Below are 57,671 nucleotides of genomic sequence, written 5' to 3' on the forward strand. Positions count from 1 at the left end.
GCTGTAAATGTTGATGAACGGTTTTCCAATCGATATCCGCCCCCCAAACCCATAATTGAGCCAGCTTTTCCGCTTCACCGTTCTCAATAATGGTCTTTACAAACAATTCACCTGCTCTGCCTTCCGTTAACGCCTTCATTTTTTCAGCAAATGCATCTGCTGATTGCTGATTAACATATACGCCTGGAACTTGCTTGTCACCGCGGCAAAACTCAAATAATTTATCCTTAATTTCTTTAAGAGAGGTACCGGTGATCGCCGCTCTGGCCTCCATCGCTTCTCTGCCCGATTGTGTAGTGTATGCCAGATCCCGTAAAACGACGCTTTCCGATTGGCCGGCTTCCATCACTTCATTCGGGAACATGTTTCTTATCGCTCCGGCATATTCCTTCAATAAGTATTCAGTAACCGCTTGAATGGAGGGGCAATCAGTTAATTCATACATCGTGAGTTCAATATGAAACATTTCGTTAATAAAATCCGCCATCCGGCTTAATTCCAAAGGACCTACGCCAAATTCACTCAGGTGATCAGCAATATTAATTTCTTCCGGATGGATATGAAGCAATTCCGAAACAAACGGTTTGAGTACTTCATTCACCTTTTCTTCCATATCAGGCTGTTTATCCTTTACTTCAGGACTTAGTGAACGTTGGATAAAATCTCTCATGTTTTCGGCATACTCAAGAAGACGTTCATTGTCTTTGGCAGATAACAGGACAATATGCGGTTCGTTCTCAACATGTTCTGTTGAGGCGTTTGTTTCTTCATATTCTTCTATAATGATATGAACATTCGTTCCTCCCGCTCCGAATGAGCTGATCCCCGCTCTTCTCGGAACAGTTACTGTTTTTCCGTTTTCCTGCAGTTTCGGTTTCTTCCAGTCTTGCAATGACCGCTGTACATAAAAAGGAGATGCTTTAAAATCAATATTTGGATTCAGCGTCTCCGCATGTATGGAAGGAAACAGTTTTTTCAGTTTCATTTGCAAAAGAACCTTTGTCAAACCGGCAATTCCCGCTGCGGCCTCAAGATGGCCGATATTTGATTTGACAGAACCGATGGAACAATATTGAGTGTGCTCCGTAAATTCCCGAAACGCTTTTGTTAACCCGGTGATCTCAATCGGGTCTCCCAGAGCAGTTCCCGTTCCGTGAGCTTCAATATAACTAATTGTACGAGGGTCAATACAAGCTTTCTGAAGCGCGTCCTGTATCAGTTCAGACTGACCATTTGGATTAGGAACCGTAAAACCGTTTGTTCTCCCTCCGTGATTAACCGCTGTCGCTTTAATCAGCGCATAAATATGATCTCCGTCCCTTACCGCTTCCGCCGCCGGCTTTAAAAGTACGGATCCCACTCCTTCTCCCGGTACATAACCGTCACCGCCCTCGCCGAATGTACGGCATCGGCCATCACTTGCAAAGAAGCGGCTTTGATTTAATAATGTATATTTATTCGGATGAAGCGTAAGATTGACCCCGCCCGCAACAGCAAGTGTGCTTTCTCCTCTTCGTATACTTTCACAGGCTAAGTGAATGGCGTTAAGAGAGGATGAACACATTGTATCAACCGCCATACTCGGCCCCTTAAAGTTAAAGAAATACGATATTCTGTTTGCTATTGCAGAAAATGGAGACCCGACGGCCAGTTCATTTCCTTTAAGTGATTCTTCAACGCCGAAAAATTGATAGCTTCCATATGTGACGCCTGCAAAAACTCCGACCTTTTTGCGGGTCAGATCTGAAGGTTTATAACCCGCATCCTCTATGGTATTGTACACTGTCTCTAAAAAGAGACGTTCCTGAGGATCAAGAAAAGCCGCTTCTTTCGGTGATATCCGGAAAAATAATGGATCAAACCGGTCTGGATTTTTCAGAAAACCTCCCCACTTATAACAGCTTCCCTCCAGCATTTCCTTCCGGTCATCAGGAATTTCGCTTACGCAATCCCGTCCATTCATCAGCACATTTTGGAACTCCCTGATGTTTTCCGCATCCGGGTATCTGCCGCTGACACCGATAATGGCTATATCAGCAGAAAGGGGATCGGCCGCAATGTGCTCTTTTGAATCTTCTTCAGAGCGTACCGGCGCTTTTGTTTCCACTGGTTTTCTTTTTTGCTTTTTTTGATATGAAACAAGTTCAGATGTGCCGGCCGGGTTCAGCAGTTTCATCATTCGTTCGCTGTGATGACTCAGGAAATATTCGGCTAACTGCGATATTGAATGATATTCAAAAAACAATGTTTTCGACAATCTGCCGATACTTTGCTCCAGCTTTTTGGTCAGACGCATGATCATCACTGAATCAATGCCGTATTTCTCCAGGTATTGTTTTTCATCTATGAGTGAGGCAGGTAATTTCAATTCTTCGGACATTATATTTTTCAGATAACTGATTATATTTTGTCTTAATTCATCGTTTTTCAAATCGGCATCTTCCTGCTGGTCTGAATGTAAGCTGATTGTACCGGCACGCTTCAGCACATCCTCAATCTTTTCTTTTCGGCCTTTCAGGGCAATCAGCTGTTCAGATGGTTGACACAAGCTGTTCTCCAGAGCCTGTATTCCGTCACTGTCATCTAACGGGTCAAGACCGAGTTCCTGTTTCATGTAGGATATTCCTTCATCGTCAATATTCATCCCGCCGGAAGCCCATAGCGGCCAATTGACTGACACTACCCTTCCGGCAGACTCTTTTGCGGTCATAACTGCTGCATACTGATCCAAACAGGCATTGGCGAAAGCATAGTCACATTGGCCGGCTGAGCCGAAGACTGCCGATGTGGATGAAAACAAGACAAGTAATTCAACTTTCATTTTTTTGATTTCTTCCGCCAGCCACAACGTGCCATAAACTTTCGAACCTGTGACTTGATCAATTTCTTCTTTTGTCTTTCTTAAGATAAAAGAGTCACGGAGTACGCCGGCACTGTGAAATACTCCATGTAAGGTGCCGAACTGCTCTTTTGCAAAAGCAAACATCCGTTCAGCATCACTTTGTTTTGAAACATCAGATCGGATATATTCAACTGTTGAACCTGAACTTCTTAAATATTCGATCTTTTTCTCCTGCTCTTCAGTTAAATCAGAGCGCCCCGTCAATATGAGATTCGCTTTCCATTTTTCCGACAGATGTTTTGCCAATATATAACCGAGACCGCCCAGGCCTCCTGTAATCAGATAATTCCCATGATGTTTCAGCGGCTGGGTTAAATCGAATGAGCCGGCTTTATTATAGCCTTTTGTAAAACGTCTGCCGTTTTCATAGCGCACTTCAAAATGGATATCCCGTTTTTCGTCACACTCTCTCTGATATATATCCGCTATTGCTGGAAGAGCGGCTCCCGTACCCTCTGATTGCGTGATATTGATAATCTGATAGTGAAAATTGGGGTGTTCCTGGTGAACGGTTTTCACCAATCCGCCGAGAGCATGATGCAGCGGCAGTTGTTCTTTATTCTCAGTTTGAAAAATATGCGTCAGCTTTATTATCTTTTTCCATTTTAGTTCAATCAGCGCCTGTGTAATATACAGAAGAGAAAACAATCCGTTTTCCAATTGTTTCTGTATACCTCCCTTACTCATGTCAGCCTGAGAATCAGACCACAAGTGAAGAATCTTTTCGGGCAGCTGATAATGATCATGAATGTACCGGAACAGCTTTAGATAATCGTCTTTTTTCACGTGGTTCATACAAATCGTATCATCATGTAAAACAGCAAATTCTTTTCCGCGGATAACAAACAAGAGAGTACAGTCCTTAAACAAACCGCTCAATTCTTGTATTTGCCGTTCATTTTCTGCAAAAATCAGGAGCAATCCCGTCAAGGGTGCGCTCTTCTTATTCGGAATGAACGATTCTGTCCATTCCGGCTTGTAATAAAAAAGCGGATGGTTCGATGCCCGTGATTTTTGATTCTGAATGGATGTCACACGGGCATAGCCTTCGTCAGCCGATATCTGTCCTGATTGAATCAGATCAAGAATATCGCTGATTTGTTCACGTTTTCCGTTCATCATTCTTCCCCCATTAATTGTTTCAATACAGCCTTCTGATCAATATCATTGGTTTCTAATTGACGCAGGAGACGAATGAGTTCGTCGTCCGTCTGAACAGTGCCTTTTTTATGACCATATCTGAATCTCACATCTCTGCACTCTGCCAGAATGCTTCCGTTTTCATCTGTAAATGTCATATGACACGTTACATCACGGCTGTTCTGCCGGTTCTCTTTTTGAGTATAGACATAAAAATTTTGAGCGAGAGGCTGATAGACATCCGCCGCTCCCATTCCGATCAATTCCGGGAAGGTTTCTCCGCTGACAAAAAACGCACTGGCTTGAATTGCGGACTCAAGCGCTTCGGGAGAGATCGTAAAATTCTCTCTTTTTGCATAAAGCTCATCCGGCAATGAATGAAACGACAGCATTCCGTCACTGTTTTTCGCTGATTCAATGACAAAAGGCGATTCAGCAGGATGTTCAGTCATTTCTGATTTGACTTCAGCAATATCAAGCGCTTCAGGAAGCATACCGCTTTCAGGCTTAACAATATGCGCATTTCCCCTGGCAAGACGTACTTTATTCTCATTTTTTGTGTTTGCATATATGTCAAACCGCGCAAAGCCGCGCTCAGGCGTCAGCGTAATCATCAGTTCCCGTATATCAGTCATTCCGTTCATGCTTTCGGTCCACAATAAATCAGTTAATGTATGAACTGGTTGTCCAAATGCCGCCGCTGCATTGACGATAGCCATTTCAGCCAAAGATGCATAAGGGAAAAAGGACACGTTTCCTTCAGACAGACTTAGTGCGAACGGATGATTACGGCTGATTTTTTTCGTGAAACTGAACTGATTAAAATCGGACGTGTTACTCCCCAAGAAAGGGTGACCCGGCTTACTCACATCCGCTGAAACAAGCGTTTCCCCTTTTTCCGCTATCCAATACCGCTGTTTGATCAGCGGTTGTCCCGGAATAGAAATCCTGCGGGCATTCCGATTCACCTCAAAAGTCTCCCAATCTATCTTTCTTCCATTTACCCATTTGGATGCTGCTTCGGCGTAATCTGAACAAGCGTGAGGCATTTCATTGTGAACTTCTGATTCGAATGTATTACCGGTATAGCTCAAGCTGCTTTTTTCACCCCTGATATAAGCTGAGAGCTCTTCAGCAATGACCTGCCCGGAATCTGCCACTATCGCCAGCCGTTCTTCCATATGATCGCGTCCCGTCTGAAGTGTATAGGCAATATCCTGAAGACGCAGTTTATGATTGTTATCCTTCGATTCATTTTCTGATAGAAAATCAGCCATAACCTTCGCATACTTTATCAGCCGTTGTTTGTCTTGAGCCGATAAAACAAAGATCACTCGGCCGCTTTGATGATCAAAAGCTTTTGGCGGCTCATACGCTTCCAATATAAGATGCGCGTTTGTCCCTCCTGCCCCAAAAGCGCTTACCCCGGCTCTCAAAGGATGAACAGCATTGCTGTTTTGCGGAATATTCCATTCAGCCGCTTTCCGCTGCACTTGAAAAGGAACCTGCTCAAAATCTATAAACGGATTAACAATATCGGAATGCAGAGAAGGAACAAGCTGCTTATTCTTCATTTGGAGAAGCACTTTCGTTACCGCGACGATTCCTGCCGCAGATTCTAAATGTCCGATATTTGATTTCACCGAACCGATGGCGCAAGGATGATTCAGTTGATAGGAATCTTTCAGTCCTTGAATTTCAATCGGATCGCCTAATGACGTACCCGTTCCATGCGCTTCAATATAATTGACGGTATTCGGATCAATGTCAGCTTTACGAAGCGCTTCTGAAATGACCTCCGCCTGCGCATCCGGATTCGGTATGGAATATCCGCTCGTCTTTCCTCCGTGATTAACGGCGCTTCCCTTAATCACACCGTATATTTGATCTTGATCTTCTATTGCTTTTTTCAATGGTTTTAACAATACGGCTCCGACTCCCTCACCGGGAACATAACCGCTTCCGTCTTTTCCAAAACTCCGGCATCTGCCGTCACTTGATAGAAACTGTCCCATGCTGAGGAACTTATATTTATTCGGATGTATTGACAAATTCACTCCGCCGGCTAATGCCATATCGCTCTCTCCGCAATGTATGCTTTGGCATGCGTAATGAATAGAGGTCAGTGATGAAGAGCACATTGTATCCAGAGCCAAACTCGGACCTTTTAAATGAAAATAATAAGACACCCGATTGGCAATTGAAGAATAGACGGAAGCCGGCGAGAAAGCCACTCCATTTTCTTCTCCTTCAAATAGTTGATATTGGCCCCACATTGCACCGACAAATACACCGACTTTCATCTTTTCCAGCATGTTTCTCGGGTATCCTGAGTCTTCAAAACAATTTTTGGCCGTTTCTAAAAAGAGCCTTTCCTGGGGATCCATAAGTTCTGCTTCCCTTGGGGAAATATGAAAGAAAAGCGGATCAAATTGATCGGCTCCGCTGATAAAACCTCCCCACTTGCTGTAAGACTTCCCTTTCATATCTCTGTCTTCGCTGAAGAAATCATCCATATTCCAGCGGTCAGGCGGGATTTCTGTAATACAATCTTTTCCGCTCTTTAAATTCTCCCAAAATTCAGGTAAGTCTTCAGCCATCGGATACTTCCCGCTTAATCCGATAATGGCAATGTCTTGATGCCTTGTATCAGCTGTTTCTTTTATTTGGATCTCACGGCTTTCATCCTCCATGAAGGTATCTTGAAGTGCAGATTTCAATTTTTCTTTGTCACCTTCAAACACGATCAGCTGTGATGCGTTCAGAGAGAGTGAATCTTGAAAAGCTTTGATCCCATTGGTTTTACTAAGAGGAACCATACCGATTTTTTGTTTCATCCATTTTTCAGTTTGTTTATCCACTTTCATGCCGCCGTCTTCCCATAGCGGCCAGCCGATGGCTACTGAGACGCCGGAGCGTTCTTTTTTCCGCCTCATTCCTTCACGCCACTCAGCGAAAAGATCGATGAACCGGTTGGCCAATGCGTAGTCCGTCTGACCGATATTCCCGTACATCGAGCTGCTTGATGAAAACATCACAAAGAAGTCCAAAGGTTCGGTTTGCAGCAAGCTGTCCAATAAGACCGTCCCATTTATTTTCGGAGCGATCACTTCCTGGATTTCATCTTTTGATTTTTGAATCAATAAAGCGTCGTGCGTCACACCGGCACTGTGTATCACACCGTTGATTTCTCCGAATTGCCTTTTAATGGTTTTTATGATTCGCTCTGCATCGCGGCTATCTGAAAAATCACCTCTTATATATTGAACCGAAGAACCGCCTGCTTTCATTCGGCTGATTTTGTTCTTTTTGTCTTCCGTAAGTTCAGAACGGCCCGCTAAAATAATATTGGCTTTCGTTTGGGCTGCGATATGTTCTGCAAATATAAGGCCTAAGCCGCCGGCCCCTCCTGTAATCATGTATACTCCGTTTTCTTTAAAGGAGAAACCTGAGTTTTGAGCCGGTTCCGCTTCCCGTAAGGCACGGACCCAGCGCACATTTCCTTCATAATAAAGATCGGTTTCTCCCGGATGCGCTTCAGTTGATTCGCATCTGATGATTTCAGCTGTGAGATCCGGCAACGATGACTTGTCTGAAACTGATATCCCGATTGTCTTAAGGGCCAGTTTCGGGTTCTCAAGCAAAATAGACTGCCCTGCGCCATGGACTGAAGCGTAAAGCGGCTGATCATTTTTATGGTCCGCCGGATAAAGGAAAAGCGATACAACCTTTTTTTCCGCCTTGCTGCGCATCAATGCCCGGCTGAAAAAGAATAGCGGGTAAGCCCCTTTAGAAAGCTGTTCATTTATTTTTTCCGGGCCGGCAAATGACCCTTCCGGCCACCCGTAAACCACGGTGTCGGGCATTTGCCCCCTTTTTTTCAGATCAGCTGCAAGCCTGTCAAAGTGAGCTTCCTCCCTGTGATCTATCTCATAAACACCGTCTCCCTGATAGGAGAAACGATTCCCTGATAAAACGAGAATGATCTGTGTATTTCCGAATCCATTTTCAGCATTTTCCCGCATAAAATGAAAAAGCTCTCTGTCATATTGAAACAGCAGGTATGTTGTTTTCTTTTTATTTCCGCAATTCGGGTCCCAAGAAGCAGCCTTTTGTCTCCAATGCGGTGTTAAATAGGTCAGAGCCGTATGATTCTCTCCATGATGAAGAGGGAGGTCTTTTTCAACGGACGTCTTTTCGCCGCTCTCTGCAAAATAGTTTGCAAGTTTTTGAATTGTCGGATACTCAAACAATAAAGTAGGGTACAGTTCCCTGCCTGTTTTCTCTTCCAATGCCTTTACGGCTTGCATAAGTGTTACGGAATCGAGGCCTTGTTCATAAAAACCTTTTACCACAGAGAGTGTTTCAGGGGCAGTTCCTTTGATATCTGCGATCAGCTGCTGAATGTCTCCTTCTGTTATAAGAGCGGAAAGATTTTCGTTCTTACTTTCTTTCATGTCAGGCTTTTCAGCCGGTTGATTTTGCGTTAAGAAATAACTGGACATTTTTTGATTTTCTTTAATATACGCGGCGAGTTCCCGGATCGTTTTCTGCTCAAACAGGAGTGTAGGATACAGCTGTTCCCCTGTTTTGTTTTCAAGTTCTTTGACAATGGCAAGCAAAGAAGCTGAATCCAGGCCCTGTTCATAAAAACCAATGTCTGTCCTTATGTCACGCAGATCTATATTTGAAACCCCGGATATTAATTCTTTAAGGTGTGTCTCGATGCTTTCGCTTCGATTTATGATTGAATCTTTTCTGATCAGGCTGTCTTTTGGCTGAGAAGCCGCTTCAGTTTCCAAACGAGTCTGCTTCAGGTTTTCAATTAAATCTTTTGAGCGAATATGTTTCACAGACAGCCGCGTAAAATAAGCGATCATCTCCCCGTGTGCATCGTACAAACCGTAACTTACTTGGATGACATCCCCTGAATCATGATTTTGGTCTTGCTTCTTTATGTACACATAACACCTGTCTTCCAGGCGCTTCGTCATACGGAAAGATTCAATATGAATGGGAATATACGTTTTCATCCGGCTTGCCGGAGATCCTTGTGTAAAATATTCGGGACATGCCTGATAAAGGATCGATATGATGGTAGACGCATCAAGAAAAGTGGGATGCAATTGAAAATAGCCGTTATATTGATTGGCAATTTGGCTGAGCGTCAACTCTGCAAGTACAGAATGGTCAGACGCATAAACCTTCCCCAGACTCTTCATAAATTCAAAATGCTCTATATCAACCTTTTTTAAATAGTCATAACATATCTCCATATCAGCTTCACGGGCGGAGGCATGTTTAATTTCATCAATATTGATTGAACTCATGCTTTCCGGGATTTTCGGCATGAGCCTGCAGTTCATATTCTCATCCCAGCTTTCATCCAGAATGCGGTCATCTTTTACCTTTCTGCTCTTCGCCTGAATTTCCCATCCCTGTTCCAATCCCTGAAAACGGATGCGGATTTCTCTGTCAAAGGTATCCGATGTTGCTACAGGTTCCAAATACAAAATATTCTGACACTCGAGTTCTTCAATAGGCAAACCTTTGCTCAGCGCCATACGGTATATCATATCTAAAAATGTGACACCGGGTATAATCCGGGTGCCATGCACCCGGTGATCCCTGACAATATAGTCCGTATGTTTAATTGTTAATGTGAACTGATAGTTTTGATTACTGGCCACCTGTCTCATTCCTTTTCTTTTCTTTATAATTCTTTGAAATCAAGTAAAGGAATCAGCAATTCTGACTCTTCCTTTTCTGGAGTTTCTCCATTGTCGATCCAGCATTGTTCCTTATTGAATATAATCGGAGAAAGCGGGTGTCTTTTTGTCTCTCCATATCCTAATGTGAGATGGCTGTCGCTCAATATCATATGTGCGTTCGTGCCCCCGAATCCAAAAGAACTGATTCCGGCTCTCAAAACCCCTTTTCTGGGACGCCATTCTTTTAAAGACGTGTTCGGAAAGAATGGCGACTGATCAAATTTAAAACGCGGATTTGGCGTTTTACAATGTAATGTCGGCGGGAGCATCTGATTTTTTATGGATAAGGCAACCTTTATAATACTCGCTATCCCCGCTGCGCTCATTAAATGTCCGAAATTCGTTTTTACGCTGCCCACTCCGCAAAATTGCGTTTCTTCCGTAACCTCCCGGAACACTTCTGTCAGCGCTTTTAATTCAATCGGATCTCCTATCATCGTACCGGTGCCATGCGTCTCGACATAACTGAGAGTATCTGCATCAATTCCGCCTTTTTTCAGAGCTTTTTTTATCACTGCGCTTTGCGCTTTCGGATTAGGTGTTGTCATTCCCATTGTCTGTCCGTCATTATTAACCGCGGATGAGTCAATTACCGCGTAAATTCTGTCACCTTCGGCAAGGGCGTCATCAAGTCTTTTCAAAAGGACTGCGCCGCATCCCTCTCCCGGTACAAATCCATCTGCCTTCTCATCAAATGTATGACACTTTCCTTCAGGTGAAAGCGCCCGAGCCTCACTCAGCATGACGTAAGGTTTTTGATCCAGCAAAATGTCAACTCCGCCCGCAATCGCCATATCTGACTCTTTTGACATCAGGCTCTGACAAGCGAGATGGACGCTGACCAATGAGGAAGAACATGCCGTGTCTACAACCAGATTCGGTCCTTTCAGATTAAAAAAGTGTGAGATATGCGCGCCTATGAAATTTTGTCCTATACCCACGATCGTATTTTTTGAAGGGGAACCTATTTTGGACATAAACGTCCCGGTCCGCGAACCGATGAAGACGCCGACTTCTTTGTTTGATACTTCTTCTTTTGTATAGCCGCCGTCTCTCAATGTCTGGACGCTGACCTCAAGGCATTTTTTGATTAACGGATCAAGCTCTGATGCCTCACTTTTGTTCATATTAAAAAACGCGGGATCGAAAGACTCAATATCTTGAAGAAATCCGCCCCACTTACTGATACTTTTTCCCTTTTCATAGGTGTCAGAGTAGTATGAAGAAATATCCCATCGCGACGCCGGGACTTCGCGGACACTATTTTGTCCTTTCTTCAAATTTCTCCAGAACGTTTCTGTGTCCGGAGCATCCGGAAACTCACAGCCCATTCCGATAATAGCGATTTGGTTCAGACTGGTTTGTTGTATTTGAGATCCGCTGTCCCGTACTTCGGAAGCATTTTGATTTATATGTTGCTCTTTTTTCCGAATCTCAATGTTTTCTGAATCAATTTGAGGACTGATCCCCTCACTTGCAAATAATTCGTTTAAATAGACGCCCAGTTGTGAAAAACTCGGATACTCCAGAAAAGCTGATGGTTCAATTTTTATTTGAAATGCATCTTCCGCTTTTTTGACAAGCTGAACCAGTAAGATTGAATCAACTCCGTAATCCGCAAAAGACGTTTCCTGATCTAAATTCTCGTAAGGTATTTTCAGCTCCGCGGAAAAAATCTCCATTAACTTCCTGATCATAGCTTCATTGTCTCCCTGACCAGAGATCTCTTTTTCTTCAGCATCCGGCTTATTTATAGCAGCTTGAATTCTTGTCTGAAGCAGCTGCTCCAGCTTGAATTTCTCCGGATGTGTCTTTGCCGGTATAAGGCAGGGGTATCCGTTTATCGTCATCATTTCATCCAGCATGGCAATACCTGTTTCTGTTGAGTGTGAAAGTAAACCAAGCGCCTGATATGATGGACTTGTCACCTCGCCCATCCCAATGTCCTTCCAGCTCGGCCAGTTAATTGATTGATAATACGTTCTGCCGGCTGCATGCTGATACGCCGCAAAGTAATCCATAAAAGCGTTCGCTGCGGCATAGTCACTTGTTCCGGCGCCTAATAAAGGAAAGGCGCTCGCAACAGATGAAAACAAAATGAAGAAATCAAGTTTGTCATCAATAAAAATGTCATGGAGTACCTGCATCCCCTGCACCTTTGGCTCAAATACTTCTCTTATTTCTTGATCAGATTTATGAATAAAAGCCGGATTCGAATGATTGGCTGCACCAGCGCAATGAATCACCCCGCCGATTTTGCCGAACTTCATTCTCACCTTTGAAAAGAAGCGTTGTAATTTTTCTTTTTCCGTGAGCGGCCCGGAATACACTTCCACCTGAACTCCCTTTTGATCCAACTCATGCAGCAGTTGTAATTTCGAATAAAGAGGTGACTTTTCATCGGTGTCTTTTAACATGCCGGCTATTTTATCAGATTCCGGAAGGTCGGTTACTCCCATCAACACAAGTTTTTTGACTCCCTTGCCGGCATAATGTCTGGCAAGTTCTGCTCCGATCCCTCTTGTTCCCCCTGTAATAACCAGGGTTTGATCCGTACGGCATACCGGCAGGCCGGATAGTTTCCGGTTTATTTCCGCTGCATGTAATTTCTCGACGTATGGAATATAACGTTCACCGTTCCGGTAGCAGATTTCACTATACAGCCCGTCAGCGCAAGCTTCATCTGTGATTACCTGTCTCAATTCCGCCGCAGTCCCGACATGCCCGTCTACATCTATTGTTTTTGATTTTATCTTTTGATACTCCGCACTCAGTATTTTATATAGTCCGGCTGTTTCGGCTCCGGCTAACGACGGCTTGTCATTCAGAAATGTCTGCAGCCCTCTGGTCACATGTAAAACGAAAAGCTGTTTACGTGTGTTTATGATTTCCTGCAGCAGTGTCAGCTTCCCGATTGTGCCGGTGTGTGCCCCGTTTTGATCACTCCGCAAATCTGACAGGTCAATCATGCCGATGATTTCCGGATTTTCTTCTATGACTGCTAGAGCCGTTTTTTTGGCTTCCCCATTTGAATGATCCCAGTTATCTGCGCAAATGACAGCGGGTTCAATCAGAGGATCTGAATCAAACAATTCGAATGCAAGCCGCTCACTTTCACTATTAGCCAGGATCATCACCTGTCCTTTCGTAAAAGCGGAAGGCGCAGCCTTTTGTTTTTTCCACGATTTTTTTAATACATCAAATGATAAGTCAATCGGTGTATGGGGCAGACTTTGCGGTACACCTGTTTTTTTCTGTTTCTGTGCTGTTTTTGCGGCAGGCACCCAATATCTGTTCCGTTCAAAAGGATATACAGGAAGAGAGATAAGCTTCGGTAATTCCGAAGTGTACATCTCTTCCCATTCAACGTCTCCTCCGTTCACCCAGTGAATGGCCATATCTCTTGCATTTTCAAAGTGAGCGGCTGACAGGGCACCCTTTTGACCAGCGCCTCGGCGGGCCTTTCCCCTATATAAACCGTTTACCTTCTGATCTGACCGCAAATACATCGTCAGCTTATTACGAAGATCGTCAATGCTGCTAACCTCAACAGCGAGCCGCTCTTCCATAGCGTTTCTCCCCGTCTGCGAAGTGTACGCAGCATCGGCTAGTGACGTGTTTGGCTCCAGTTCTTTTATATATGCATCAATCAAGAGTCTGAGCCGTTCTTCATTTTTGGCAGAAAGCAGAATAATTTGCGTCTTGTTGCTCTGTACCGTTTCCATCTTTTCTTCATTCTTATACTCTTCGATGATAATGTGAGCATTAGATCCTCCAGCGCCGAAAGAACTGATGCCTGACCTTCTGGCTTGATTTTGCGGCGTCTCCCAATCGGTCAGTTCAGACTGCACGTAAAACGGTGTTTCCCCAAAATCAATATTAGGATTTAAGTTATCGGAATGAAGGGAAGGAGCAAGCTGTTTATATTTCATTTGCATCAGCACTTTTGTGATAGAAGCAATTCCCGCCGCAGCCTCTAGGTGTCCGATATTTGACTTAACCGAACCAATTGCACAACGATAATCGCTTTTCGAGCTGTGCAAAGCTTTGGTTAAACCTGAAATTTCAATCGGGTCTCCCAAAGATGTTCCGGTGCCATGCGCTTCAATATAACTTATGCTGTCTGCATCAATCCCCGCCTTATCAAGAGTTTCACTGATGACGTTTGCCTGCTCGCCCGGATTTGGCACAGTGTATCCGTTTGTTTTTCCGCCGTGATTTACAGATGTTCCCTTAATCACACCGTAAATCCTGTCCCCGTCAGCCTTTGCGGCAGAAAGCGATTTCAAAAGAACGGCCCCGACTCCTTCTCCCGGCACATATCCGTCTCCTCCCGCTCCAAAGCTTCTGCAGCGGCCATCGCTTGAAACAAAATGGTTTTGTGAAAGTAAAGTATATTTATCCGGGTGTAAGGATAAATTCACTCCTCCGGCTATAGCGAGGGTGGATTCTCCCCTTTTTATACTTTCACATGCAAAATGAACAGCAGAAAGTGAAGAAGAACACATTGTATCAATTGCAAGGCTGGGTCCGTGCAGGTCAAAGAAATATGACACCCGGTTTGCGATAGACGAATATGAAGACAGGAGCGCCTGACGTTCCTCATCATCTGAAGCACCGGCTGCAAATAACTGATAGTGGCTGTAGGTGACACCGACAAATACACCTGTCTTATGCCGTTTCAACTTTTTCTTTGTGTAACCCGCATCTTCAAACGTGTGCCACGCTGTCTCTAAAAATAACCGTTCCTGAGGATCAATTAACTCGGCATCACGGGGCGAAATTGAGAAGAACAGCGGATCGAATTTATCAGCGTCTTTTATAAAACCTCCCCATTTGCTGTCATGACGGGCATTGTCACCTGTGTGATAATATTTCCGAAAATCCCAGCGCTCTTTCGGTATTTCCGTTATACAATCTTTTCCGGAAGAAATATTTTCCCAAAACTGTTCCACATCCTTCGCCATCGGGTAGCGGCCGGCTATACCGATAATTGCAATATCTTCCTCGGAAGGTGCGGATGGTATGCGGGAAACGGAAAGCTTCTCTCGTTTCGCCGGCGCCGAATGATCAATTCGCTGTTCGGCTGCCGGTAAAAACGCCTTCTTCAACTCATGATGATAGTGTTCAAGAAAATACTCTGACAGCTCTTCAACACTGCTGTATTCAAAGAAAAGAGTCTTAGACACTCTTCCAAAATATTTTTCCAGACGGGAGTTAAGACCTAAAATCGTTAGAGAATCAATTCCATAACGGTCAAACGTATCCTCGGGTAAAATACTGTCCGCCTGTCTTCCCGTTTCCGCACCGACGATCTCTGTCAAAAGACGAACCGTTTGCTTTTTCAGATCTTTTTCATTTAATTGCGGCAGATTACTGTTGTTTTCAGGCACAGTCTCTATTTCTTTATGATCCGTTGAGAGTAATTCACTTATTCTATCTTTGTCTCCGCTGATAACAGCCAGCTGAGAAGCAGAGCGGCTCATACTGTCCTGAAAAGCGGCAAGTCCTGCTTGGGCGGATAAAAGTTCCAGCCCTGCATGTCTTAAAGCTTGCAGCTCTCCCGGCCCGACTGTCATATTCCCCGCATCCCATAACGGCCAATTAATAGAAAGTGTTTTCCCGGGACGTCCTTTAATGCTTCGATACTGGGTGAATCCGTCCATACATCCGTTAGCGAAGGCGTAGTCGCTTTGACCCGCATTAGGCAGAACGGCCGAAAGGGACGAAAACATAACGAAGAAATCAAGAGGCTCTTCTTCAGCTGCTTTATCCAGCCAAACGGTTCCGAATACTTTAGGCGCTATAACTTCTTCTATGCTTTCTTTCGTTTTTTTTATGATAAATGCATCTTTAACAAGTCCGGCGCTGTGCAAAATTCCGTTTAATTCTCCGAATGTCTGCTTAATGTGCTTAATTAACGCGTCCGCCTCTTTTTCCTTTGAAATATCTGCCGGGACATATAAGGCTTCAGCGCCGAGATTTTCAAGAGCGCTCAATTTTTGCGCCGTTTCACGGGATGCCGGAGAACGCCCGGTTAATACCAGCTTGACTTCTGCCTGTTTCGCCAGATATTCCGCAAACAGATACCCGAGACCGCCGGCTCCTCCCGTAATTAAATACACACCGTTCTTTTTTACTCTGAAACTATGTTTCTCCCCATCTTCTTTTTTTACTCTTTTAAGCTGCCTTTTATAATAATGCCTCGGCTCATAGCAGGTAAAGTGGTCCTTCTTACAATGATTGTTCCATTCAAAAGAGATGACATCTGCAACATGCTGCTTTGTAAACGGCTCGTCAAACATTGATTTCAGCTCTGCAGCCTTACATGTGAAATTCGGATTTTCGGCCTGTACGGTCTTAAGAAAACTTTCAACCGCGTTATAAATCGGCTGAACCTCGCCCTCGGTATTTTCATACAGGTACAAAATTTCTGCTTTCGGACAAAGTTTGTTCGCCATGAAGGCCTGAAACATGTGAAACAAGGAAAAAAGACTTTTATTGAGCTGCTTTCTCATTGCATCTTCTGTATTTTTGAAGAGCCCGGCAGCCAAAAAATGAATAATATGACGGGGTCTTATATTTTGAGAACGCAGAACCCCGCATAACGCATCATAATCCTCATCTTTTGCAAAGTTCATTCTAAAACGACCGTTCCGGCAATCTTCGAAACGCTCGCCGGAAGTCACGTAAATGAAAGGTGCCTCATAGCCTTCAAGCTGCCTCTTCATTACGGTATACATGCTGTCGTCTTCGCAAAAAAATAAAATTGGCTCTTTCGTATGCGGGAATTTTCCACTGCCTTTAAATTCATGTCTATCCCATACCATTTCATATAGATGGGTTTTCCCCAAGCTCTTAATTAATTCCAGCCCTTCTTCAGGCGTCAGGCTGCATTCTTTCACCTTTTTCACGATTTGCTCAATTTGCATCGTTTTTTCATTCATGGAAAAGCAACTCCTCTATCAGCTCTGACGTCTCTTTCGTATTCATCTCACCTGTTTGTGCTTTTTCAAGAAGCGACATGATTGTTCCATCTGCTGTATCTTTATTTGAGTTGTGAAGCTCAGTACCCGAGAAAGCCTCAGCCTTCTGCGCTTCATCTTTATTTAAATGAATCCAATGTCTGTTCTTGCTGAAAGGATAGAGAGGAAGAGACAGTTTAACCGGTTTGAGTTCCTCCTCATACAAGTCTTCCCAGCTGATTTCACAACCGATCGTCCACAACTGAGCCAGTTTGGCCGGCTTGTTTTGCTGAATCAGTGATTGAACATATGCATGACCTTCGGGGCCGCCGAATATAGGAGCGTACAGACTATCAAAATCCGTTACATTTCCTTCATAAACACCTTGCAGCCTGCTCCCCTGGATGTAACCGTTTAATTTTTCAAGAAGATCTCCGGTATTCGAGCAAGTGATCGCAAGGCGGCATTCAAATGGTTCCCTTCCGGTTTGCAGCGTATATGCTATTTCTTCAAGACTGATTCCGGACTTTTCTCTAAAATTGCCGTTATGCGGTTTATCAGCTGATCGATTCCGGACGCTGCTGATATAGCGGCACAGCTCGCTCAGGGTCATTAATTCCTGAAATATATCTAGTGATATTTCTGTGCCGTACATTTGGTTTATATAAGAGATTAATTCGGAATAAGCCAACGGATCAAATCCGAATTCAGAAAGAGGTGTCTTTGCATCTATATCTGCGGTATCTAAACGCAGGATACCCGCTGCCGCTTCCCGAACCGCCTCTTGCAAATCACGTTCCTGCACCTCTTGCTGACTGAATTGAACTGATAGTTCTTCATGTAAAAACGTTGTTAACTCTTTGGCTTTAACCATCAGCCTTTCCTTTGTTTTGGCCGATAGAACAATGATTTGATCCCGCTCGGCAGTTACTGCTTTATCTTGTCCATATTCAAATTCTTCCACGATGACATGAGCATTTGCCCCGCCGAATCCAAAGGAACTGACTCCGGCACGGCGCGGAACTTCATTTCCTTGTCCATCTTTTAATCTGGCCCACTTCATTGTTTTATTGACAATATGAAACGGTGTTCCGCTTAATTGAATGTAAGGGTTCAGCTCCTTGACATGAAGTGTGGCAGGCAGTGTTTTATACTTCATGGATAGTAATACTTTAATCAGCCCCGGCATTCCAGATGCGGGCTCTAAATGACCGATATTCGTTTTTACTGAACCGATGCCGCAAAATTGATCATGATTCTTTCCTGAATGCGGTTCAAAAGATCCAAACGCTTTTTTCAAGCCTTCAATCTCAATCGGATCTCCCAGTTCTGTCCCGGTTCCGTGTGCTTCAATATAAGATATCGTATCAACAGGAATATCGGCATTTTTGTAAACAGACGTTAACAGTTCTGCCTGAGCTTCCGGGTTCGGCGCGGTCAATGAAGCAGATCTTCCTCCGTGATTTTCTCCGGTTCCTCTCAGAACTCCGTAAATATTGTCTCTGTCATTCATTGCCGCTTGCAATGGTTTCAATAACAGAACAGCTGCACCTTCACCGCGGACATAACCGTCAGCAAGTTTATCAAACGTCTTACACCGGCCGTCCCTAGACAAAATACCGAGTTTATCAGTATACATATGCGTGACTGGATCTAAGAGCAGCGAAACCCCGCCTGCTACCGCCAGCTCACTTTCGCCATTTTGAATCGAGCGCACAGCTCTGTGGATTGCTACAAGACTGCTTGAGCAGGCTGTATCAATGGACTCACTCGGACCTCTGAAATTAAAATAGTGGGATACACGATTGCTGATGAGCGCCTGGCTGTTTCCGGTTCCCGCAAACGCATGCGCCCCGTCCGAATGCCTCATCAGCAGCTGGCGGTAATCATTAAATTGAATGCCCGTAAACACCCCGATATTTTTGCCAGACAGCTTTGAAGCTTTGTAACCCGCATCTTCTATCGCTTTCCAGGTTTCCTGCAAATAAATTCTGTGCTGAGGATCCATGAGTTCTGCTTCCCGCGGATTAATATTGAAAAACGCCTCATCGAATTTATCGGCATCTGTGATAAAGCCGCCCCATTTCGAATGTACTTCGCTGCTTCCTTTGCCTTCGGCGTATTTTTTCCAATCCCAGCGATCCGGGGGAATTTCCTGAATCAAATCTTTTTCATTGATTAAATTGATCCAAAACTCATCTGCATTTTTTGCTCCCGGAAAAACACAACTCATCCCGATAATGGCAACTGGCTGCTTCTCTGGATGATGGTCAGCCTGTCTTGTTGTCTTTTTTTCAAACGGAAAACTTCGCGGCGGCTTCACGTTTTTCCCGGTGGTTTTCCCAGCGTGCACTACTTTCCTTTTTTCAGAAATGTTTTTTTCTGCATCTGTATTCCCTTTTGCAACAGTACGCAGTTCACTGTTTAGAAATTCTGAAAGAGACTTAATATGGCTGTAAGTAAAGAAAACGGCAGGTGTCAGCTTAAGCTTGTATTTTTTATTCAGTCGGACAGCTAATGTTTTCAAACTGATAGAATCAAAGCCGAGATTGCCGAAATTCTCTGCCGTATCCAGCTGTTCAATGTTAATTTTCAATAATTCCGATACCATTTGCTTCAGTTCTTCCAGGACATTGTCTGTATAAGCCGGTGCTGTATAAGAAATTTCCTCTTGACGAACCGGAAGCGTATTTACTTTTTGATGCGGCAGATCTTTTTTTGCTGGTGTTGTTCCGGCATCCCCGGTAACAACCGAAATTTGCGGACAGTCACTTGCCAAAATCGTCTCAAAAGCCGCTATCCCTTCTTCCGTTTCCAAATAATCAAACCCGGATGCAGAAAGATATGCTTCTTCAGCTTCTTTGTTTAAATGCATTCCGCCTTTACGCCACAACGGCCAGTTAATCGAAATGCTCTTGCCTTGTCTCTCTTGCCGGCGGCTCTGTTCGGATCTCCAATTTATATATTGATCTTGAAAATAATTGCCCAACGCATAATTAACCTGTCCAAAATCTCCGAAGATCGAAGAAATAGAAGAAAATACGATAAAGAAATCAAGCGGCTCATCTTTCGTTAATTCATCTAAGCATACCGTTCCTTCAATTTTAGCAGTCATGCCCTCTGAAAAATCAGTCAGATTCATCTCTGTAAATAACCGATCATCGGCATGACCAGCTGAATGAATAACACCTTGAATGGAGCCCCAAGTCCGTTTCGTTTCTTCTATGACCCGTCCCATCGTCTTTTGATCTGCGGCATCAGCTTGATAATATACAGCATCTCCTCCAAGCGCCTGCAGCCGGTCAATGTTATGGCGTTTATCAGCTGTTAACGGTGACCTTCCCGTCAATACTAATTTTGCTTGATACTGAGAGGCTAAATATTTTGCGAAAATCAGGCCCAGACCGCCCAAACCTCCCGTTATGAGGTAAACCCCTTTCTGTTTCAGCTGATGAGAGTGCTCTGTATGATTGAACACATACTCCTTTAATGTCTTAATATACCTCTTGTTCTTTATATATTTAACTTCTTCCGCCTGCCGTTCCATGCCTGAAACCATTTCGTTAAGACAAAATTCAGCCATTTTTTCAATTGATATACGTTCTGAAAAACCGATTGACTTCACATTCTCTGCGGATGGCACCAACATATTTGCCGTTTTTAAACAGCCTGCAAGAGCGTACGGATCATTCACGCCTTCTTTAAAAGAGTGAACAAGAAGCAAAGAATGAAGATAAAGAAAGGAGTCACTGCGGGCGCTCAGGGCTTTTAATAAATAAAAAATTGATTCCAGGCCGCTGAGAAGGTGGTCACCCGCGTAAAATGTTTCTCCCGTGTGCAAGATGACATCAGGAGAACATCCCTTTTTCTCTAATTCTTCGAATAAACGAATGTAATCTGACGTCACTTCCGGGTTTACACAGAATGTCAGCAGATTTTGATCGGTCTGCCGCTGATCCGGCGTGACGAGAATGACACGGCTGTCTGATTGAATTTTCAGAGCTCCAGCCAGTGCTTCATCTTTTGCAAAGACCAGAATTGTTTTTGGCTCCCTATCTTTGATTTCAATCAGAGGGTTTTTTTGATCCCACTTATGCTCATAAAAACGCACATTTTTATTAGGCTTTTCGCCCAAAACCAGCCCGCTCAGTTCCATCAAAATCCCGCCGGCATTGTCTAATACATACACATCATAAGCCGAATCGCTTTCTTCAGTTTGTTCTGCATATACATAAACGGGTTCAGTCTCATGATCAAAAATCGTACATTCTTTAATGTTTTCCGGGAGCTCTCCGGCATTTTCCCCCGCAAGGTATATGACGGCTTGATATACGCTCTCAATAACTTCCGGTTTGATTATGCACCCTTTCGGCCCGGCCTTTGCTTTTATCTTTAAAAGCATCTGTCCGTTCCTGCCGACGCAGTGCTCTGCCGCTTTCAGACTGTCACTGCAGCTGTATCCGAATTCGGCAAGCCGCTGATAAAACGCTTCGTACGGTATGCGGTCTGCATGCTGAGACAGGAACGGCTCAAGATGAATATTTCCGTTCTCGTACGCTCCGCCTTCTAATTCGAGCCGCCCTGAGGAATAAATGGATGAGTCGCTCTGTTTTTCTATAGAATACGATGCACCCTGATTATCCGGGGTTAATACAATCCGGATCTGCTCATTGCTTCCGCTTTGTAACATCGGTTCTCTAAAGGAGAGCTCTGTTAATTTAATAATCGGATTCCCTGAAGCCATCGCTCCGGCAGCTCTCGCCATTTCAATCTGGCTGAGAAACGGAAACATTTCCTTGTCTTGATACTTTGTTTTTATATACAAATCGGTATCGCTTACATTGATAAGAAACTTCTGTGCTTTAAAATCAGATATATTGCATGAAATGTAAGGATGCAGATCGTTATTTACGTTCATCCGGCGGCTTCCCGTATTTTGCACATCTATTCTGCATAGCTCTTTGGCAAATGGATATCCGGGTGCTGAAATCCGTCTCAAAGTGACATCTTTATAAAGTGACGGCCAATCTACTCCGTTACCGCCAACCCAGTATTCAGCAATCTTCACAAGATCCCTGTTTGCGGCTGCTTCTTCAATCTCAGCTTTGTTCATCTTTTGAGCTTCTGTTGTGTCTTTGCCGCTTGTAAAAATATGATCCATCGCATTTCCGAGAATGTAGTCTTTCAGTCCTTTAAGCAATTCATCTCTTGTGGAGGCGATAACAGCCAATCTGTGCGGCATTTCTTCTCTGCCGGTTTGTAAAGTAAATGCTGTATTTCTAAGTGTTTCTAATGGATAATCTCTGGCTGCTATATGTTCTTTTGCGCGTTTTGCGTATTCTGCCAGCCTGTCGGCATTTTTTGCAGAAAAAACAAATAAAAGCTGTTCAGGTTCTTCAGCCGCGAGAGGAGAGATAGCTTCATCCGCAAATTCTTCTAAAATAACATGGGCATTAGCTCCTCCTGCCCCGAAAGAACTGATTCCGGCACGCCTGGGAACGGATGACTCCCATTTTTCGGCACTGTCCGGTACATAAAAAGGTGTTTTTTGAAACGGTATATTTTCATTCAATTCAGCAGAATGAGTCAGTGACGGAACAATCGTTTTATGTTTCATTTGAAGAATAACTTTCGTAATGCCCGCTATGCCTGCAGCAGCCTCAAGATGTCCGATATTTGATTTAATCGACCCGATCGCGCATGTTTTCTTATCGCGTTCGGCATCTGAAAATGCTCTGGTCAGACCGGTGATTTCAATCGGATCTCCTAACGCGGTGCCTGTTCCGTGAGCTTCTATATAGCTGATGCTTTTTGGATCAATAAACCCTTTTTTTAAGGCTCTCGTAATGACCTCACTTTGAGCTTTGGGATTCGGCACGGTATATCCATTCGTCTTAGCACCGTGGTTGATGGCTGTTGCCTTAATAACTGAATAAATCTGATCACCGTCCGCAATAGCCTTTTTTACAGGTTTCAGCAGCACGGCACCTGTCCCTTCTCCCGGCACATAGCCGTCTCCTCCGGAACCGAAGCTTCTGCACCGGCCATCACTGGATAAAAATCCGCCTTGAGTCAGGAGTTCATATTTATGAGGATGAATGGATAAATTGACGCCTCCTGCAATTGCAATTTCACATTCATTCCTGATTAAACTTTCACAGGCAAAATGAACAGCCGTTAATGATGAGGAACACATCGTGTCCAAAGCAATACTTGGCCCGCTGAAATTAAAGAAGTAGGATACCCGGTTTGCGATTGATGCATACGAGGAAGAAACGGCCGCTTCGTGACCAACGCTGTACAGCTGATAGTGGCCGTACATAACCCCTGCAAAAACACCGACGTTTTTTCTTTCAAGCGTTTTCTTTGCGTACCCCGCATCTTCTATGGTGTGCCAAACCGTCTCTAAAAACAGTCTCTCCTGCGGATCAATTAATTCAGCTTCGGCAGGAGAAATATTAAAGAACAACGGATCAAAATGATACACATCGTCAATAAATCCCCCCCATTTGCTTTGGTTTTTTACTTCATCGCCCGCTGCGGGCTGATAGTGCAGCCCCGAATCCCACCGATCCTTAGGTATCTCAGTTATACAGTCTTTACCGTTCAATAAGTTTTCCCACAGAGTATCAAGATCATTTGCCATCGGGTAACGTCCGCTGATACCGATAATCGCGATATCATTGTCATGATACTTCTCCTGCTGCACCTGATTTTTCATCTGGATTTTCTGTTTCCCGTTAACATCGGCTGTCTGTTTATGATCTTTTTTCTTCTGAGATGGGGCGCTGCTCCCGTTTTCTCCTAACCGGAGTTTATGAAGAAGAGTATCCCTGTGCTCCTCAACGAAATACTGTGACAATTCTGCCGCAGTCTGATATTCGAATAACAGCGTTTTTGAGAGCGCGCCGAAATGTTTTTCAAGCTCATTCGTCATATTGATAATCATAACGGAATCAAGTCCGTATTTTTCCAATGCCTCTTCTGCATCTATTTTGTCCGCAGGCATCCTGAATTCTGCAGCAATCATTTTTATGATGAAATCAGATGTTTCAGCTGTCAGTTTCTCTGAATCAAATGATTCGATATTTCTCCCTGTTCCTTCATCTGCCTGAATGCTGTCTTTTCGTTCATATAATTGATGAACATGATTGTCAATTTGCTCATCTCCGTAAAATACAGTAAATTGCGAAAAACCGGAGGACAATGCGACTGCAAACGCTTCTTTACCTTCTTCTTTTTCTAAAGGATAAAAACCCGCCTTTTTCATTGTCTCTACCGTTCGCTCATCCACTTGCATGCCGACTTCTTTCCACAGCGGCCAGTTCAGAGAGAGAGAAATCTTATCAGAATGCTGGGCAGAACGCATATTCATGAAATGATCCATATAACTGTTTCCAAACGCGTAATCAGATTGCCCGACATTTCCCAACACTGCGGAAGTAGAGGAGAAGCAAATGAAAAAGTCAGGATTTTCTTTCTCAACAGCATCATTCAGCCACATCGTACCCAATACTTTCGGTCTGATTACCTGATCGAATTCCTCTCGTGACTTGTTAAGAAGGAAAGAGTCACGGATGATTCCCGCGCCCTGAATGACCCCGTTTACTTTTCCATAAGAAGTTTTGGCTTTTTTGACTACATATTCGGCTTCTTCCTTATTGGTAATATCAGCCTGAACATAAACAGCTGAAGAACCGGCATCCTCTAATCGTCTCAGCTGTTTTCTTATATGATCTGAAAGCGGAGATCTCCCCGTTAAAACAAGGCAGCATTTTGTTTGAAAAGCCAAATATTCTGCAAAGGTAAATCCTAATCCGCCCGCGCCTCCTGCGATAATATATACTCCATTTTCTCTCAGCGGCACATCTCCGCTTCCGGAATTTTTTTCGGGTTCATACGTTTTGAGCTGTTTGACATAACGCTGCATGTCTTTATAACGGATCTCTACATCTGAAGGCTGGAAATCACTCAGCTCATTGCGTATGATATCAGCTGCGTGAACGGCTGCTATTGACTGCTCCATTTCAATGCTTTTTGCTGAGATTAACGGATTTTCCAGCTGCAATGTCCGCAAAAATCCGCTTGCCGCCGCGTAAAGAGGCTGTTCTCCAGAAAGATGCGAAAAATATCCATATAACAGCTTGATCGGTTTGCGGCAGTTATTTTTGAAGAGCGCCTGTTGTAGTAAAAACAAAGAATAGACTCCGCTGTCGCATTGTTCACGAATTGCTCTCTCTGTCTTTTCAAACGGCATGTCTGACCACAAATGCACCGCTTCCCGTATATCTGACTTCTCTTCTTCTATAAGCCATCCTAACAGGTTTATGTAATCTCTTTCAGAGCGGGGGTCGATTTCAAATACACCGTCCCCGGTTTTTCGAAACTCTTTCCCCGGCTTAACCAAAATAACCCTTGTATCATGCAATGCAGCAAGTTCTTTACTCACATCTTCATTTTTATCAAATAATAAAAGGCTGCCCTCATGTCGGCCGCCTTTTACATGAATATTGAGATCTGTCCGCTGCCAGACCGTCTGATAATATATCGACTGTCCGTTAACCCCTGCGGAATGAGAACCAAGCTGCTGTATCCGCTTTACTCCTTCTTCCAAAGAAATGATGCCGCTTTCTATGTCAGAAAGTACTTTTTTTCTAATATGACGGGCTTCTTTCATAAAAATCTTCATCCCCTTTACAAATGGCACTGCCGCAAAATGATAAACTAATCCTGCATACGCTCCAGCGCATAATCTGCTTCCTCCGCAGTCAGTTCGCCCGCTTTTAATTGTCTGAGAAGCTCTTTTACTCTCTCGTTCTTTCCATTGGAATCCGCTGTTGCACGATTCTGTGCCTCCGCGGAAAACGTTTCTTTTTTACGAATGGTTACATCCTTTAAACCTGCAAGTCTCTCTCCGTGTTCATTAAGCAGCTGAATATCGTAAATAAGCTCGGATTGACCTTTTTGGCCTGTTTTACGCGCATAAGCCCAGCATTCTGCTGAAACTTTTTTCCGAATCGTAATCTCTCCTATTGAAAAAGGAACATAAACAGTTGCCTCTTCTCTTCCGTCCGTAATGCCGAACAAAGATTGCAGAGCCCCATCAATTAAAGACGGATGCAATGTATAATTTTCAAGAGCATATGAGGCTTCTTTTGGCAGCAATAAGTGTGCAACCGCTTCCGTTTCGCCGCCCCATAAACGTTGAATCGGCTGAAAAGCGCGCCCATACAGGAACCCGTTTTCCCGAAAATACTCGTAACATTCATCTTGTTCACGGACAAAAGCACTTCTGTTTATCATCTCTTCTCTGTCGATGTTCTCTATATCATCATCACTGTAATGATGATCATAATCTAATTCCCCCGTCACAAATCCAGTCCTTACAGCAGCATCCTCGTCAGGTGACATGTTAAATAATATGCTGCCGTCTTTTACGGAAATATGAGTGTAAATGGTCAGGCTCTCTTGCAAAAGCATGGCCGGTCTGGCAAATATCACGTTTTTTAAACGAGTGACCTTTTTCTTTCGATATGACCGCGTTCCCGCTGCGCATGCCATTTCAAGAAAAGCAGCTGCCGGGAGAATGCTCTTGTTTTTTACAATGTGGTCTTTTAACCAAATCTCTTTGTCTCTTAATGTCGTTTTAAAAAACTGCTGTTCCAGAGTAGATTCATTCGAATCCAGAAGCGGGTGCAGTGAAGACTGCTGCGGCAATATTTCCGGAAATACTGCACTTTGGCTTCCAGGCACCCAGTAAGACTCCTCAGCAAATGGATATAAAGGAAGCTTGACCTTTTGCGGGGTATATTCTTCATATAACTCTCTCCATTGAATATCAGCCCCGAAAGACCATAATTTTGCAAGAAGATTCAAGTCCTTTGTCTCCATCATCGCCTCGAGGAATTTATCTTTCACCTTTTGATCATGAAAGATAAAGACTTTATCAAAATCTTTCGTAACATTGCCTTTGTATACGCCCTCTCCAATTGTTCCTTCAGTACAGAAAGTTCTCAGCTTCTCCTTAAGTTCCGGCAAATCAGAAGCTACAACAGCAAGTCTGTCTTCCATCGGTTCCCTGCATGTCTGCAATGTAAAAGCGATATCAGCTGCCGAGGCCTTTGTCTCCCGCTCTGTGAATTGCAGAAGGCGCCGGGCGTATTCTTTCAGTCTGTCTTCATTTTTGGCAGAGAGAACTGCGGCAAACGGACCGCTTATTGTTTGTGTGTCCGCATGGTTTTGATATTCTTCCACAATGACATGGGCATTTGCTCCTCCCGCTCCGAACGAACTGATTGCTGCTCTCCTGTTGGAGGCGCCTGATTCTTTCCGCCACTCTTCTTCTTTCTGCTGAACGTAAAAAGGCGTCTTTTCAAATCGGATATTTTGGTTCAGCTGTTCCGAGTGAATGGATGGCGCCAATTTCTGGTGCTTAAATTGTAAAAGAACTTTTGTAAGGGCTGCTATACCTGCGGCAGACTCCAAATGTCCGATATTAGACTTCACTGAACCTATGGCACAAAATTGTTTATCGTCCGTAAATTTCTCAAAAGCTTTTGTCAATCCTGCGATCTCAATCGGATCTCCGAGCGAAGTACCCGTTCCGTGTGCTTCCAAGTAGCTGACTGATCGCGGACTGATGCCCGATTTCTTGAAATTTTCAGCAATCAGCTCAGCTTGTGCATTCGGATTCGGAACCGTAAATCCATTGGTTTTTCCGCCATGATTTACAGATGTTCCTTTAATCACTCCGTATATATGATCCTGATCAGCAATTGCTTTTTCCAGAGGTTTCAACAGGACGGCTCCCGAACCTTCTCCCGGGACATAGCCGTCTCCGCCCTCTCCGAAACTTCTGCACAATCCTTCGGTGGAAACAAAATTACCTTGACTCAGCCAAAGGTATTTGCTGGGGTGTATGGACACATTAACGCCGCCCGCAAGCGCAATTTCACTTTCCCCTCTTTTAATGCTCTCACATGCCAAGTGAATGGCCGTCAGCGATGATGAACACATCGTATCCAGTGCAATGCTCGGGCCGGAGAGATTAAAAAAGTATGAAACCCTGTTCGCAATAGATGAAAAGAAGGAACTGAGCGCAATCGGATTGCCCCGCGCAGTTTCTTCTGCGCCGAATAATTGATATTGTCCGTACATGGCTCCGACAAACACACCGGCTTTCATACCGTTAAGCTTCTCTTTTGTATATCCTGAATCTTCAAACGTATGCCAGGAGGTTTCGAGAAAAATTCGCTCCTGAGGGTCCATCAGCTCAGCTTCTTTATGAGAAATATGGAAAAACAGCGGATCGAATTGATCAACACCGCTGATAAAACCGCCCCACTTACTGTTGATTTTCCCCTTCTCCATTCTGTCGGGGCTGTAAATCGATCTGAAATCCCAACGTTCCTCGGGGATTTCAATAATACAGTTTTTCCCTCCGGCAATGTTTTCCCAGAACTCCTCAAGAGTATCGGAATTCGGATATCTTCCGCTCACACCGATAATGGCAATATCCTCACCCGGCTGAACCATGCTCGGTGCAGGTGTATCCTTCTGCTGCCGGTGCTGTTTTTTACTCGGATTTTCTCCTTTCTTCTGCACTCTTGTTACCGGAGCTGCCCCTGCGGCCTTAAGCACTTTTTCTTTAAAAGATGTTAGGAAGAAGTTTGAAAGCTCTTCAATGTTCTGATATTCAAAAAAGATTGTTTTTGGAAGATCCCCGAAAGTATCTTCAAGCTTTGAAATAAGTGACATGATCATAAGTGAGTTGATTCCGAATTTCTCAAAAGAGTCTTTCGCATTTATTTTATGAGCTTGGATTTTCAAGACACCGCTGATGATCTTGATTAAATAGTCATTGACTTTTTCTTTCGCAGCATATTCCTCTTCTTCATCGTGTTCCGCCGTGAGTGTATCTTGATCTGCTGCAGCTGTGTTTCTTTGAATCGAAAGCGCTTTTATCATTTTATCCCGCTCTCCTTCTGCAGGCATTAAGCTGGTAAATGAAGACCGCAGCATTTTCAGAAACGCTTCCAGAACAGAGGAAGTTCGCATCGGCGTCATTCCGTATTTTTCTTTTATTTGGTTGATTCCATTGCTGTCGAGACTCATCCCGCCATCTTTCAATAACGGCCAATTGATTGAAAGGGTTTTTCCGTTTCGGGAGAGCTGAGATCGAAGCATTGCAAAACTGTCCATAAAATGATTTGCGTACGCATAGTCACTTTGGCCGGCATTTCCGTAAGCGGAAAAAGAAGAAAAGAGAACAAAAAAATCAAGATCTTCGTCTTTTGTCAGCTCATCCAGCCAGATTGTCCCGTAAACTTTCGGTTTCAGTACGTCCGTAAAATCACTGAGACTTTTATTTACAAGAAATGAGTCACGAAGGATGCCGGCAGCATGAATGATCCCGTTTATGCTGCCGTACCGCTGTTTAACGCCGAAAATGAATCGCTCTGCCTCTGTTCGATCTGTTATGTCCGTCCGCTGATATTCAACAATAGAGCCGCTCTCATTAAGCTTACTGATCCGTTCTTTTTGATCAGCTGTTAAAAAAGAACGGCCTGTAAGTATAATCACGGCTTGGTTTTCATTAGCGATGTGTTCCGCAAACAGCAGCCCGAGTTTCCCCGCTCCTCCGGTAATGATATATATGCCGCCTTTTTGATACGTTACAGATCCTTTATTGTGTTCCGGAATATCAATATGCTGCAGCCCTTTCACAAAACGGGTATGTGAGTCTATTAAAATCTCACATTCATCCGTTTGAAAGCGCTGCATTTCACTGATTACAGCATCCCATATCTCGGAAACCGGAGGATTTATGTCAGAATGCTCATGGCGAATCTGTATGGTTTTCGCTTTAAGCTTGGAGCTTTCCATGTTTACCGTTTTCATGAAACCTCCGACAGCTTCATGAAACGGCTGATTCAGACCCCTTGTCCAATAAATATGCAATAACGTAACAGGTTCGTTTCTCCGCATTAAAGCTTTTGATAATAAAAAGAGCGAGTTTATCCCTCTGCAAAGAGTTTCATTAACGGATTCTTCAGTGAATTCTCTGATTTCTCCGTTCCATAAATAAAGCACGACATCAGGTGTAAATCCGTTTTCAGCCAAATCAGACAGCAGCATTTCGACATGACTTACATCAGAAGGATTGATTGTGCATCTATTCCGTTCAATTCTATAATCAGAATCGGGCGTTACGAGAATGACACGGTTATGATCTCCATTCATCATCTCGGCATGCTGAAAAAGACGGTTATCCTGATCAAAAATCAGCATATTTCCCGGCGCCTGCTGATTCGGCATATCAATGTTATTTGTCCTTACCCAATCGTTCTTGAAAAAAATGGTTGGGGACGGAGCTTGTGATTCCGGCTCCGCCTTTTTTTCCATTTGTTCTTTTCTGTAAGTGCGAATTAGCTCCAGTCCTGCATCAGGAGACATTTGCTGTTCTTCAATTAAGGAAAGTATTTGTTTGATCTGCACTATTTTCCCTCCAGCAGCTGATAAACTTGGTCAGCAGAAAGTTCACCGTTTTTCAATCGTTCTAATAAGAAGAGAATTTCCTGATCTTCATTTTTACGTCCTGCGGTTAATTCTCCCCCGGTCACTTTTCTGACAGAAAAGTCTTTCATGCTCACGGCTATTTCGCCGCTCTCGTTAATAAAATCAATGTTATACGTATAAAAACCGGTTTCTTTCACCGAAACATGGCATCGGGCAGTAAGCGCCCTCTTAATGTGAAGCTCTCTAAGTGAATATGGAACAAATAAGCCCTCTTTCTCATTATCTCTTAACAAAAATGCCGCCGCTTGAAAACCGCCGTCAATTAATGAAGGATGAAGTGTAAAATGTGAAAACCCGTTCGCTAAATGAGCAGGAAGCTCCAATTCTGCCATTAACTCCATATCACCGCGATATACGGCTTTCAATGTTTGAAAACTGCTATGATATGTCAGGCCCATACGGCTGAAGCGGTGATAACACTCTTCCCGGCTTATGACCTGCTCACTGCTGCGTATGAACTGATCAATATCGACATACTCAGGATTGCTGTTTATGTCTCCGAATACTGTTTCACTTTGTGTGCAGATTTGCTGCACGCCATCCGGACCCTCTTTACATATCGTTACGTTCAACTTATCTTGTTTCATTTCCAAGTCGGTATAAATGTGCAGCGTTTTTCCTTTATATAATATAGGTCTGTTCCACATCACGTCTTTTATTTTATATACTTTACTTTCTCCGCTTATTTCCGCACAAACAAGAGCCATTTCAAGCGAAGCGGCTCCTGGCAGCACATAGTCTCCTGAAACAAGATGATCAGTGACGAAAAATTCAGTTCCGGAAATAACAGTTTTAAATGCTTGTTTCTTTAATGTTGAGACATTCTCGCTGATTAATGGGTGAAGACTTTTGCTATTAACCTCGCTTTTGTTCTTTTTCGGGGTGAACCAATAACTCTCTTTTGCAAACGGATAAGTTGGCAGCGGCACTCTATTCAATTTCTTATTGCCGATTGTCTTCCATTCAAACTCGGCTCCATTGGCCCACCATTGTGCGAGCAGCTCCTCTTTTCCGCTTTGAAGAGCCTCCTGAATCATATATTCAGAAACAGCTGTGCGCTCTTCAGTGTTTTCGCTTATAAATACGCCTTTTTGCACCTTGCTGTCATCAAGAAAGCTGACGTATTTATCTCTCAGCTCAGTCAGACTCGCTGCACATACGGCAATTCTTTCGTTCATTGCTTCCCGACCGTTTTGCAATGTAAATTCCATGTCACTGGCATTAACGGTCATGTCACCTGCAATCACGCGATCCAAGTACTGAACCATAAGCCGGATATACTCAAGTAATTGATCTTTGGTTTTCGCAGATAAAACAAAAATATGTGTGTTACCGTTGTTTTCCGGCACTTCTTTTTGAGGTTCCCTATATTCCTCTAAAACAATATGCGCGTTCACACCGCCGAATCCGAATGAGCTGACACCTGCTCTCCTCGGCAGATCGTTGTTCTCTTCATCTTTTATCGGATTCCACTTTTGAGCGGTTTCTGTGATATAAAATGGCGTATTTTCCAGTTTGATGTATGGATTGAGTTCTGAAAAATGGGCGAGTCCCGGAAGTTTGCGATATTTAAAAGCCAGTAACACTTTCAGCACGCCGGCTATTCCGGCAGCGGTTTCGAGATGGCCGATGTTTGTTTTCACAGACCCGATTCCGCAGCATTTCTGTTTCGCAAAAGGAATGTCCCATTCTTGATATAACGTTTTAAATGCCTTTATGATGCTGTTCACTTCAATCGGATCGCCAAGACTTGTCCCTGTGCCATGCGCTTCTATATATCCCGCAGTGGCAGGGCTGACCCCCGCCTTCCGCCAAGCTTCGGTTAATAAGTCCGCCTGTGCGTTCGGATTCGGAGCTGTCAAAGAATTGGCGCGGCCGCCGTGATTTACAGCTGACCCTTTAATCAAACCATATATATGATCACCGTCTGCCTGTGCTTTGCTGAGCGGCTTGAGCAATACTGCAGCCGCCCCTTCACTCCTTACATAGCCGTCAGCGCTTTTATCAAACGTTTTGCACTTTCCGTCTTTGGAAAGCATACCTGCTTTATCAAAAGCTATAAACAGAGTAGGGCTTGTCATAATATGCACTCCGCCTGCAATCGCCATTTCAAAATCGCCTCTTTGAATCCCCTCAGCCGCACGATGAAGCGCAACTAACGAACTTGAACAGGCAGTGTCAATCGGTTCGCTCGGACCCGTCAGGTTCAGCTGGTAAGAAATACGATTTGCCAATATACAATGATTTAAACCGGTTGCGGTCTGCGCCTGAACAGAGACGCCATTTTCATTCAGACATTCAGCATAATCCGTTGTGGCGACCCCTGCAAACACCGCGGTTTTCGTCCCTGCCAAATCAGAAGGCTTATAGCCCGCATCTTCTATTGTTTTCCATACAGTCTCCATAAAAATTCTTTGCTGGGGATCCATTAATTCTGCTTCGGCGGGAGAAATCCCGAAAAACAACGGATCAAAACTGTCCGCGCCTTTGATAAATCCGCCTTTTTTTATTTTTGTTCTATTGACGTCCCTGATCGGATCGCCGTCAAACTCTTTCCAGTTCCAACGGTCTTCAGGAATGTCTGTAATCATATCCCGGCCTTTTTCAATTCCTTCCCAAAAGTCTTCCAGCGTATCTGTTTGGGGGAAACGGCCGCTTATTCCCACTATTGCCACCGGCTCATTTATATGTCTTTCCTCTTGCCTGGTTTTATTTTCAGGCTCAGGGGAATGTTCATAAGATTCCGGCGGAGGCGTGCTGTACAATGTTTTTTCGTCAGCTGCAGAAAAAGATTCTGTCTCAGCAAAAAGGATTTCTCCGTATTGCTCGATTACATAATCAGTCATTTCAGCCAGTGAATTGCATTCAAAGAAAATGGACGGCAATAATTCCGTACCATATTGTTGATTGATTTCATTTCCGAGTCTGGTAAACGTAATAGAATCAAATCCGTACTCGCCGAATGAAGTCTCTTCTTCTATTTCCTTTCTGTCAATCTTCAAAATACTTGACATCATCTTTGCAATGCCCTCAATCAGATTTTCTCTCCGGTCTTTCGCCGCAGATTCATCTGAAGAAAAAGAGCCGCAGAGATGAAGCTCCTCGGAATACTCACTCTTTAAAAACTCAAGAAGTTCATTAAAATCAGTAAGACCGAAAAAATCTGACGGCATCATTGATATTCCTAATGACTCGTTTAATTCGTTGCCCAGCATTGTAAACATAATTGAATCAAATCCGTATTCACTTATCGGCAGTTCAAAATCAAATTCCCGTTCTTCAATTTTTAATACGCCGGTGATGATGCGCGTCAAAGTGCTTTTTAAAGATTCAGTTATTGACAGCTCTTTCAGTTCTTGATTTTCGTCGGCGATTGCCGGGTCACTTTTTCCGCTGTCAATCGTTATCATTCGTTCCAGCTTTAATTCATTACCGCTAAATACCATTATTTGATGTTCACACCCTGTCATTGCTTGATCAAATGCTGCAAGGCCTTCCCGTTTTCCCAGAGGCAGCATTCCGAAACGGTCATAAAGGAACTTCTCTGAATGAATATCAATTTGCATACCGCCTTCTTTCCATAAAGGCCAATTAATCGAGACTGTTTTTCCAGGTTTATTTTCCGCCGCTCTCGTTTCCGCAAAATAATCCATAAACCGGTTTGCATAAGCATAATCGGTTTGTCCCGCGTTCCCGATTATTGCGCTGATAGATGAAAACATTACAAAAAAGTCCAGAGGTTCTCTGTCTGTATACCGGTCAAGCCATATCGTTCCGTAAACCTTGCTGGCCAAGACTGAATCGAGATCCTCTTCACGCTTATTGATGAGTAATGAATCTTTTATCACACCGGCGCTGTGAATAATTCCTTTAACAGGACCTAATTTGTTTTTGACGAGGTTTATCAGGTTATTGACATTTTCCTTATCAGAAATATCGGTTCTTACATAAAAAACCTCTGATCCATTTTTTTCGAGCTCTTTTACATTGCTTATGGCTTCCTCAGAAAGCTCTGACCTGCCGATAAGGACAAGTTTTATTCTCCCTTTTCGCACAAGATGTCTGGCGAAAATCAGTCCCAGACCGCCCGTTCCTCCTGTAATGAGGTAAACTCCCCCTTCTTTTACTTCCATCTTTTTGGGAGGCTCGGCACTTTCAATTTCTGCAGAGTGTTTGACCTGCCTGATTCCATCTCTGTATCTGATTTCTGAAGTATCATCGCTGATGATTGTTTCTTTCACAAGGTTTTTTAATTCAGGCAGACCGCCGTTCAGCTGTAACTGAATTTCGTCGCTGTGTATTTCAATATTTTTACCGGACAACATTGGATGTTCTAAATGAAGCGACCTAAAAAAGCCGCTGATTGCCATTTGATAAGGTAAGATTTGATTTTCCCTTGTGAAAAACACATGTGATATCAGGATTTTATGTCTTGGGATTGTTGCTAGCAGAGCTTTCGTTACATTGAAAACCGGCAAAACAGCCTCTTCCAGCTTTTCATGAATGTTCTGCTCAATTCCCGTTTTTGGGCTCATCCCGATTAAAATGACGCGGTCAATTGTCACTTGTCTTTCTTTAAGAATCGCCAGCAATTTCTGATAGCCTTCAAGTTTGACGCTGTTCAATTCAAAGGAATCAGCTTCTTTTTCTTGAAAACTGCCGCCATGGCGGACAAATATCATGTTCAAGCCGATATCTTTATATGCCTGGCGGATCAGCGGTTCTGATATATCCCGACGGAGTGAAATCACAAGGCAGCTGTTTAAACCGCTGGCTTCAGGCTGATGAAGCATAGGGGCCCGCTTCCACATATCAGTGTAATACTTAACTGAATGCCTCTCATCCTGAGTCTGCGGTGCAGCCCTTAACGCCTTTAACGCTAAGTTTTTTATTTTAAGACTTACAGATCCGTTTTCATCCATAAATAGTATATGAAACCTTTTGACATCATCATGTTGTCTTTCATCGGCAGCTGTAATGTAAGCATAGCCGTTTGCCGAAGGTGCATGAAGAATCTCCAGCTCACCTAATTCAAAAGGCAAATATGCGGTGTGATCCCCTTCTTGACCGGACATAAACCCGGTTGTGGATTGAAAAATGCCATCCAATAAACACGGTTCCAGCAGCGTGCCGGATTTTTTATGAATGCTCTCAGGAAGTGATATTCGTGCAAGAACAGCATTTTCATGGATAAACAGCTGTTTTATTACCTGAAAACTGGCTCCATAGTCCAAACTGCTCTGCCGGAAGGCCCTATAACACTCAGCGCCGCTGATTAATCTTTTCTGGCCGGTTAACCAGCTGTCCAATTGAAAATGCTCTGTATGAGAGGCATCTTTATCTCCGCATGTGATAATGTTTCCTTGGCAATGAACTGCCGCTTCAGGTTGCATATCGGTTTTCACCACAAATCTGCCGTCTTTTTGATTCGGCAGCAGATCTATCATTATCGTCTTTTCTTTTTCAACGGTTATCGGAACCGGCCATACAACCTGACTCAGTTTTATGACTGATTTTCCGTACAGCCTCTCTCCCGCTTCTCTGGCCGCTTCGATGATTGCCGCTCCGGGCAGAACCATATTCCCATGCACAACATGATCTTTTAAATAATATTCAGAATCAGAAAGCGTTTTATAAAATCGGCACTCACCTGCAGAAAAATCAAATAAAGGAGCTGTACCGGCTGCTGATTTTGTTTGCGCCTTATTTGACACCCACAGTCTGTTTTTTAAGAAAGGGTAAGTCGGCAGCGCAATTTTCGCCGGTTTTCTGCCGGTGCGGAAATCTTCCCAGCTTAAATTCCCTCCTGATACCCAGAATTCAGCCATTTCGGCTAATGTGGTTCTGCCGGATTTGAGCGGAGAATCCGATTGCTGCTGTCTGCGTTTATGATTCGGTTTTTTCCCTCTAAATATTTCGTGATCGTCAATTCCATTATAAAAGTGATTTAATTTCAACATCAGATCATCGATATTATTTGAAATGACAGCAAGCCTTTCCGGCATGGCTTCGCGCCCTTCAAGAAGGGTATACGCAATATCAGAAAGGTGAAGCGGCTTGTTTGTTCCCGCTTGCTGCAAAAACTCGTCCTGCTTATGACGGGCCTTTTGAAGATATTCCTCCAGCTGTTTTGCTGATTCCCGTAAACTCAGTGAATGCTTGGCTGAGAGTACGATAAGTTCCTCACTTTCCTCACAATCCGTATGACAGTCAGCAGCAGACTCATACTCTTCCACAAGGATATGAGCATTTGCCCCGCCCGCTCCGAAAGAACTTAAGCCCGCGCGCCGCGGATATTTGCTGTCAGAATGTTTTTCATTCGCGGGTTTTATCCAGTCGGCGGTTTCCTGCTGAAGACAAAAAGGTGTCTCTTCCAGATAAAGATCCGGATGCACCCGTTCAGCATGCAGTGTTGCGGCTATTTTTTTATACTTCATTTGTAAGATAATCTTTGTCAGGCCGGCAATACCCGCAGCCGCTTCGAGATGACCGATGTTAGATTTAATCGATCCGAGAGAGCAATATGAAACATCTTCGGTATAAGCTCTAAACGCCTTGGTCAGGCCTCGGACTTCAATCGGGTCACCCAGCGGCGTTCCCGTGCCGTGGGCTTCAATAAAGCTGACACTTCTGGCGCTCCAACCGGCCGCTTTAAGAGCTCCTTGAATTAAATCCGCCTGTGCGGCAGGATTAGGCACCGTATAGCCATTCGTCTTACCGCCATGATTAATTGCCGTTCCTTTAATGACGGCGTACACAGTATCATTATCACGTACGGCATCTTTAAGCGGTTTAAGAATAACGGCCCCGACACCTTCCCCGGGTACGAAACCGTCGCCGCCTTCTCCAAAACTTCTGCATTTTCCCGATTTTGAAAGCATCCCCATCTGACATCGGTATAAATAGTCAGAAGGATGAAGATACAAATTTACTCCTCCCGCAACCGCAACCGAGCACTCACCCTTTGTTAAACTTTGGCAAGCCATGTGAATTGCCGTTAAGGATGAAGAGCAAGCCGTATCTACAGGGACACTGGGACCCGTAAAGTCAAATGTGTAAGACACTCTGTTCGCGAGAGACCATGGGAACGAATTTGGAAGTACATCGTTTTTATCCGTCGGTATTCTTTCGCCGAGCAGCTTGTAAGAATTGGTTGTCACTCCCGCAAATACACCGACATGTTTTTCGGTCTGCTTTCTCAACCCTTCAATGGTATATCCCGAATCTTCAAATGCTTTCCACACGGTTTCGAGGAATATTCGTTCCTGAGGATCCATCGCTTCTGCTTCTCTCGGCGATATTTGGAAAAACAAAGAATCAAATGATTCAGCATTCTTTAAAAATCCGCCCCATTTGCAATAAATTTTCCCCTCATGCGCTTTAGCGGGGTCTGGATCATAGTAGGTCTCATAATTCCATCGTTCTTTCGGAATTTCTGTGATTGCGGTTCTCTCTTTTGATAGAAGCTCCCACAATTCTTCGATATTTTCAGCCCCGGGATAACGGCCGCTGATACCGATTACCGCTATCCCGTCAAGATGTTCTTTTTCCTCCGCCGCAGGTGCAGTGATGTTTTGTTCCGGCCTGGCAGGGGTAATGCTCTGAATCTGTTTTCCTTTTTCCTCCCGTGAAAATAAACGCCCCAGCCGATCCGGATATTCCTTTACAAGATGATCTGCTAAATCTCTGATTGTATGAAATTCAAATAAAAGCGTTTTCGAAATTGCTCCCAGTGACTGCTCCAGCTTTGTGTTGCATTGATGAATCATAACCGAATCCATTCCATATTCAGCCAGATGCACATCTTGATCGATCTCTTCCCGTTCTGCACCGATCTCAGAGGAGATGATATTGGTTAAAAACAAAACTGTCTGATCCAAAATATCGCCTTGAGCCAAAGGAATGGCACTGCCTGTCTCTGTTTCGTCCGTCAAAAATCTCTGCCGCATAAATTGTTCAAAGCGCTCATGATCACCGCAGACTGCAATATTATGCAGCTGACCCGAAGTCACAATCCGCGAAAACCATTGCGTTCCGTCTTCAGCAGGAAGTTCTTCGAGCCCGGAACCATGAAAAAGAGACGTCCGCCCTTGACCTGACAGGTTCGCCCCCATTCCGATGTCTTTCCATAAAGGCCAATTGATTGTCAGCGTGCGGCCGCTGCGCAGAGAATTTTGCCGTTTCTGTTCCCGATATTCGGCAAAATGATCTAAAAAGCCGTTTGCATATGCATAATCACACTGGCCTTCGTTCCCTGCAATAGAGACGACTGAAGAAAAAACGGCGAAAAAATCCAATTCCAGCGACTTCGTTGCATGATCAAGATTCAATGCGCCATGAACTTTTGGAGCAATCACCTCTGAAAGTTCCTGCTTTGTTTTTCGAAAAAGCAGCGAGTCTCTGATAACTCCTGCACAATGAATGACGCCATGAAGACCTGCATGCTGATCGGTAATACCGTCAATCATTTTTTTTACCGCTTCTTTATCGGATATATTCGCCTGTATATAATAAACCTTTGCTTTAAAGCTGTTCAGGTATTCTAAATGTTTCTGCTTATCTCCGTTTAAAGCAGATCGCCCCGATAGAATAATGGTGGATCTTTCAGTTTTCGCGCAATATTCAGCGACTTTACTGCCAATCCCCCCAAATCCCCCTGTAATTAAATACACTTTATCTTTTTCAGGGTATTGAATGGCCTTTCTGTTTGTTTCTCTCTGCTTCTCTAACATCCGTGCATATCTTACGCAGCCTCTGTAAGTGATATGAATATGCCGATCAGGCGCTGTGTTTATTTCTTTATGAAGAATGTCAGCCCTTTCTGAAAATGAAACGGATGCAGAATCATGTTCAAAGCAAACCGTCTTACAAAGCAGCTGCGGATATTCTTGTTTTACCGATTTTAAAAAACCGTTCACGCCTTCAAAATACGGCAATTTTTCTTTTTGATCTGCGCTGAATGTATAAATGAACGTTACTTTGTTTATAAGGTTCTCGCTGATTAAAGCCTTAGTCAGATAAAACACGGAATAAATTCCTGATTCGAGTGTTTCTTCCAGTTCAGGCTGTTTTTCAGACCACGTATGCAAAATTGCATCAGGCGCTGCGCCTTTTTCCTTTAACAGACGAATGACACTTTGATAATCTTCGGGACGCTGCCTGTTGATTGTGAAAACACTGTCGCTTATCTGCTCTAAACGGTCACCGGGCATAATAAGATATGCGGACGTATTCTCTCTTTTTTTCAGCTCTTCAAAATAGTCTTTGTTACCGGAGAACAACAAAATAGTACAGGCTTGTCCGCTGTCCGCTTCATTCTCAAGTGCGGTTTCTTTCCATACCGGCGTATAAAGTGCCTGATTCTTCTTTTCTGAAAAAGCCGCGTCTGATTTTACCTGCTGAGGGTTTAAAGAAAATTGACAGCGCTCAAATGGATAAGGCGGAAGCGGGGCTTTTCTTTTATGATAGTCACCTAGTTTCGCCCATTCAATCTCTTCTCCTGAAAGCCACATTTGCATAAATGAATGATAAAGAGCCTCATCAGCTGCTTTGTCCGTTTCAAAAGCAGCCGCTTTGTTTAGTTTTGCTGATGGAGGGAGCGATCCGAATTGGAAAACTGAAAAATCAGAAATATCCACATCCGGCTCCGTTCCCTTTTCTTCCGTGTGATGCGGCATATGATCAGCTATCTCCTGAGACACGGCATCCATTTGATTGTATTCTGTCATCAACGGAAAACGAGTCTTATCATAAAAACCTGCCGGCTGCTCATTAATACAAGCAACAGCCTGTTTAATTCCGTCTTGCTTTTTCAATAACATGCTCAGAAAAAGTTCTTTAGACAAGATTCCTTCATCAAGTAAATTTAATATTTCCAGAACATAATCATTATTAAAGAATCCATCATAATCTGTTAAATCCCATCTCTTATACAGTCTTCTCATAGAGGCAAGGATAGCCATGATCGCCGCTTCCTCATCTGCCGGCAATGCATTTCTTTTATCCGCCGTGCGATTCACAATATAAGATAAAATCTCGATTTCCTGAGTCTTCCCCGCTTTATCCCACTCTTCTAAAAACCCTTTAAACGTATATTGGTGCTCAAGAAGCAGCCGTGTTTTCCCGTACAGGCGGTCTGTAAAATCAGCCGGGAAGCTCAGACCGTTCAGCAGCATCCTTACATAATCTTCATTTAATCGAACCGGCGGGTACGTTTTTGAAGTGTACGGATTGACAAATGGAATGGACGGCGGCTCACAGGATATGTGCGAAGGTTTTTCAGCGCCTGTGATTACAGAAATGGCCTTTTCAATTTTGATGATATCCGCTGCTGCAAGAGCGACGTAATATCCGTCTCGGGCGCCTGTAATGAGGCTTGGTTTAAAACCGGATGCCAGGATACTTTTTATGATTTCCGTATTGATAACTAAAGAATACAAGCGGATTTTCTCAGGTGTCCATTTTCTTTTAAATGAACTGTGCAATGTTGGTATATCTTTCAGCACCGACCTTACGTTCTTTTCTAAATCAGGGAATACCCGTTTCAAAACGGCAAATTGTTTATAACTTTCCCATTTGAAGTCACCGATGGCAAGCGCCCATTCAGAATCTTGTTTCCTCCGAAAACTTAATCCCTCTTTAAGCTGATTTTTAAATTCCTCCTTGCTGCCTGCCAATAAACCAGCCCTGTAATCAAACGATGTCCTCCCCGTTAAAAGGGTGCTGCTGATCACTTCATTTGATATTTTGCAAAATTCCTCAGAATCGTCAGCAAAGGTTCTCCAATGATGTATCATTTGTTTCATGCTTTCTTCACTTTTAGCGGAAAAAAGGAAGGGTACCCTTCCTTTTCTGTCAGATTCGTCTTTTGTATGTATAAATTCTTCGATGATGACGTGAGAGTTAACACCTCCAAAACCGAAGGAGCTGATTCCCGCCCTGAGCGGAGCCCCGTCTGCCGCCTTCCAATCACTTGAATCAAGCGCCGGCCTGAACGGTGTTTTTTCAAACTGTATAATTGGATTTACCGTATGTACATTCAGGCTTTTCGGCACCCTCCGGTGTTTCATCATCATTAGAACTTTTATCAATCCGGCCATTCCCGCCGCTGCTTCTGTATGACCGATATTTGTTTTCACACTTCCGATCCTGCAATATTGAGTATCCTCAGTATATTGCCGATACGCTTTTGTCAATGCTTCTATTTCTATCGGATCGCCCAGAGATGTTCCTGTGCCATGTGCTTCTACATAAGAAACCGTCGCAGCATCGACAGCAGCGTTGTGTAAAGCTTCTGAGATGACCCGGCACTGCGCTTCTGCTCTGGGAGCGGTTATGGAACGGGATTTACCGCCATGATTAACAGCTGTCCCTTTTATGATCCCGTATATATGGTGACCGGCTTTTACTGCATCACCAAGGCGCTGCAGCAATACAACGCCTGCCCCTTCTCCGGGAACGTACCCATTCGCCGCTGCGTCAAAAGTTTTACATTTGCCGTCAGGACTCAGCATTCTGGCTTTAGAAAAAGAAATATATTTTCCGGGTTGGAAATTCAAGTTTACTCCCGATGCGATTGCATAATCGCTTTCTTTTGTCCGCAATGACTTAACTGCTTCATGTAAAGCAACAAGCGACGATGCACAAGCGGCATTTACAGACATGCTTTTTCCGGTCAAACCGAATGTGTATGAAAGCCGGTTGGAAAGCATAGCTTCGAAACTTCCTAAACAGGCATAACTGTCGATTTCCGATTCAGCATGACCTGTCTGCCGGTAGTCAGAATTCATAATACCCGCAAAAACAGAAGTGGTTTTACGCTGGAGATCCTGCAAAGAAACCCCGGAATCTTCGATGCACCGCCAAGTTTCTTCTAAAAGGATTCTTTGCTCAGGATCCATGTTTTTCGCTTCCCGGGGAGAGATATTAAAAAACTTATGGTCGAAATGGTCAGCTTTATGAATAAAACCTCCCCACTTGCTGATTGTTTTGTTCGGTATACTGATATCAGCCGAATAATAAAGTTCGGGATCCCACCGTTCAATCGGCACTTCCCGGATGGAATCTTTGCCGCTATTTATGTTTTCCCAGAATTCATGATAATGATCTGCATCGGGGAATCTGCAAGCAACCCCGATTATCGCGATATCCGCATTCTGTTTATTCAAATGAACCATTGGCCTCCACCCGCTCCTTCTTTAGTGTAGAAATAACGTATCCAATCTGCGCCTTAGCAGACTTTCGGTCTCATTCATCAATATTTCACCAATGTCATCGACATGTCTGTTTCTCCATGATTCCAAATCCGTGCCCTTTACCCAATGATTAAAAGCGCCTAAAGACGGGCCGCAATGAACTTGGAAATTCACCTTTTGTTCTTCCTGCCCTTCCAAAGCGAGCAGACATCCTCTTTGCAAATACCACTTAAATAGTAACAGCATCTTATATTTTTGATTGCGCTCAGCTTTTTGGGCCAGGTTCGGCTGTTTTTCTATTATGCTTTCGTAGATTTCATCAAAAGTCTTGTTAAAATAATCATTTTCGAGCTGAATCTTTGTCTTTTCATCTATCTCACTCAAAGACTCATATTGTTGGTAGATTTGAAATAATTTATTTGCCCTGACCGGAAACAGCGTGCCCTTTTTCAGCACCTGAACCTTTGTTCCGAACTCAAACAGAGTCTCCGAAGGCGCATAAGCAGTATCGCATATTCCTGTCTCACTCAGCATTTCTTTAACAAAACCGCTTGTTTCGGCTTCAACTGTACATTGATTAATGGATCCCGTCATAATAAAATCAGCGCCCATTAAAAAAGCAGACGCCGCAGACTCGGGAGTCCCGATTCCTCCCGCAGCCCCGATCCTTATCTTCCTTGCGTATTTGTGTGTTTCCATCATCTCATCCCGCAGGTTAACAAAAAACGGCAGCATCGCCGTCAATGAGCCCTGTTCAGTATTACTTCCGCAATCTGCTTCAATAATGATATCGTCTGCTGCCGGAATACGGCTGAGCCACTCCGCCTGCTCTTCCGTCAGCATACCGTGCTGACACATTCTCTTTACGATACTTTGAGGAGGCGGACTCAGAAATGCGGCCGCAACTTCCGGCCGTGAAACTTTGGCAATGATCCGATTATGAGGTATAACCCTGCCGCTTTTGTCTATCTTCAACTGATGCGCTTTGTAATAAATTAATGGTGCGCTGACGGAAAGATACGAAGACGCTTCTATTACTCGTACGTCATGCTTGATATATAAATCTATCAATTCCTTTTCTCTATCTTGATGATCCGGCTCAAATCGCAGATTCATTCCGTAGGGCTGGCCATTTTTGAGTGTCTCCTTAATAGAAATAAGGGCCTGTTCAATTTCCCTTATAGGTAAACCCGCTGTGCCAAAGAACCCCAGCATTCCTTTCTTCCCGAGGCGTATCAGCATTTCAGCAGAAGAGATCCCTCTATGCATCGCACCTGCCAAATACGCGTATGTCAAACCGTAATCTTCTTTGAAAGATTGATCACCCAATCGGGACACCGGTGAAGCTGCACCGCTCTCTATATTTTCGGCCAAGAGGCTATGCTCTTTCCCGCTTTCCGAATTGTCCTTGTTCCCTTCAGAAAAGAAAAGACTGTCTTCCGGCGCACTGATAGTAAGCGGTTCCTCATCTCTTTGTATGGTGTGAATTAATTTAGTCAGAATGTTGCCGGGACCGATCTCTTCAAACACAGTGACGCCTTGTCCCATTAGATACCTGATGCTTTCAGTCCATTTTACCGAGTTTGTTATTTGTTCAATTAAATTCCGTTTGATATCTTCTTGTTTATAAGGTCTTGCCGTGTAGTTAGAAATGACCGGGAAATTCAATTCAGAAAAATGAAACTCCTCGATAAATTCCGCAAATTCACGCTGTGCACTTTCCATGAAACGAGAATGAAAAGCTCCGCCGACTTGCAATACGATATAAGCTTTCGCCCCTTCTTTTTCAAAAAAAGAGGCTGCCCGCTTTATCTCTTCTGCAGCCCCTGCTATCACAATTTGTGACGATGTATTGTAATTGGCGATATCTATTTGGCCGAATTCATACTTTTGAAGTATTTTTTTTATGTGATGCTCATCCAGTCCGATCACGGCAGCCATTCCGCCCTCGGAAGCCTCACTCATTAACTCGCCTCTTTTAGCAACCAGCCGGAGACCTGTCTCAAAATTAAAAACGCCGGCCGCAAAAAGCGCAGTATATTCACCCAGACTATGTCCTGCAACAGCATCAGGGCGTGTATGACCTTCTTTTAAACCCTTTAAATATTGCAGTGCACTCACTGTATAAATTGCAGGTTGTGTATACTTCGTATCAGTCAGCCTCTCTTTTTCATCTGAAAGGCATAAATCCTTTATGGAGTATCCTAAAATATGATCTGCCTTTTTAATGAGCTCACTGAATTCATCGAATAAGTCTCTGCCCATTCCTTTAAACTGCGCTCCCTGTCCGGGAAAGACGTAAGCAAGCATTTGTTTTCCTCCTGTTCCGAATTTCTGCCGTTTCTTTTCGTTACGATTTTGATTAACTTTTTCACTTCAATTTTAAAATTGTCGTTTACTCTCAGCACCCTTACTTAATAAGCATTACTAAGCAAAATAAAAAAACCTTTATGCCGGATAAAGGTTTAAAAGCAAAAAGCATGTACAAATATCATATTGCCGTAAATATAAATAGATAGAATTTTCTGATAATTAAAATCACATTTTCATTCTGTTTTATATATATCAATATAATAAAAACATTCCAACGTGCCGAAACAACGATTGGTTTTATGTGAATATTTCCCTAAATAAATACTATACCATGATTTACTTGTTGTCAATGGGAAACACACGTATATACCAATTCTTCAGCCGCCTTTTTACAGGCGGCTGAACTCGGTTGTTATCAGTTCATCAGCCCATGCCGATATGCCTTCACTATACTATTTGCGGAATAATAGTTCTTTCTCTTTGTTGTAGTCTTTAGTAAATTGATTGAACTCATCTGCTTGTTTATGCACCTTTTCGTAAACTGAGTTTACTTTGCTGATTTGCTCTTCCAGCTGCGCTAATGTGAGCTTTTTATCTTTAATCAGTTTATAAAGATCCTTATCAAGTGAAATGGCTTTTTCATACTTTTTGTACAAAAGATCATAAGATGCATACCTTTTCCCCATTAAAGCGACAGCATGCCCGGCTTTTTCTTTTACTTTCTTATCCTTTATTTCTTGAGAAGTTTTTTTTGCGGATTCAAACGCTTGTTTTGAATCATCAATACTGTCTTTTTCTGCTTTCAGATGTTTTTTTCGCTGATTTGCATTGCTCAGAGCCTGATCAGACAGTGTGACAATTTTCTGGTAATCATCCATATTCAGTTTAACCGCGCTGTCGTATAGCTGATGCTCTTTTTTCTCCAATTTTTCTAATGTTTTCTGCTCTTTTTGAAACGGTTTTTCCGCTTGAACGGCTTTTTCCATCGAGTCATGAAGCGATTCAACCGGATCTTTTCCCCCGCAGCCGGCAAGCAGCATACTTGCGGCGCCGAGCGCTCCGATTCCTGCTAATACCTTTTTTTGAATCATATTCACTTAAAATCCCCCAATCTTGACAATTTCCACTATAGAAGCCCGAACGCTTTTTGACAATAGCTGAGCTGTAATTGACATGACCGGGTAAAAAGACGCTTACGGTGCTGTTAAAGAATACTTGCATAAAAAATTGAGAAAACAGGGCGGATGACCATACATCTTTTTGGCTTTTACATAGTTTATAGTAGACGCCGGCCCTGCTGACAGAGGGTCAGCGTAATTAAAAGAGGAGGTTTTTTTATGTACGGATATGGATTTGGCGGCGGATTTGGCGGCGGTTGCTGCGGCGGTGGATATGGTTATGGCGGCGGTTATGGCGGCGGTTACGGTTACGGCTGCGGCGGCGGATACGGCCGCACATTCGCATTAATCGTCGTATTGTTTATCTTATTAATCATCGTCGGTGCCGCTTATTTAGGCTGCGGCTGCTGACCTTATACACCATGAACATCGGCCGGCCTGCTATGGCCGGCCAATTGTTTCGTTGCGCCGCGATAAAGAAATTCGCTATAATTTACATATTAAGCTTTAGGAGTGAAGTTTCTTGATTACTATGGAAAATATTGTACGCGACGGACATCCCGCGCTCAGAGAGATCGCTGAAGAAGTTCAGCTTCCCGCTTCTGACGAAGAAAAACAGCATCTTGCTGATATGATTGAGTTTGTGAAAAACAGCCAAAATCCTGAATTAGCCGAGAAATACAAGCTTCGTCCGGGCGTCGGTCTTGCCGCTCCCCAAACAGACGTAAAAAAACGGATGATCGCCGTCCATGCAGAAGATGCGAAAGGCACTTTATACAGCTATGCTCTTTTTAACCCTAAGATCGTCAGCCACTCAGTGGAAAAAAGCTACTTGACGAGCGGAGAAGGCTGCCTGTCGGTAGACGAACCCATTCCCGGCTATGTGCCGCGCTACGCCCGCATCCGCGTAAAGGCGGTGACGCTTGAAGGAGAACAGATTGACATCCGCCTCAAAGGTTTTCCGGCCATCGTGTTTCAGCACGAAATCGATCATCTGAACGGCGTGATGTTTTACGACCATATCGATAAAGAAAATCCGTTCAAAGAACCTGAAAACGCCATTGCCATTGACCGTTAAAAATAACCGGCACTTCCCAAAGTGCCGGTTTTCTCTATTTCAAAAGGCCCAGTTCTTTGACGGCCCAGCTGATTCCTTCCTCATCCACCGGCTTTGTGACGAAATCAGCGGCAGCTTTTAATTCCGGAACCGCATTTCCCATCGCCACCCCGGTGCCGACAAAGCGGATCATCTCAAGATCATTTAGTCCGTCGCCGAATGCATAAGTGTCACTTACGCCGTACGGAAGCCGCTCAAGCACTCTTTTAATGCCTTCCGCTTTTGAACCGCCTTTCGGAAGCACATCCGTTGACAATTCGTGCCAGCGGACATAATCAAACTCCGGAAAAGCGGCATATGCTTTTTCTTCATGTCCGCGGCAGAATAAAAGCAGCTGATAAATTTCTTTTCCTTTATAAAAAGTTTCATCAACTTCGGGATAAGGCGCTTTCAGACTGCCGATTCCTTCCAAGACGTACGGATGTCCGGGGGCGGTCGTTTTCATCGTGTCTTCCGCCATAAATACGACGGGGTGCTCCCCTTCTGCCGCCTGCTTTAATAAACGCGCAACCGCATCTTCAGGAAGCGGATTTTTATAAATGACCTCGCCTTCAAATACGACATACTGGCCGTTGTATGAAATAAATGATTCAATCTCGAGCTCTTCCAGAATCGGTTTTACCATAAACGGGGACCTTCCGCTGGCGATAAAAACGTGATGGCCAGCCTCTTTAAGCGCCTTCACGGCGTTTCTTGCGCTATCGGGAATATGTTTATCATGGTCATAGATCGTGCCGTCAATATCAAAAAAGATCAGTTTTGGATTCATGTCAATTTCTCCTTTTTCCCGTTTATCAGTCGTGTCTTTTTCAATATCATCATACAGAAAGTTTTTCTTCCGGAAAACCGCCTTGATGAAATTCCAGTTTTACCCACGAAAACAAATTCATTTTTTCCGCATACTACTTCTATAAAGGGCTTTAAAGGAGGTATACGATGCTGCGCCGATTACGGAAGAAACTCAGAAGACAGTGGGGCGGAATGCTCCGGAAAAAAGTCATCGCGTAGAAGGGATCTTTCGTTTTTTGAAAGTCCCTTTTTTGCTCGAGACTTTCCTTATAATCCGTTTTCGAATATAATAGAATAAGCGAGTCTAACATACGGCATTTAAGGAGAGATTTGGATGATTTATAAGGTATTTTATCAAGAGAAGGCTGACGAAGTACCTGTTCGGGAAAAAACAGATTCACTTTACATTGAGGGCGTTTCAGAACGGGACGTCAGAACGAAACTGAAAGATCAGAAATACAACATTGAATTTGTTCAGCCTGTGGACGGTGCTTTTTTAGAATATGAGAAGCAGAGCGAAAATTTTAAAGTATTGGAGTTATGAGCGGAATGAAATTTGTAAAAAATGACCAGACTGCCGTTTTCGCCCTCGGCGGATTGGGCGAGATCGGAAAAAATACGTACGGGGTGCAGTTTCAGGATGAAATTGTACTGATTGATGCGGGAATCAAGTTCCCGGAAGATGAACTTCTCGGCATTGATTACGTAATCCCCGATTACACGTATTTAGTAAAAAATGAAGATAAAATTAAAGGTCTGTTTATCACCCACGGTCACGAAGACCATATCGGCGGTATTCCGTACCTGCTCAGACAAGTAAATATTCCCGTTTACGGCGGTAAACTCGCGATCGGCTTACTTCGGAATAAACTTGAAGAGCACGGGCTGTTAAGACAGACCAAATTAAACATCATCGGTGAAGACGACATCGTGAAGTTCCGCAAGACGTCTGTATCCTTCTTCAGAACGACACACAGCATTCCGGATTCATACGGAATCGTCGTCAAAACACCGCCGGGCAATATCGTACATACCGGGGACTTTAAGTTCGATTTCACACCGGTAGGCGAACCGGCAAACTTAACAAAAATGGCTGAAATCGGGAAAGAAGGCGTTTTGTGCCTGCTTTCTGACAGTACAAACAGTGAGGTTCCTGATTTCACCATGTCAGAACGCCGCGTAGGCGAAAGCATTCACGATATTTTCCGAAAAGTGGACGGCAGAATTATATTTGCGACATTTGCTTCGAATATACACCGTCTTCAGCAGGTGATTGAAGCAGCCGTTTTAAAAGGCAGAAAAGTTGCCGTATTCGGACGCAGTATGGAATCGGCTATTGAAATCGGACAAAATCTCGGCTACATTACCTGTCCTAAAAATACGTTTATTGAGCATAACGAAATCAATCGTTTGCCTGCCAATAAAGTAACAATTTTATGTACGGGAAGCCAAGGTGAACCGATGGCGGCGTTATCACGCATCGCTAACGGGACGCACCGGCAGATTTCCATTAATCCCGGAGATACGGTCGTCTTTTCTTCCTCTCCGATTCCCGGAAACACAATCAGCGTAAGCCGCACCATCAACCAGCTGTACCGTGCGGGCGCAGAAGTCATTCACGGTTCATTGAATGACATTCATACATCCGGACACGGCGGACAGGAAGAGCAGAAGTTAATGCTCCGCCTGATCAAACCGAAGTTCTTTATGCCGATTCACGGTGAGTACAGAATGCAGAAAATGCACGTCAAACTCGCGACTGATTGCGGTATACCTGAAGAAAACTGCTTTATCATGGATAATGGCGAAGTGCTGGCCCTCAAAGGCGAAGAAGCCGCTGTGGCAGGCAAAATTCCGTCCGGCTCCGTTTACATTGACGGAAGCGGAATCGGTGATATCGGCAATATCGTGCTCCGCGACCGCCGCATTCTTTCAGAAGAAGGCCTTGTTATCGTTGTTGTCAGCATCAATATGGACGACTTTAAGGTTTCGGCGGGGCCTGATTTAATCTCAAGAGGTTTTGTATACATGAGAGAATCCGGTGATTTGATCAATGACGCGCAGCAGCTCATTTCGAACCATTTGGAGAAAGTAATGGATCGGAAAACAACGCAGTGGTCCGAAATTAAAAACGAAATTACCGATACACTTGCTCCGTTCCTATACGAAAAAACAAAACGCCGCCCGATGATCCTTCCGATCATTATGGAGGTCTAAAAAAAAAACTGCACTCATTACGAGTGCAGTTTTTTTATTGCAGCGGAATATGCTGAAAGGCTTTGACATCAAACAGACCGGCCGCTGTCATTTTAATATCCGGAATCACCGGAAGCGCTAAAAACGATAATGTGAGAAACGGATTGAAATCACCGGTGAATCCGAGCAGAGGAAGCTTTTCATGAAGCACGCCCAAGCTGTCATTGACCCATTCCGCCGACTTATCAGACAAAAGCCCGGCGATCGGAAGCGGAACGGAATGAAGCAATTCTCCGTTTTTCACGGCTGTTAATCCTCCTCCGGTGTCACGGAGCCTGTTGATTGCTTTTGCCAAATCGGCATCGTTTGTACCGACGGCGATGATATTATGGGAATCGTGAGAAATGGTTGTGGCGATGGCGCCTTCTTTTAACCCGAACCCTTGTACAATCCCGAGTCCTATCATTTTTTCGCCGCTGTGCCGTTCTGCGACGGCGATTTTTAATAAATCATTTTCTGTATCAGGACGAAACGCGTCAGCAGACGGTGCAGGCACTTCTTTTTTTCTCGTCTCCAAATGATTCGGTATCATTTCGATTACATTCATTTTCTTGCCCTCTTGAATCGGTATATGAAAATCCGATTCAGTCAGCGGCGCTTTCAGCCGCACTGTATCCAACAGCGCCTGGTCCGGCGAATAGGAACCGGCAGACTGTTCATAAACCGTGCGTCCGTTCTCGGCAACGGTCCGGCCGGCGACCATGGTCTTCGTGACGGCAGCCTCCCGCACATCTGAAATGAACAGCAGATCTGCGTCAAAACCCGGTGCTACTGCCCCTTTTGTTTCAAGGCCGTAGCACTCAGCCGCATTTAAGCTGGCGAGCTGATACGCAAGGAATGGATCAAGTCCCGCCTTTATCGCCATTTTGACTTGGTGGTTCACACTTCCTTCTGAAAGCAGATCATCTACATGCTTATCATCCGTGCAAAAGAAAAAGCGCCGCGCGTTTTTTTCATTCACCGCCGGCAGCACATTGAGCGTATTTTTCGCTACCGATCCTTCGCGCAGCATGACATACATTCCCCGTCTGATTCTGTCCAGCGCTTCTTCTTTTGTCGTCACTTCATGATCATTCGACACCATTGCGGTTCTATATATATTGATGATATCTGAAGACAGTCCGGCTAAATGCCCGTCGATCCGTTTTCCATGACGCTTGGCATCAAGCAGTTTCTGAAGCATATCCTCTTCACCTTCCGCAACAGACACATAATCCATTACTTCCGCAAGTCCAAGCACCTCTTTCTCCTGATAAAAAGGCTTTAAATCCTCGGCTTTTAATACGGCTCCTGAGCGTTCAAAGCTAGCGGCGGGAACACAGGAAGGAAGCATGAAACGGATGTTCAGCGGCGCCTTTTTCGCCTGCTCTATCATAAAAGAAATGCCTTTTGCTCCGGAAACGTTCGCAATTTCGTGAGGATCAGTAATGACAGTAGTCACTCCGTGAGGGAGGACGGCTTTAGCAAATTCAATCGGAGTAACCATAGAGGACTCGATATGAACATGTCCGTCAATAAAGCCCGGAACGATCATTTGACCTTCTGCATCAATGACTTCTTCCCCTTCATATTCGCCCAGCCCGACGATCACTCCGCCCGTAATGGCGATATCTGCAGAAATCCATTCCTGGTTAAATACATCCATGATTTTTCCGTTTTTAATGACGGTATCGGCTTTTTGTCTGCCGGCTGATGCATTCAGCCGTTCAGCCAGTGTTTCTTTGTTCAAAATGAGGCCTCCTCTTTTTCTTTATATGGTACAATATGCTATCGGATCGCCTGATCATAGTCAATAAAAATTGCAGAAAATACCGCTTACATGATAAATGTCTTTCTATTCTGACATAATAAAAGACCGTCCTTTTACGGACGGCTTTTCACTTTGTGTGAAGCACTCTTTTTTCAAATCGGGAAATGTCCGTAAGAGAGCCGATAACGATGAGAATATCTTCTTTTTGGATCATTTCAGTCGCCAGAGGAGATACGATCACTTCTTTTTCTCTCTTGATGGCTACGATATTAATGCCGTACTTCGCCCGGATGTCCAGATCAAGCAGTGTGTTGCCCGCAAGCCTGCTGTTGGCCACGATCTCCACAATGCTGTGTTCGTCGGACAGCTCCAAATAATCAAGCACATTATTTGATACGATGTTGTGGGCGATGCGTTTTGCCATGTCACGTTCAGGGTGGACGATGTGGTCGGCCCCGATTTTCGCAAGCACTTTCTCATGATAATCGTTTTGCGCTTTAACCGTGATCGTGTTCACGCCGAGTTCCTTTAAGATCAGCGTCGTTAAAATGCTCGCCTGTATATTTTCGCCGATTGCCACAATGACGTGGTCAAAGTTGCGCAGCCCTAAGTTTTTCAGCACTGATTCATCGGTTGAATCGCCGATGACCGCGTGTGATGCGATTTTGGCGTATTCATTTACTTTATCTTCATCAATATCCATCGCCATGACCTCAAGGCCTTCTTCACTTAATGCTTTGCAAATACTTCCGCCGAAGCGTCCGAGACCGATAACGGCAAACTCTTTTCTCATAACAGTACTCCTTTAAACAATATCTCTAATAGGAATAGTATCACATTTTCGGCAATGAGTTCATATAGCGTTTAAGCTTTTCTGAAAAGGCGGGTGATAAATACAGGTCCGCTCCGCGTTCGATTTCTTCCTGATAGTGACCCGGAGGCGCAATTTCCTCAGCTTTATCAAGAACCAGAAATGTCAGGACACCTCTGTATACACGGCCGCCGGCACACACTTCTATGAACGCGGGACGGTATGTGTGGTTATCAACACCTTCTCTTTTGTACAGATAGGTTGCCGCTTCAAACGGGAGCTTGTACAGCACGCCTTCAGTTCGTCCCCCGTCTTCAACAAGATCGGCTCTGGAACCGTCAGGACGCCTTAAGGTGAATCTCGTCGAATATCCTTCAACAACCGCCCCTCCGACCGGCTCGGCAAAAAAGTGGTCGACCCCCGCCTGTTTAAACCGGGCATTGTCCATACAGGAGCCGTATGCGAAATAATAAACCGGACTGTCATCCTCCCGTTTCATAAAACGGTATTCTTTCCAGTCTCCGCTTTTGATACGGCTGAATGAGGCACACTGGTCGGGCTTTACGACATATGCGAAGGCGGTTTTATTCCCGGCATCCGTCGTCACGGCAACCTCTTTCCGATCAAAATCAGCATAATACGCATCCAGCTTACGGATCATCTGATGATCTGTTTCATACAATTCTCCGTACACAAAAGCTGTTTCTGCTAAAGACGCCGCAGGCTGACCTTTATCCGTTTCGTACAGCACGCCGTTTATCGCGGCCTGCTCGCACACACACGGAGCGCCCTTCAGCAGTTCATGATTTTCTTCACGCTTCCGTAACAAACCGTATACAAAAAGAAGCAAGTTATTTTTCCTCCTTTTGGACAGCAGCCGCTTCTAACGGCAGAATCACCTGAAACGTACTGCCTTCTCCATTTTTGCTCTTAATGTTAAGTTTACCATTATGCTCCTTCAGAATTCGTAAACAAATCGGAAGACCGAGACCCGTTCCCTGATCTTTTGTTGAGAAAAACGGTTTCCCGATGTTTTCAAGCTTTTCTTTCGACATGCCGTTCCCTTCATCCTGTATGCTGATCACCGCGTATTCTTCATCCCGTTTTGTATAAATATGAATATTCCCGCCGTCAGGCATCGCTTCAATCGCATTTTTAATAATATTGATAAATACCTGTTTCAACTGGTTTTCGTCACCGTTGACCATACAGGACTCAGTCTGCCTGAAATCCTTCTCAATCACAGTGTTCGACAGCACCGCGTTCGTGTCAAGAAGCGTCGCCACCTGCCTTAAAATATGGTTGAGATGATGAGCGGTAAACGTCACGGTCTGCGGCTTGGCGAGCAGAAGCAGCTCCCCCAGCACAAGATCAATCCTTTTAATCTCCGAAAAAATAATATCAAAATAATCCGTTCTTTCCGGATACTGGGCTTTCATCAGCTGGAGAAAGCCGCTGACTGACGTTAAAGGATTTCTTACTTCATGGGCGATTCCTGCAGCAAGCTCCCCGGCAATGGCCAGCTTTTGAGATTGCATGGCAAGGCGTTCGTTCGTTTCCAGAAGCTCGTCGACCGCTTTTTTCCGTTCACTGATATCAGACATCGTCCCCAGGCTTCCGACAAATTTCTGTCTGCGGTCATAATACAGCTTATAATGGACTTCTCCCCAAAAGATCGTGCCGTCTCTTTTAATATATTTGGCCGTAAACATTCCTGACGGGGACTGCTGCTTGATTTGGGAGATAATATAATCAATGATATGTTTTTCTTTTATAAAATAATCATTATACATCGTGCCCATACATTCGCTGATGGAGTGGCCCGTAATCGCCGTCCAGGCCTGATTCAAATATGTAATATTCCCTTGCGCATCCGTCTGAAAAACGATTTCCTGCAGATTGTCCATGATCCGGTTTTTCTCATCTGAAAGCGCCTTTGCTTTCTGCTCGCTGTCCTTCAGCTCCGCCAGCAGCTGCTTTTTATTATCCACATAATAAGCCAGCAGCCAGACGCTGATTAATGTGACGGCGGTAAAGGTGATGTCAACGGGCCAGTTAATCGGATTCCGTTCAATCATATAAAATAAATAATCCCAAAACATAATAAAAATCATTGCCAAGATTAAGGAAATGATACGCGCTTGATATTTTCCCATAGTCCCACCTGCCGCTAGCATTTCTACATATATTGTAACATTGTTGACTGCATTATTGACTAAAAAATGATAACTATTCCCAATTAATTGAGCAGGTTCGCTTACTTTTCCCGTGAGTTTTTGCACAAGTTCATAATAAAAGGACGGAATGATGCTCCGCCCTTTTTGCTGATTATGATCTATCTTTTAACGCTTCCTCGATTTCCTCAAGCAGCATTTTCGCTCCTTCAGGACTTAAAATAATTTTGCCGTTGCCGTACTCCTGATTTTCGGAGGTAATTTCCCCCGTCATTAAGCAAATGCCGTGCGGCTTGTATTTTTTTAAGACAATTTTGTCTCCGTCAACGAAAAATTCAATACTATCTTTAATAGCGATATCCAATGCTCTTCTCAATTCAATCGGCATGACAATACGCCCGAGTTCGTCTACTTTTCTTACTACACCAATTGATTTCATAGAAATCCCCTACTTCCTTTAATGTCTCTTCTTTATGTCCAAGGAAAATCCTTCATAAACGTAGACGAAAGGAACGGAGCAAAAGTTTCTCAGCATCCGGAACTGAATGTTTTTTTACAGAAGAAAATCCTTTTGAAATATGGGATACAGACTTTCCCTCCTTTTTTACAAAAACATTTCATTCCCGGCGGAAACCCCCAAAAATCGTGGTTTTTCTCAGAAACTTTAAATGTAGAATCAATTAAATCAGGATAGGGATTGGGTGAAAACATGTTTCAATCAACTGAGATCGGAATCGACTTAGGAACCGCTAATATACTTGTTTACAGTAAAAATAAAGGAATTATTTTAAACGAGCCTTCCGTTGTCGCTGTAGATACAACAACGAAAGCGGTGCTTGCCATCGGAACGGATGCCAAAAGCATGATCGGAAAGACGCCGGGGAAAATCGTCGCCGTACGGCCGATGAAAGACGGTGTCATTGCTGATTATGATATGACAACTGACTTATTAAAACACATTATGAAAAAAGCCGGAAAAAAAATCGGAATGACCTTCCGCAAACCGAATGTCGTCGTCTGCACGCCTTCAGGCTCAACAGCCGTTGAACGCCGCGCCATCAGTGACGCTGTCAAAAACTGCGGAGCGAAAAACGTTCACTTGATTGAAGAACCCGTAGCCGCTGCAATCGGAGCCGACCTCCCTGTTGACGAGCCGGTCGCAAACGTCGTCGTAGATATCGGCGGCGGTACGACTGAAGTCGCCATCATCTCATTCGGTGGCGTCGTATCCTGCCATTCGATCAGAATCGGCGGCGACCAGCTTGATGAAGATATCGCCTCGTTCGTCAGAAAAAAATACAACCTGCTGATCGGGGAACGTACGGCAGAACAAGTGAAAATGGAAATCGGTTTTGCATTGATCGAACATGTGCCGGAAACGATGGAAATCCGCGGGCGTGACCTTGTAACCGGTCTGCCGAAGACAATCAGACTGCAGTCTAATGAAATTCAGCACGCGATGCGTGAGTCGCTCCTGCATATTCTTGAAGCGATCAGAGCGACACTTGAAGATTGTCCGCCGGAGCTCAGCGGTGATATCGTTGACCGCGGCGTCGTGTTAACCGGCGGAGGCTCCCTTTTAAACGGGATGAAAGAATGGCTGACAGATGAAATCGTCGTTCCCGTTCATTTGGCGGCAAATCCGCTTGAATCAGTGGCTATCGGCACGGGACGTTCATTAGACGTCATCGACAAGCTGCAAAAAGCGATTAAATAATAAGATTGTGCTTCTTTTTTCTCCAGCCGGCTCATATTGTGAGAACTGGAGAAACATTAAGGAGGAAGCATATGCTTAGAGATGTGGGAAGACGCGTAGCAGTAGCCGTCATTTTAAGCGGAATTATTCTGGGGGGTATGAGCATTTCACTGGCCAATATGCCCCATTCTCCGGCCGGCGGTGCCGTAAAACTGAATCACCCGTAAAGACGCAGCAAAAGCTGTGTCTTTTTCGTTTGTGCTCCTTTCTTTCCTTTATGAGGCGATATTTGATATGATGAGAAAAACCGATGAGGAGGAATGAACGATGAGTTCGTTTACTGAAAAGTTACATACATATGCTCAGCTGGCGGTAGAAGTCGGCGTTAATGTCCAAAAAGGACAGCATGTCGTAATCAATGCCTCAACTGATGTCCGGGAACTTGTCAGACTGCTTGCCAAACATTCTTATGAAAAAGGCGCAAAAAACGTCACCGTAAATTGGCAGGACGATGAACTGTCCAGATTAAAATACGAGATGGCACCTTTTGAAGCGTTTGAAGAGTATCCTGAATGGGAAGCAAAAGGCAAAGAAGAGCTCGCGAAAAAAGGGGCTGCGTTTATTTCTGTCGTCTCATCCGATCCCGACCTGTTAAAAGGCACTGACGGCAAACGGATTGCAGCGTTCCAAAAAGCCGCCGGAAAAGCATTGCATACATACAGACAATATATTCAATCAGATAAGGTCAGCTGGACGGTGATCGGAGCCGCTTCAACAGGCTGGGCGAAAAAAGTGTTCCCGGATCAGCCGGAAGAAACAGCCGTTCAGCTTTTATGGGAAGAAATTTTCAAAACGACCCGCGTAAATGAAGAAAACCCTGTGGAAGCATGGAAAAAACATGATCAAAACCTTCATGAAAAAGTGGAACACTTAAACAGAAAACATTACAGCGCCCTGCATTATCAGGCTGAAGGAACAGACTTAACCATTGAACTGCCGAAAAAACATGTATGGGCAGGCGCAGGAAGCGTGAATGAGAGCGGGCACGAATTCATGGCCAACATGCCGACAGAAGAGGTTTTCACCCTTCCGCAGCG

The 57,671-nt window shown here is 44.1% G+C and carries 21 protein-coding genes (2 of these 21 cut by a window edge); 7 read left to right on the forward strand and 14 right to left on the reverse strand.

What is annotated here, in order from left to right; translation table 11 throughout:
• The 8 genes from OQ477_RS07930 to OQ477_RS07965 all read right to left on the reverse strand — a co-directional run.
• Positions 1–4,021, reverse strand: the 5' portion of a protein-coding gene (locus tag OQ477_RS07930) for a type I polyketide synthase (RefSeq protein WP_265972008.1). The gene continues 3,359 nt to the left of window position 1, outside the view; only the first 4,021 of its 7,380 coding nucleotides appear in the window; its start codon is at positions 4,019–4,021; its stop codon lies beyond the left edge, outside the window.
• On the reverse strand, positions 4,021–9,732 hold the full coding sequence (locus tag OQ477_RS07935; RefSeq protein ID WP_323054502.1) for an SDR family NAD(P)-dependent oxidoreductase: 5,712 nt from the start codon (positions 9,730–9,732) through the stop codon (positions 4,021–4,023). Before OQ477_RS07935 ends, OQ477_RS07930 begins: the two co-directional genes overlap by 1 nt.
• Before the next feature lie 23 nt (positions 9,733–9,755).
• Positions 9,756–16,760: an SDR family NAD(P)-dependent oxidoreductase gene (locus OQ477_RS07940; protein WP_265972010.1), complete on the reverse strand. Its 7,005-nt coding sequence runs from the start codon at positions 16,758–16,760 to the stop codon at positions 9,756–9,758.
• Positions 16,753–25,455 carry a type I polyketide synthase gene (locus tag OQ477_RS07945; RefSeq protein ID WP_265972011.1) on the reverse strand — a complete coding sequence of 2,901 codons (8,703 nt, stop codon included), beginning with the start codon at positions 25,453–25,455 and terminating at the stop codon, positions 16,753–16,755. Before OQ477_RS07945 ends, OQ477_RS07940 begins: the two co-directional genes overlap by 8 nt.
• A gap of 47 nt (positions 25,456–25,502) precedes the next feature.
• Positions 25,503–30,275 carry a type I polyketide synthase gene (locus OQ477_RS07950; RefSeq protein ID WP_265972012.1) on the reverse strand — a complete coding sequence of 1,591 codons (4,773 nt, stop codon included), beginning with the start codon at positions 30,273–30,275 and terminating at the stop codon, positions 25,503–25,505.
• Positions 30,275–42,532: an SDR family NAD(P)-dependent oxidoreductase gene (locus tag OQ477_RS07955; protein ID WP_265972013.1), complete on the reverse strand. Its 12,258-nt coding sequence runs from the start codon at positions 42,530–42,532 to the stop codon at positions 30,275–30,277. Before OQ477_RS07955 ends, OQ477_RS07950 begins: the two co-directional genes overlap by 1 nt.
• Positions 42,533–42,553: 21 nt before the next feature.
• Positions 42,554–44,860, reverse strand: a complete 2,307-nt coding sequence (gene fabD / locus OQ477_RS07960; RefSeq protein ID WP_265972014.1) for an ACP S-malonyltransferase — start codon at positions 44,858–44,860, stop codon at positions 42,554–42,556.
• 455 nt (positions 44,861–45,315) lie between these two features.
• Positions 45,316–45,954, reverse strand: coding sequence for a YkyA family protein (locus OQ477_RS07965; protein WP_265972428.1), 639 nt, complete (start codon positions 45,952–45,954; stop codon positions 45,316–45,318).
• A 246-nt stretch (positions 45,955–46,200) separates the two neighbouring features.
• Here OQ477_RS07965 and OQ477_RS07970 point away from each other — a divergent pair, with 246 nt between their 5' ends.
• Positions 46,201–46,392, forward strand: coding sequence for a YjcZ family sporulation protein (locus OQ477_RS07970; protein WP_265972015.1), 192 nt, complete (start codon positions 46,201–46,203; stop codon positions 46,390–46,392).
• Positions 46,393–46,504: 112 nt separating this feature from the next.
• Entirely contained in the window at positions 46,505–47,059 is a 555-nt protein-coding gene (gene def, locus OQ477_RS07975) for a peptide deformylase (RefSeq protein ID WP_003154544.1), read from the forward strand.
• A gap of 34 nt (positions 47,060–47,093) precedes the next feature.
• On the opposite strand, the gene OQ477_RS07980 is transcribed toward def, so the two are convergent.
• Positions 47,094–47,867: a Cof-type HAD-IIB family hydrolase gene (locus OQ477_RS07980; protein WP_265972016.1), complete on the reverse strand. Its 774-nt coding sequence runs from the start codon at positions 47,865–47,867 to the stop codon at positions 47,094–47,096.
• 354 nt (positions 47,868–48,221) lie between these two features.
• On the opposite strand from OQ477_RS07980, the gene OQ477_RS07985 reads away from it, so the two are divergent.
• Entirely contained in the window at positions 48,222–48,431 is a 210-nt protein-coding gene (locus OQ477_RS07985; RefSeq protein WP_003154548.1) for a DNA-dependent RNA polymerase subunit epsilon, read from the forward strand.
• Positions 48,432–48,436: 5 nt separating this feature from the next.
• A complete protein-coding gene (gene rnjA / locus OQ477_RS07990; protein WP_007611151.1) occupies positions 48,437–50,104 on the forward strand; it encodes a ribonuclease J1 in 1,668 nt (555 codons plus the stop codon).
• A gap of 34 nt (positions 50,105–50,138) precedes the next feature.
• On the opposite strand, the gene ade is transcribed toward rnjA, so the two are convergent.
• The 5 genes from ade to OQ477_RS08015 form a co-directional block, all read right to left on the reverse strand.
• The gene (gene ade / locus OQ477_RS07995; protein WP_038457873.1) at positions 50,139–51,872 is read right to left on the reverse strand and encodes an adenine deaminase; all 1,734 of its coding nucleotides are present in this window, start codon (positions 51,870–51,872) and stop codon (positions 50,139–50,141) included.
• Positions 51,873–52,020: 148 nt separating this feature from the next.
• A complete protein-coding gene (ktrC, locus tag OQ477_RS08000; RefSeq protein WP_003154554.1) occupies positions 52,021–52,686 on the reverse strand; it encodes a Ktr system potassium transporter KtrC in 666 nt (221 codons plus the stop codon).
• 40 nt (positions 52,687–52,726) lie between these two features.
• Positions 52,727–53,554: a gamma-glutamylcyclotransferase gene (locus OQ477_RS08005; RefSeq protein ID WP_015239773.1), complete on the reverse strand. Its 828-nt coding sequence runs from the start codon at positions 53,552–53,554 to the stop codon at positions 52,727–52,729.
• A 1-nt stretch (position 53,555) separates the two neighbouring features.
• On the reverse strand, positions 53,556–54,860 hold the full coding sequence (locus tag OQ477_RS08010) for an ATP-binding protein (RefSeq protein WP_032874761.1): 1,305 nt from the start codon (positions 54,858–54,860) through the stop codon (positions 53,556–53,558).
• Between the two features lie 172 nt (positions 54,861–55,032).
• On the reverse strand, positions 55,033–55,317 hold the full coding sequence (locus tag OQ477_RS08015; protein WP_024085249.1) for an AbrB/MazE/SpoVT family DNA-binding domain-containing protein: 285 nt from the start codon (positions 55,315–55,317) through the stop codon (positions 55,033–55,035).
• Between the two features lie 270 nt (positions 55,318–55,587).
• Here OQ477_RS08015 and mreBH point away from each other — a divergent pair, with 270 nt between their 5' ends.
• The 3 genes from mreBH to OQ477_RS08030 all read left to right on the forward strand — a co-directional run.
• A complete protein-coding gene (gene mreBH, locus OQ477_RS08020; RefSeq protein ID WP_003154558.1) occupies positions 55,588–56,595 on the forward strand; it encodes a cell shape-determining protein MreBH in 1,008 nt (335 codons plus the stop codon).
• A 71-nt stretch (positions 56,596–56,666) separates the two neighbouring features.
• Positions 56,667–56,801, forward strand: coding sequence for a protein YkpC (locus OQ477_RS08025; RefSeq protein ID WP_003154559.1), 135 nt, complete (start codon positions 56,667–56,669; stop codon positions 56,799–56,801).
• Between the two features lie 100 nt (positions 56,802–56,901).
• Positions 56,902–57,671 carry the 5' portion of an aminopeptidase gene (locus tag OQ477_RS08030; protein WP_095059983.1) on the forward strand. 463 nt of this gene lie beyond the right edge of the window, so 770 of the gene's 1,233 nt are visible here — the first part of the coding sequence; its start codon is at positions 56,902–56,904; its stop codon lies beyond the right edge, outside the window.

It is taken from the genome of Bacillus sp. ChL18 (genome assembly GCF_026241425.1).
Taxonomy (GTDB): domain Bacteria; phylum Bacillota; class Bacilli; order Bacillales; family Bacillaceae; genus Bacillus; species Bacillus velezensis.

Coding starts and splice junctions, on each gene's coding strand:
- OQ477_RS08015 (WP_024085249.1), bottom strand. CDS start 55,317: ATGAAATCAATTGGTGTAGTAAGAAAAGTAGACGAACTCGGGCGTATT.
- ktrC (WP_003154554.1), bottom strand. CDS start 52,686: ATGAGAAAAGAGTTTGCCGTTATCGGTCTCGGACGCTTCGGCGGAAGT.
- fabD (WP_265972014.1), bottom strand. CDS start 44,860: ATGCTTGCTTACGTCTTTCCCGGACAGGGAGCGCAGTTTAAAGGAATG.
- OQ477_RS07970 (WP_265972015.1), top strand. CDS start 46,201: ATGTACGGATATGGATTTGGCGGCGGATTTGGCGGCGGTTGCTGCGGC.
- OQ477_RS07955 (WP_265972013.1), bottom strand. CDS start 42,532: ATGGTTCATTTGAATAAACAGAATGCGGATATCGCGATAATCGGGGTT.
- OQ477_RS07940 (WP_265972010.1), bottom strand. CDS start 16,760: ATGAATGAAAAAACGATGCAAATTGAGCAAATCGTGAAAAAGGTGAAA.
- OQ477_RS07985 (WP_003154548.1), top strand. CDS start 48,222: ATGATTTATAAGGTATTTTATCAAGAGAAGGCTGACGAAGTACCTGTT.
- OQ477_RS08010 (WP_032874761.1), bottom strand. CDS start 54,860: ATGGGAAAATATCAAGCGCGTATCATTTCCTTAATCTTGGCAATGATT.
- OQ477_RS08025 (WP_003154559.1), top strand. CDS start 56,667: ATGCTTAGAGATGTGGGAAGACGCGTAGCAGTAGCCGTCATTTTAAGC.
- rnjA (WP_007611151.1), top strand. CDS start 48,437: ATGAAATTTGTAAAAAATGACCAGACTGCCGTTTTCGCCCTCGGCGGA.
- OQ477_RS07980 (WP_265972016.1), bottom strand. CDS start 47,867: ATGAATCCAAAACTGATCTTTTTTGATATTGACGGCACGATCTATGAC.
- OQ477_RS07965 (WP_265972428.1), bottom strand. CDS start 45,954: ATGATTCAAAAAAAGGTATTAGCAGGAATCGGAGCGCTCGGCGCCGCA.
- OQ477_RS07945 (WP_265972011.1), bottom strand. CDS start 25,455: ATGAAAGAAGCCCGTCATATTAGAAAAAAAGTACTTTCTGACATAGAA.
- mreBH (WP_003154558.1), top strand. CDS start 55,588: ATGTTTCAATCAACTGAGATCGGAATCGACTTAGGAACCGCTAATATA.